At 37.2% G+C, this 57,671-nt stretch carries 54 protein-coding genes, 1 pseudogene and 1 riboswitch (1 of these 56 running past the window's edge); of the genes and pseudogenes, 38 read left to right on the forward strand and 17 right to left on the reverse strand.

Annotated features, from left to right (window positions below; all coding sequences use genetic code 11):
- Positions 1-317: 317 nt before the first annotated feature.
- Positions 318-671 (reverse strand): PAAR domain-containing protein, encoded by a 354-nt coding sequence (locus Q0V26_RS04925; protein WP_297478651.1) that lies wholly within the window; start codon positions 669-671, stop codon positions 318-320.
- Positions 672-1,136: 465 nt separating this feature from the next.
- Between Q0V26_RS04925 and tssB the strand changes: the two genes are divergently transcribed.
- The 16 genes from tssB to Q0V26_RS05005 all read left to right on the forward strand — a co-directional run bounded on the left by tssB (position 1,137) and on the right by Q0V26_RS05005 (position 22,543).
- A complete protein-coding gene (tssB, locus tag Q0V26_RS04930) occupies positions 1,137-1,634 on the forward strand; it encodes a type VI secretion system contractile sheath small subunit (RefSeq protein WP_297478654.1) in 498 nt (165 codons plus the stop codon).
- A 38-nt stretch (positions 1,635-1,672) separates the two neighbouring features.
- On the forward strand, positions 1,673-3,145 hold the full coding sequence (gene tssC / locus Q0V26_RS04935; protein ID WP_297478657.1) for a type VI secretion system contractile sheath large subunit: 1,473 nt from the start codon (positions 1,673-1,675) through the stop codon (positions 3,143-3,145).
- A gap of 4 nt (positions 3,146-3,149) precedes the next feature.
- Positions 3,150-3,587, forward strand: coding sequence for a type VI secretion system baseplate subunit TssE (gene tssE, locus Q0V26_RS04940; RefSeq protein WP_297478659.1), 438 nt, complete (start codon positions 3,150-3,152; stop codon positions 3,585-3,587).
- Positions 3,588-3,589: 2 nt separating this feature from the next.
- Positions 3,590-5,356, forward strand: coding sequence for a type VI secretion system baseplate subunit TssF (tssF, locus tag Q0V26_RS04945; RefSeq protein WP_297478662.1), 1,767 nt, complete (start codon positions 3,590-3,592; stop codon positions 5,354-5,356).
- The gene (gene tssG / locus Q0V26_RS04950) at positions 5,320-6,345 is read left to right on the forward strand and encodes a type VI secretion system baseplate subunit TssG (protein WP_297478665.1); all 1,026 of its coding nucleotides are present in this window, start codon (positions 5,320-5,322) and stop codon (positions 6,343-6,345) included. The genes tssF and tssG overlap by 37 nt, the downstream gene beginning before the upstream one ends.
- A gap of 14 nt (positions 6,346-6,359) precedes the next feature.
- The gene (gene tagH, locus Q0V26_RS04955; RefSeq protein WP_297478668.1) at positions 6,360-7,733 is read left to right on the forward strand and encodes a type VI secretion system-associated FHA domain protein TagH; all 1,374 of its coding nucleotides are present in this window, start codon (positions 6,360-6,362) and stop codon (positions 7,731-7,733) included.
- A 3-nt stretch (positions 7,734-7,736) separates the two neighbouring features.
- On the forward strand, positions 7,737-8,219 hold the full coding sequence (tssJ, locus tag Q0V26_RS04960; protein ID WP_297478671.1) for a type VI secretion system lipoprotein TssJ: 483 nt from the start codon (positions 7,737-7,739) through the stop codon (positions 8,217-8,219).
- A 3-nt stretch (positions 8,220-8,222) separates the two neighbouring features.
- Complete coding sequence (gene tssK / locus Q0V26_RS04965) at positions 8,223-9,557, forward strand: type VI secretion system baseplate subunit TssK (RefSeq protein WP_297478674.1); 1,335 nt, start codon at positions 8,223-8,225, stop codon at positions 9,555-9,557.
- A gap of 17 nt (positions 9,558-9,574) precedes the next feature.
- Positions 9,575-10,357, forward strand: coding sequence for a type IVB secretion system protein IcmH/DotU (gene icmH, locus Q0V26_RS04970; RefSeq protein WP_297478677.1), 783 nt, complete (start codon positions 9,575-9,577; stop codon positions 10,355-10,357).
- Between the two features lie 10 nt (positions 10,358-10,367).
- Positions 10,368-12,983 carry a type VI secretion system ATPase TssH gene (gene tssH, locus Q0V26_RS04975; protein WP_297478680.1) on the forward strand — a complete coding sequence of 872 codons (2,616 nt, stop codon included), beginning with the start codon at positions 10,368-10,370 and terminating at the stop codon, positions 12,981-12,983.
- A 5-nt stretch (positions 12,984-12,988) separates the two neighbouring features.
- Positions 12,989-14,524, forward strand: coding sequence for a sigma 54-interacting transcriptional regulator (locus Q0V26_RS04980; protein ID WP_297478684.1), 1,536 nt, complete (start codon positions 12,989-12,991; stop codon positions 14,522-14,524).
- Positions 14,525-14,526: 2 nt separating this feature from the next.
- Positions 14,527-15,195, forward strand: a complete 669-nt coding sequence (gene vasI / locus Q0V26_RS04985) for a type VI secretion system-associated protein VasI (protein ID WP_297478687.1) — start codon at positions 14,527-14,529, stop codon at positions 15,193-15,195.
- A gap of 9 nt (positions 15,196-15,204) precedes the next feature.
- Positions 15,205-16,626 carry a type VI secretion system protein TssA gene (tssA, locus tag Q0V26_RS04990; protein WP_297478689.1) on the forward strand — a complete coding sequence of 474 codons (1,422 nt, stop codon included), beginning with the start codon at positions 15,205-15,207 and terminating at the stop codon, positions 16,624-16,626.
- Positions 16,627-16,644: 18 nt separating this feature from the next.
- Complete coding sequence (gene tssM, locus Q0V26_RS04995) at positions 16,645-20,190, forward strand: type VI secretion system membrane subunit TssM (RefSeq protein WP_297478692.1); 3,546 nt, start codon at positions 16,645-16,647, stop codon at positions 20,188-20,190.
- 293 nt (positions 20,191-20,483) lie between these two features.
- Positions 20,484-21,596 carry an NADH:flavin oxidoreductase gene (locus tag Q0V26_RS05000; protein WP_297478695.1) on the forward strand — a complete coding sequence of 371 codons (1,113 nt, stop codon included), beginning with the start codon at positions 20,484-20,486 and terminating at the stop codon, positions 21,594-21,596.
- A gap of 272 nt (positions 21,597-21,868) precedes the next feature.
- Entirely contained in the window at positions 21,869-22,543 is a 675-nt protein-coding gene (locus Q0V26_RS05005; RefSeq protein ID WP_297478699.1) for a DUF3313 domain-containing protein, read from the forward strand.
- 67 nt (positions 22,544-22,610) lie between these two features.
- On the opposite strand, the gene Q0V26_RS05010 is transcribed toward Q0V26_RS05005, so the two are convergent.
- Entirely contained in the window at positions 22,611-23,744 is a 1,134-nt protein-coding gene (locus Q0V26_RS05010) for a cupin domain-containing protein (protein ID WP_297478702.1), read from the reverse strand.
- 258 nt (positions 23,745-24,002) lie between these two features.
- Between Q0V26_RS05010 and Q0V26_RS05015 the strand changes: the two genes are divergently transcribed.
- Positions 24,003-24,902 carry a DMT family transporter gene (locus tag Q0V26_RS05015; RefSeq protein ID WP_297478705.1) on the forward strand — a complete coding sequence of 300 codons (900 nt, stop codon included), beginning with the start codon at positions 24,003-24,005 and terminating at the stop codon, positions 24,900-24,902.
- Between the two features lie 70 nt (positions 24,903-24,972).
- Here the strand turns inward: Q0V26_RS05015 and Q0V26_RS05020 are convergent, their stop codons facing one another.
- A complete protein-coding gene (locus Q0V26_RS05020) occupies positions 24,973-26,094 on the reverse strand; it encodes a TDT family transporter (protein WP_297478708.1) in 1,122 nt (373 codons plus the stop codon).
- A gap of 304 nt (positions 26,095-26,398) precedes the next feature.
- On the opposite strand from Q0V26_RS05020, the gene Q0V26_RS05025 reads away from it, so the two are divergent.
- From Q0V26_RS05025 to Q0V26_RS05035, 3 genes are all read left to right on the forward strand, one after another.
- Positions 26,399-26,719: a hypothetical protein gene (locus Q0V26_RS05025; RefSeq protein WP_297478711.1), complete on the forward strand. Its 321-nt coding sequence runs from the start codon at positions 26,399-26,401 to the stop codon at positions 26,717-26,719.
- A gap of 237 nt (positions 26,720-26,956) precedes the next feature.
- Positions 26,957-27,277, forward strand: a complete 321-nt coding sequence (locus Q0V26_RS05030) for a heavy metal-binding domain-containing protein (RefSeq protein WP_297478713.1) — start codon at positions 26,957-26,959, stop codon at positions 27,275-27,277.
- 58 nt (positions 27,278-27,335) lie between these two features.
- Positions 27,336-27,707, forward strand: coding sequence for a DUF3703 domain-containing protein (locus Q0V26_RS05035; RefSeq protein ID WP_297478715.1), 372 nt, complete (start codon positions 27,336-27,338; stop codon positions 27,705-27,707).
- Between the two features lie 84 nt (positions 27,708-27,791).
- On the opposite strand, the gene Q0V26_RS05040 is transcribed toward Q0V26_RS05035, so the two are convergent.
- The 3 genes from Q0V26_RS05040 to Q0V26_RS05050 all read right to left on the reverse strand — a co-directional run bounded on the left by Q0V26_RS05040 (position 27,792) and on the right by Q0V26_RS05050 (position 30,839).
- Positions 27,792-28,292, reverse strand: a complete 501-nt coding sequence (locus Q0V26_RS05040; protein ID WP_297478718.1) for a peptidylprolyl isomerase — start codon at positions 28,290-28,292, stop codon at positions 27,792-27,794.
- 83 nt (positions 28,293-28,375) lie between these two features.
- The gene (locus tag Q0V26_RS05045) at positions 28,376-29,980 is read right to left on the reverse strand and encodes an ABC-F family ATPase (protein WP_297478720.1); all 1,605 of its coding nucleotides are present in this window, start codon (positions 29,978-29,980) and stop codon (positions 28,376-28,378) included.
- Positions 29,981-30,191: 211 nt separating this feature from the next.
- Positions 30,192-30,839, reverse strand: a complete 648-nt coding sequence (locus tag Q0V26_RS05050; RefSeq protein WP_297478723.1) for a MarC family protein — start codon at positions 30,837-30,839, stop codon at positions 30,192-30,194.
- A 239-nt stretch (positions 30,840-31,078) separates the two neighbouring features.
- Between Q0V26_RS05050 and Q0V26_RS05055 the strand changes: the two genes are divergently transcribed.
- Positions 31,079-31,399, forward strand: a complete 321-nt coding sequence (locus Q0V26_RS05055) for a YkgJ family cysteine cluster protein (protein ID WP_080156117.1) — start codon at positions 31,079-31,081, stop codon at positions 31,397-31,399.
- A 109-nt stretch (positions 31,400-31,508) separates the two neighbouring features.
- Here Q0V26_RS05055 and thiE read toward each other — a convergent pair whose 3' ends face one another.
- The 7 genes from thiE to thiD all read right to left on the reverse strand — a co-directional run bounded on the left by thiE (position 31,509) and on the right by thiD (position 37,150).
- A complete protein-coding gene (gene thiE / locus Q0V26_RS05060) occupies positions 31,509-32,180 on the reverse strand; it encodes a thiamine phosphate synthase (RefSeq protein ID WP_297478727.1) in 672 nt (223 codons plus the stop codon).
- A complete protein-coding gene (gene thiM / locus Q0V26_RS05065) occupies positions 32,177-33,010 on the reverse strand; it encodes a hydroxyethylthiazole kinase (RefSeq protein ID WP_297478730.1) in 834 nt (277 codons plus the stop codon). The genes thiE and thiM overlap by 4 nt, the downstream gene beginning before the upstream one ends.
- The gene (tenA, locus tag Q0V26_RS05070; protein ID WP_297478732.1) at positions 33,003-33,716 is read right to left on the reverse strand and encodes a thiaminase II; all 714 of its coding nucleotides are present in this window, start codon (positions 33,714-33,716) and stop codon (positions 33,003-33,005) included. The genes thiM and tenA overlap by 8 nt, the downstream gene beginning before the upstream one ends.
- Positions 33,717-33,727: 11 nt before the next feature.
- On the reverse strand, positions 33,728-34,660 hold the full coding sequence (locus Q0V26_RS05075; RefSeq protein WP_297478891.1) for an ABC transporter substrate-binding protein: 933 nt from the start codon (positions 34,658-34,660) through the stop codon (positions 33,728-33,730).
- A gap of 100 nt (positions 34,661-34,760) precedes the next feature.
- Positions 34,761-35,558: an ABC transporter permease gene (locus Q0V26_RS05080; protein ID WP_297478735.1), complete on the reverse strand. Its 798-nt coding sequence runs from the start codon at positions 35,556-35,558 to the stop codon at positions 34,761-34,763.
- Positions 35,551-36,318 carry an ABC transporter ATP-binding protein gene (locus Q0V26_RS05085; RefSeq protein WP_297478736.1) on the reverse strand — a complete coding sequence of 256 codons (768 nt, stop codon included), beginning with the start codon at positions 36,316-36,318 and terminating at the stop codon, positions 35,551-35,553. The genes Q0V26_RS05080 and Q0V26_RS05085 overlap by 8 nt, the downstream gene beginning before the upstream one ends.
- Positions 36,308-37,150, reverse strand: a complete 843-nt coding sequence (gene thiD / locus Q0V26_RS05090; RefSeq protein WP_297478739.1) for a bifunctional hydroxymethylpyrimidine kinase/phosphomethylpyrimidine kinase — start codon at positions 37,148-37,150, stop codon at positions 36,308-36,310. Before thiD ends, Q0V26_RS05085 begins: the two co-directional genes overlap by 11 nt.
- 107 nt (positions 37,151-37,257) lie before the next feature.
- A riboswitch (TPP riboswitch) is annotated at positions 37,258-37,358 on the reverse strand.
- Between the two features lie 489 nt (positions 37,359-37,847).
- Between thiD and Q0V26_RS05095 the strand changes: the two genes are divergently transcribed.
- The 4 genes from Q0V26_RS05095 to Q0V26_RS05110 all read left to right on the forward strand — a co-directional run bounded on the left by Q0V26_RS05095 (position 37,848) and on the right by Q0V26_RS05110 (position 39,811).
- Positions 37,848-38,660 carry a DUF2971 domain-containing protein gene (locus Q0V26_RS05095; protein WP_107249989.1) on the forward strand — a complete coding sequence of 271 codons (813 nt, stop codon included), beginning with the start codon at positions 37,848-37,850 and terminating at the stop codon, positions 38,658-38,660.
- Positions 38,661-38,998: 338 nt separating this feature from the next.
- A complete protein-coding gene (locus Q0V26_RS05100) occupies positions 38,999-39,148 on the forward strand; it encodes a hypothetical protein (RefSeq protein WP_107249990.1) in 150 nt (49 codons plus the stop codon).
- 252 nt (positions 39,149-39,400) lie between these two features.
- Positions 39,401-39,493 carry a YHYH domain-containing protein gene (locus Q0V26_RS05105; protein ID WP_279152661.1) on the forward strand — a complete coding sequence of 31 codons (93 nt, stop codon included), beginning with the start codon at positions 39,401-39,403 and terminating at the stop codon, positions 39,491-39,493.
- A 99-nt stretch (positions 39,494-39,592) separates the two neighbouring features.
- Positions 39,593-39,811: a hypothetical protein gene (locus tag Q0V26_RS05110; protein ID WP_297478746.1), complete on the forward strand. Its 219-nt coding sequence runs from the start codon at positions 39,593-39,595 to the stop codon at positions 39,809-39,811.
- A gap of 455 nt (positions 39,812-40,266) precedes the next feature.
- Here the strand turns inward: Q0V26_RS05110 and Q0V26_RS05115 are convergent, their stop codons facing one another.
- Positions 40,267-40,968, reverse strand: a complete 702-nt coding sequence (locus Q0V26_RS05115) for an integron integrase (RefSeq protein WP_297478748.1) — start codon at positions 40,966-40,968, stop codon at positions 40,267-40,269.
- 237 nt (positions 40,969-41,205) lie between these two features.
- Between Q0V26_RS05115 and Q0V26_RS05120 the strand changes: the two genes are divergently transcribed.
- Both Q0V26_RS05120 and Q0V26_RS05125 read left to right on the forward strand, forming a co-directional pair.
- Positions 41,206-42,405, forward strand: a complete 1,200-nt coding sequence (locus Q0V26_RS05120; RefSeq protein WP_297478750.1) for a DUF3644 domain-containing protein — start codon at positions 41,206-41,208, stop codon at positions 42,403-42,405.
- A gap of 614 nt (positions 42,406-43,019) precedes the next feature.
- Positions 43,020-43,865, forward strand: a complete 846-nt coding sequence (locus Q0V26_RS05125; protein ID WP_297478752.1) for an MBL fold metallo-hydrolase — start codon at positions 43,020-43,022, stop codon at positions 43,863-43,865.
- 139 nt (positions 43,866-44,004) lie between these two features.
- On the opposite strand, the pseudogene Q0V26_RS05130 reads toward Q0V26_RS05125, so the two are convergent.
- A pseudogene (locus Q0V26_RS05130) lies at positions 44,005-44,241 on the reverse strand (phage integrase N-terminal SAM-like domain-containing protein); the annotation flags it as partial.
- Between the two features lie 272 nt (positions 44,242-44,513).
- Here Q0V26_RS05130 and Q0V26_RS05135 point away from each other — a divergent pair.
- Together Q0V26_RS05135 and Q0V26_RS05140 are read left to right on the forward strand one after the other, a co-directional pair.
- Positions 44,514-44,969, forward strand: a complete 456-nt coding sequence (locus Q0V26_RS05135) for a YhfG family protein (RefSeq protein ID WP_297478754.1) — start codon at positions 44,514-44,516, stop codon at positions 44,967-44,969.
- Positions 44,962-45,564, forward strand: coding sequence for a putative adenosine monophosphate-protein transferase Fic (locus tag Q0V26_RS05140; RefSeq protein WP_297478757.1), 603 nt, complete (start codon positions 44,962-44,964; stop codon positions 45,562-45,564). Before Q0V26_RS05135 ends, Q0V26_RS05140 begins: the two co-directional genes overlap by 8 nt.
- 292 nt (positions 45,565-45,856) lie before the next feature.
- On the opposite strand, the gene Q0V26_RS05145 is transcribed toward Q0V26_RS05140, so the two are convergent.
- Both Q0V26_RS05145 and Q0V26_RS05150 read right to left on the reverse strand, forming a co-directional pair.
- Positions 45,857-46,900 (reverse strand): oxidoreductase, encoded by a 1,044-nt coding sequence (locus Q0V26_RS05145; protein WP_297478759.1) that lies wholly within the window; start codon positions 46,898-46,900, stop codon positions 45,857-45,859.
- Positions 46,901-46,940: 40 nt separating this feature from the next.
- A complete protein-coding gene (locus Q0V26_RS05150; RefSeq protein ID WP_297478762.1) occupies positions 46,941-47,792 on the reverse strand; it encodes a hypothetical protein in 852 nt (283 codons plus the stop codon).
- Positions 47,793-48,036: 244 nt separating this feature from the next.
- Here Q0V26_RS05150 and Q0V26_RS05155 point away from each other — a divergent pair, with 244 nt between their 5' ends.
- The 9 genes from Q0V26_RS05155 to Q0V26_RS05195 all read left to right on the forward strand — a co-directional run.
- Positions 48,037-49,056, forward strand: coding sequence for a transposase (locus tag Q0V26_RS05155; protein WP_297478765.1), 1,020 nt, complete (start codon positions 48,037-48,039; stop codon positions 49,054-49,056).
- Positions 49,057-49,495: 439 nt separating this feature from the next.
- Positions 49,496-50,602, forward strand: a complete 1,107-nt coding sequence (locus Q0V26_RS05160; RefSeq protein ID WP_297478768.1) for a polysaccharide deacetylase family protein — start codon at positions 49,496-49,498, stop codon at positions 50,600-50,602.
- Between the two features lie 195 nt (positions 50,603-50,797).
- Positions 50,798-51,463, forward strand: coding sequence for a YoaK family protein (locus Q0V26_RS05165; RefSeq protein ID WP_297478770.1), 666 nt, complete (start codon positions 50,798-50,800; stop codon positions 51,461-51,463).
- 639 nt (positions 51,464-52,102) lie between these two features.
- Entirely contained in the window at positions 52,103-52,405 is a 303-nt protein-coding gene (gene ureA / locus Q0V26_RS05170; RefSeq protein ID WP_080156093.1) for an urease subunit gamma, read from the forward strand.
- A gap of 9 nt (positions 52,406-52,414) precedes the next feature.
- The gene (gene ureB, locus Q0V26_RS05175) at positions 52,415-52,741 is read left to right on the forward strand and encodes an urease subunit beta (RefSeq protein ID WP_297478774.1); all 327 of its coding nucleotides are present in this window, start codon (positions 52,415-52,417) and stop codon (positions 52,739-52,741) included.
- Positions 52,734-54,440 carry an urease subunit alpha gene (gene ureC / locus Q0V26_RS05180; RefSeq protein ID WP_297478777.1) on the forward strand — a complete coding sequence of 569 codons (1,707 nt, stop codon included), beginning with the start codon at positions 52,734-52,736 and terminating at the stop codon, positions 54,438-54,440. Before ureB ends, ureC begins: the two co-directional genes overlap by 8 nt.
- A gap of 112 nt (positions 54,441-54,552) precedes the next feature.
- Positions 54,553-55,788 (forward strand): RidA family protein, encoded by a 1,236-nt coding sequence (locus tag Q0V26_RS05185; RefSeq protein ID WP_297478780.1) that lies wholly within the window; start codon positions 54,553-54,555, stop codon positions 55,786-55,788.
- Positions 55,789-55,916: 128 nt separating this feature from the next.
- On the forward strand, positions 55,917-56,159 hold the full coding sequence (locus tag Q0V26_RS05190; protein WP_297478783.1) for a hypothetical protein: 243 nt from the start codon (positions 55,917-55,919) through the stop codon (positions 56,157-56,159).
- A gap of 1,419 nt (positions 56,160-57,578) precedes the next feature.
- On the forward strand, positions 57,579-57,671 hold the start of the coding sequence (locus Q0V26_RS05195) for a hypothetical protein (RefSeq protein ID WP_297478785.1). Its footprint extends 159 nt past the window's final position; the window shows 93 of its 252 coding nt (coding positions 1-93); its start codon is at positions 57,579-57,581; the stop codon falls past the right edge of the window.

Here is a 57,671-nt window from a genome sequence, read left to right on the forward strand (position 1 = left end):
CCTGAGTTTGACCTTGGATAGAGATATAACATGGAGTTGGCATTGTAATGTCCTTTATGCTTAAAAATTTAAGATGTGTGCGTACTGCAAGCAGGATACGTGCCAACTTGCATTGGTTTTGCATCTCTTTGTTTTTAAAGGGTTAAGTGAAGATTGCAATAAGATTGAATTAATCTTGGGCAAGTTATTGCTTGGGGCTGGGCAATAACTTGCTCGCTAGGCAAGTTATTGCTCAGTTCGAATATGCTAAATATTTGTAAGTAGCAAAAATTATTGATAGTGCTGATTTTAGCCGCTGGATTATATCGATATATACGTTAACCATTAATGTGAACGTTATTGCCGATGTTGATGTTGCTTCCCATATTTACCGTTTTCGCAGTGTTAGTGCTAAGACTGACAATATGTGAGCTTGGTGTCAGAAAACAGCTTCCACATCCAGTATTTACAAGATCACCTGCACGCGCAAAATTTACACCATTAACATTGGCTGCTCGTGGTGATTGAGGCACGATTGGACCTTGGCCATTGCAATTTTTGCTACCGCATATGCAAGTTGCAATATCGCCAATTAAGGCAACAGGCTGACCATTAATCATGACATTTGAGTTACCTGATATTACAGTACCTCCTGTCGATGTTTTACTACCTAATGTAATGACGTCATTCATCTTAATTATTGCTCCTGAGTAATAAAGATAATTAGCCTAGCATATTTTAAAGAAGTGAAATTAGCAGATATATTTTTCAATGTTGCAATTTGTTATATCTTGTGGGTATTAAATATTATTTTGATGTAAATTCATTTTTGTGATCTTGCTTCAGTAATTTTATTTTTTTATTTTTTTATCTTTTTAAAATCAATGTGTTGAGTAAATTTGATTGGGAATGGTGTTAATGAGGTAAGCCTACAGGGAATTTTACGTAACATTATGTAAAATAATGATATTTTTTCAAATGTATTTTTTGCTTATTTTTTTCATGTTTACATCTTGAATATACTTTTTAAGATTGATGCTTGAATCATTATGATATTAGATGTCTAATCCACTCATTCCTTATGCACATAAGGTTATTATCATGCAATTTCAAATGGCTAAGTTTGATTCAAAAAATAAATATAACAGGGAAAAGATATGTCGAAGAAAGGCAGCGTAGCACCGAAAGAACGTATTAATATTAAATATGTTCCCCATAGCGGTGATGTGCAATCGGAAGTTGAATTACCATTAAAAACATTAGTGATTGGTGAATTCAAAGGTCATGCTGAAGATACTGCGATTGAAGATCGTAAAGCTGTTTCAGTTGATAAAAATAATTTTGAATCAGTTATGCGTGAAAGCAATTTAATGCTGACAACAGCCGTTAAAAATAAATTATCTGATGATGATTCTGATTTACCTATTTCACTTTCTATTAAAGGGTTAGATGATTTTTCTCCTGACGCAATTAGTCAACAAGTCCCTGAATTAAAAAAGTTAATTGAATTAAGAGAAGCATTGGTTGCTTTAAAAGGTCCACTTGGAAATATTCCAGCATTTCGTTCTCGTCTTCAAGAACTTATTGAGTCTCAAGAGTCTCGTGAAAAGTTATTAGGTGAGTTGAAAATTGTCAGTGGCGAAGCAGAAAAGTAATCATTTCTGTGGTTAAAACCCTTTTAAGGAATCAATAAATGTCTGTACAAAAAACCGTTGAATCATCAAAAGCAACCCAAGGTAGCTTACTTGATGAAATTATGCTTCAAACTCGCATGGTACCGAGTGATGATGGCTATGATATTGCAAAGAAAGGCGTTGCTGCTTTTATCGAAAACCTATTAGATAGCGAGCATGGTGCTGATCAAGTTAATAAGGCACTTGTTGATCAAATGCTTGTTGAGCTTGATAGCAAAATTAGTGCTCAAATGGATGAAATTTTGCATGATGATTCAATTCAAAAGATTGAGTCAGCTTGGCGTGGCGTTAAGATGCTCGTTGATCGTACTGATTTCCGCGAAAATAATAAGATTGAATTATTAAATGTAACCAAAGAAGAATTGCTAGACGATTTTGAGTTTGCTCCAGAAACTTCTCAATCTGGCTTATACAAGCATGTATATTCTGCTGGCTATGGTCAATTTGGTGGTGAGCCTGTTGGTGCGATCATCGGTAACTATGCTTTTACTCCATCATCACCAGATATAAAATTATTACAATATGTGGGTGCTGTAGGTGCGATGGCTCATGCTCCCTTTATTTCAGGTGTTGCACCTGAGTTCTTTGGTATCGAGTCTTTCGAAGAATTACCAAATATTAAGGACCTAAAAGCGACATTTGATAGTCCTCGTTATATTCGTTGGCGTCAATTACGAGAGTCTGATGATGCTCGTTATTTAGCCTTAACTGCTCCTCGTTTCTTACTTCGTACACCATACGATCCTAATGAAAATCCAGTAAAAACATTTAACTATCGCGAAAATGTTAGTGATTCCCATAATAATTATTTATGGGGTAATACATCATTTGCATTAGCTTCACGCTTAACTGATAGCTTTGCCCAGTATCGTTGGTGTCCAAATATTATTGGTCCTCAAAGTGGTGGTGCAGTTGAAGATCTTCCTGTTCACTTATTTGAATCTTTAGGTGAATTACAAGCTAAGATCCCAACAGAAGTATTGATCAGTGATCGTAAAGAGTTTGAACTAGCAGAAGAAGGCTTTATTGCATTAACTATGCGTAAAGGTAGTGATAATGCTGCATTTTTCTCTGCTAATTCAATTCAAAAACCAAAAACGTTCCCAAATACGAAAGAGGGACGTGAAGCGGAAATGAACTTTAAATTAGGTACTCAGCTGCCTTATATGATGATCATTAACCGTTTAGCACATTATGTGAAAGTGTTGCAACGTGAACAAATCGGCTCTTGGAAAGAGCGTCAAGATCTAGAGCGTGAATTGAATACTTGGATCAAGCAATTTGTTGCTGATCAAGAAAACCCGCCTGCAGATGTTCGTAGCCGTCGCCCATTACGTGCTGCAAAAATTGAAGTACTCGATGTTGAAGGCGATCCAGGTTGGTATCAAGTTGCATTATCTGTACGACCTCATTTTAAATATATGGGAGCAAACTTTGAGTTATCGCTAGTTGGTCGTTTAGATCAGGCATAACTGAATGTCCTATATTGAGCTAGCAGATAGGGCTTATGGTGTCAGTCTCTTTGAACGATTAGAGACTGATGCACCTCAAATGACAATGACGAAAGCTCCTAATATTAATCAAATATTAGACTCAATTAAACGAAATGTGGCGCAATTGCTTAACAGCCGACTAGGTGAAGCAATGAGTGCGCCACAATTAGGTTTGATTGATTTTAATGATGCAGCATTGGGAACTCATGATTTGGCATTACAGATTAAATTAGCTATTCAGCATTGTCTTGAGTGTTATGAGCCGCGATTAAAACAGATTGATATTCGATATATGCCTGATAATGGAAGTCCGTTAAATATTTTTTTCCATATAACAGCATGCATCAATTCGAGTGCGCTACATGAATCAGTACGTATTGATTTGCTATTGGATAACAGTCGTAAATACCGAGTAATTTGACTTTGTCACAAGAAAAATACTTTAGAGATGAACTGGCTTTTTTAAAAGAGCAAGGCGTTGCTTTTACAGAAATTCATCCTCAGCTATCCCGTTTCTTGCAAGGGCGAAATACAGATCCTGATGTTGAACGGTTATTAGAAGGATTTGCTTTTTTAACTGCTCGCTTACGGGAAAAGGTCGAGGATGAATTTCCAGAGCTAACACACTCTATTATTAATATGCTATGGCCTAATTATTTACGGCCAGTGCCTAGTTTTAGTATTGTTCAGTTTTCACCGATCGAAAAAGCGATCAGTGTTCGTCAAATAATTAAAGCTAATACTGATGTTGATAGTGGCGCTGTGGCTGAAACTGTATGTCGATTTAAAACGTGTCGGGATATAGATATTTATCCATTAAAGCTTACTGATGTAACGACGACACATAGTCGTGAATCATCGATTATTGATTTGCAGTTAGATGTGTTAGGTGAGCAAAGTTTAGCTGATATTAATCTTAAAACATTACAGTTTTTTCTTGGTGGGCAGCATTACAGTGCACAAATGCTCTATTTATGGCTGAATCATTATTTATCGCATATTGAATTAATATGTGGTGATAAGCAGTTTTCTATTCCGGCATCAAACTTTAGAAGTCGTGGTTTTGATAGCGCTGATGCAGTGATGCCATATCCAAAGAATGTGTATGAAGGTTATCGAATTTTACAAGAATACTTGACTTTTCCTGATGCATTTTTATTTGGTGATGTAGAAAATTTAGATCAGTTTATTACTCCAGATATGGGCAAAGTGTTCCATATCCGATTTATATTTTCAAAGACATTGCCTGCAGATGTTCGTGTTCGTGATGAGTGCTTTAAATTATTTTGTACACCGGTTATTAATCTATTTGTGCATGATGCCGATCCTATCGATCTTACGGGAAAACGTTCTGAATATAAGATTATACCGTCGAGTCGTTTTCCCACACATTTTGAGATATTTAGTATTGATCATGTACAGGGTAGACAAGAGGCACATGAGTCTCGTGTACGAGGACAAAAACGGGTTTATACCGCCTTTGAAAGTTTTCAGCATGAAATTGAGCGTTCTCGTCATCGTTTAGCTCTTTATTATCGTGCCAGAGTTAAAGACAGTATACGTAGTGATGGTTTTGATCATTATATTTCGTTTGTGCGTGGTGATGAAACTCAAGGTATAGGATTTAGTGAAGCTATCTCATTACAATTAACGTGTACTAATAGACAGTTACCATTGGAATTAGGGTTGGGGGATATTTGTGTGCCGACTAATAGCTCACCGTCGTTTGCGACTTTTTCTAATATCACTGAGCCAACACAACCTTTAAGACCGACTTTAGATGGTAGCTTATTGTGGACGTTAATTTCTAATTTATCGCTTAATTATCTTTCATTATTATCGAAAGATGCATTGTGCTCTGTGTTACGCGCATATGACTTTAGGGCGCTTGTTGATCGACAGGCTGAGCGTGTAGCCAAACAACGTCTTGATGGGATTGTGAAAATAACCTCTAAACCAATAGAAAGAATTATCAAAGGGTTACCTGTCAGAGGTTTACAATCTAAGTTAGAGCTTAATCAAGAAGCTTTCAGTTCTGAAGGTGATTTGTATTTATTTGGTAGTGTATTGAGTCGATTTTTCTCTTTATATGCCAGCATAAATTCATTTCATGAGCTTATTGTGATTAATAGTGTAAATCAGGAACAGTATTCATGGGGAACACAGGTGGGCCTACAACCCTTGATTTAACGCTTGATGATATCGATTCTGAATCAGAAAAAGTGGCAATATTACAAGAACAAGCGCGCTCTTATGATTTTTATCAATTAGTTGAGTTATTACAACGTTTAGCCGATCAAGATCCTGATAGTGAAGACTGGGAAGCTAATTGTCGTTTATTGTTTAAGGCTAATCCGAGTTTAGGGTTTGCGGCTAGTGATATTTCAAAATTAGAATTATTAGAGCAAGGTGGTTTTTGTCTTGAAACAACTTTTTTTGGACTCAATGGTGCGCAATCGCCTTTGCCTGGGTTTTTACTTGAACAAATAGCGACAGAGAGTGAAACCGGTGTACGCCGGCATTTTCTTGACTTTTTTAATAATCGGTTATTGGCGCTGGTTTATCGTATTTGGCGTAAGTATCGTTATTACATTCGTTTTAAAGAAAATGCAAGTGACGGATTTTCATCACAATTATTTGCTTTTGTTGGCTTAGCTGATGCTGAACTTCGTGGTGAAACGGCTATAAATTGGGGGAAAATGTTGTCTTATGCCGGTACATTAGCCGGTAGAAGTCGATCTCCCCAAGTCGTTGCTGGAATAATTGCACACTGTTTTGATTTAGAGAATGTTTCTATTCGACAGTGGGTAGAGCGTAGCGTAGTTATCCCTACTCATCAGCGGATGTGTCTCGGTATGGCAAATAGTGTATTAGGTGAAAGTACGATCATTGGTTCAAAAGTCCGAGATTGTACGGGTAAATTTGTTATTGAAATTAAGGGATTGACTCAAGAGCGATTTAACGATTTTTTGCCTTCGGGTAAAGAATATCAATCATTTTGTAAGCTAGTTGAATTTATTCTTCGTGAACAGATGGCTTTTGATTTGGAGTTAGAAATCAAAGAAGACGAAGTGCCATTATTAAATTTAGGAAAAAACTCAAAAATGTCGTTGGGTTGGTCTTCTTTTTTAGGTCAAGTTGATAAAGATCGTAATGTTTGCATTCAAGTTCGTCAGTAAAAAAGGATAAACGCATGGCTGAACAAAAACTGCTGAAACTAAAAGTTACTAATACACAGTATTTAGAAGCAGGTTTATCTGCAACAAAAGAGTTTATTGCTGACGGTGGAACGATTGGTTCAAGTTCGTCAAGTGATTGGTGTCTTACAGATCGTCAAGGAAGGCTAGAGCCGACTCACTGTCGTATTTCATTAATTGATGGATATTTTTGCATCACTGATGTCTCTAATCAAACGTATATTAATGATGCTCAAATGGCTGTTGGTTGGGATAAACATGCTCGATTAAATGAAAATGATGTTATTGCTATTGGTCCTTATATGATTCGCGTCTCTATCGATAATACGTTTAGTGATAGAGATAAAGATATAGAACATATGATATCTGACTCAAAACATCTTGATTTGTTTGGTGAAGAGCTAGATTTAACGGCTGAAGAAGAAGAGTTAGCTATTGATGATCCTTTAACAGCATTAAATGTATCAAGACACAATCTAGATACCGAACCGGCGTTAAAGCATTTGCAATCGAAGACTGAATCATTACTCAATAGTCAGAATCAGTGGCTTGGTGATGATAGAACAATTCAAGCAGATACTGATCGTGATCCAACTTCAGCAATTTCGTTGGGGGGCTTTAAATCGAATCTAAGTGAGGGTTCAAAGTCATTCACCGCAGCAACATATATTAACAAGGATAAGATAATGGACGATAACACGCTGGATTTACTTGAAGAGGAAATGAGTCGAGATTTTTCTTACTCAAATAATCAATCTGCTGTAATGAATGATGAAAATCATTTATTAACAGGTCCATTATTTCGTGGATTAGGTGTACGTACAAGTAACAGCGATAATCTTGCTGAAATGCAAATGCTTTCTGAGGAAATGGGAGCGTCATTGCAGGCTGCGGTGAAAGGATTAATTGAACTTCATCAGCAGGTCAACACTAGTCGCTATGGTGTAATGAATAAAAATCTACAACCGATTGAAGATAACCCATTACGACTAGGCTTGAGTTATGACGAAACAGTACAGGTTATGTTTGATCATCATCGTAGCTTAGTACACCTATCCGCTCCAGCTGCGATTGAAGAAAGTTTACGTACTGTTAAAGATCATAACGAAGCTGTACATATTGCGATTAATGAAGCCTTAAATCAGATCATACAAGCTTTTTCACCTGAGGTTTTAATGCGTCGTTTTTTACGTTATCGCCGCCCAGGGCAAGTAAGTAATGAGTCACCTGAAGCATGGGCTTGGGATATGTATCAGAGTTACCACAAAGAACTAACATCAAATCGTCAACATGGTTTTGAAAAGTTATTTTGGGAAATTTTTGATCAGTCTTATGACAAGAACCTGCGTGAGAAACAGCAGGAGGTATAGACGATGAAAATATCTTATGTGATGCATGTTGCTGTCTATGCATGGTTATTTTTACTAGTGGGGTGTAGCTCTAAATACGATCCATCTGTAGCTGCTAGTACAATAACAATAAGTATGGTAACTACTGATTCAATAAATATAAATAATAATGAAGAAGCGTCGCCAGTTGAATTAAAGGTTTTTGAGCTTAAAGATGATTCAATGTTTAATTCAGCATCTTATGATCAATTAGCATTAGATTATAAAAAAGCATTAAAAAGCAATTATATCGGCGACAATGATTATGTTTTACTGCCTAATAAATTTAAATTTATTGAAAAAAAAGAATTAAATGAGAATACCCGATATATCGGTGTAGCAGTGTTTTTTTCGGATAGTGATAATAGTGATTGGAAAAAGTCGATAAAAGTAAAAACATTAGGTAGAGATTATCATCTACTTATTTATATAAAAGATAATCAAGTGATGTTGGCCAGGGTTGAGTAATATATGTCATCTAGAAGTCGAGTTATATGGAATGAGGGGCTATTTATAAAACCCCAACATTTTCAACAGCAGCAACGCTATTTTGAAGGTGTGATCGATGAAAGACTTAACTCTGTTAGTTTATATTTATATGGCATAACAGAATTAAGCTTAAATTTGGAATACTTAAGTTTTGGTCGTATTGCAATAGAGCGAGCCGCAGGAATTATGCCTGATGGTACGTCGTTTAATATTCCTCAGCAAGATTTATTACCAGATGCATTAGAAATTATTGATGGTTCTCTTGCAAATCAAATTATTTATTTAGCTATTCCGTTACGTAGTGATTCTCTGGCTGAAGTGAGTTGGAATGATTCTACTAATATGATGCGGTATAGATCTAAGCGTGAAGAAGTGAGAGATATTCAGTCAATACAAGGTGATAGTTGCTTGATTGATGTGAGTTCGGCAAGTATTAGGCTAATGTTAGGTAAAGATGATCGTAGTGCATATGCTTCTATTGCGATCGCTCGGATTTTAGAAAAGCGGCCAGATGGGAGTGTGATGTTAGATGATAATTTCATTCCTTGTCACCTTAATGTGAAAGCCGTACCTCGTTTGCAACGTTTCATTGGTGAAATTGCAGGATTAATGCGAGAGCGAGCGAAAAATATTGCATCACGTATTGGCTTGTCAAACCAAGGTGGGGTCGCGGATGTTGCTGACTTCATGTTATTACAAATGTTAAACCGTACTCAGCCCAAGTTACAGCATATTGCATACTTGCGTAATGTTCATCCGGAAGTGCTATATCAAGAACTGACGTCTATTTGTGGTGAGCTTGCAACATTTACTGATGAAAGCAGGATGGCAGCAGAGTTTAGTAGCTATGATCATGATATGCCTGAATATTCATTCATTCCTGTGATGTCAATGTTGCGCCAAGCGTTAAGTATTGTACTTGAGCCTCGTGCAGTATCGATTCAGTTACATAAGCGTAAATACGGTCTTATGGTGGCATCGATTCAAGATACTAACCTTGTTACGGATGCAGAGTTTATATTGGCTGTCCGTGCACGTATGCCTCAAGATGAATTACGTAAGCTATTTATGCAACAAACAAAAATAGCATCTGTTGAGAAAGTACGTGAACTTATTTCCTTGCAGCTACCGGGGGTTCCATTATCACCATTGCCTGTTGCGCCGCGTCAGTTGCCTTATCATGCTGGCTATACATATTTTCAGCTTGATAAGACCAGCGATGCATGGGAAATGTTTGTTAACTCAAGTGGTTTTGCGTTCCATGTCGCGGGTGATTTCCCTGATCTTGATCTTCAATTTTGGGCGATTAGGAGTTAATTACTATGGATAGTGTAATGAAGAAAGCTAACCATATTCGTGAAAGTAGCTACGATGATTTGTTGTTTGATAATGTAGACAATATCAATCAGGACCAAGATTTTTGGTTTCAGTTACGTGGTAATAGCATTAATTTATTTATTGATGCGGCTACACCATTATTAGGTATGGCTTTACGCATTCGCCATTTGGGAAGTTGCGATAATATTGAAGAAATTTATCATCAAGCCGTTGAAGAAATTAAAGCTATTGAAGTTGAGCTAACCGAAGTCGGCCATGAGCATGCTGTTATTCTAGCTTATCGTTATATTCTATGCTCATTTGTTGATGAAGCAGTAATGAGTACTTCTTGGGGAGCAGATAGTGCTTGGGCTGAACACTCATTGTTAACTCGATTTCATAATGAAACATGGGGCGGTGAAAAAGTTTTTTCTGTCCTTTCACGGTTAGAAGCTGAACCAGAACGATACCAAGAGTTACTTATGTTTATCTATCTTTGTTTAACTCTGGGATTTGAAGGTAGATATAAAGTAATGAATAACGGTAAAGAAGCTTTTGATAAAGTTATTGCCAATCTTTATGAAATTTTGCGTCGGTTACAAGATAAAGAGCCTCAAGCTTTAACATCAGCTACAGAACACGTGGCTGCGAAAAAATATAAGTTAACGAAGCAAATACCTCTTTGGACTATATTTGCTGGATTTTCTTTATCTTGGCTAGCTATTTTTATTGTGTATTCAGTTTTATTAAACAATAAATCAACCGATGTTTTAACTCAGCTTAATCATATTCTTCAATAGGGATTTTATAGTGATCAGAATTGAACTTCCTGTGCTAATTAATAAATTAAACGCACAAACTAAACTTGCATTGGAACAAGCGGCAGCATTGTGTATGAGCCGTGAAAGCAATGAAGTAACAATTGAACATTTTTTATTTTCTCTTTTAGAAAACCCATTATCTGATGTGCGAGTTTTAATAAACCATGCCGGCTTAAATAATGAAGTTATTAAGCAAATATGTGGTGAAGCAATGCCACATGAAATTGGTAACGATACTTATCCTTCTTTTTCACCTTTGTTGGTGGAGTTATTACAAGAAGCATGGTTACTTGCATCAACTGAAATGAATGAAATTGAATTACGCTCAGGCATTATATTTTTAACGGCATTAATTCGTCCTGATCGCTATTTGGCCTTTAATTTAATTAAAGCGTTTGAAAATATTAATCGTGAATCATTCCGTAAACAATTTTCATCTTTAGTGGTGGAGTCATCAGAGACCGCGGTGATTGATTCGACGTCAGAAAAAGCGACGGCAGCTTTAAGCAATGACAATAGTACGCTTGCTCGTTTTTGTTCAAATTTTACCGAACAAGCTCGTCAAGGTAAATTGGATCCTGTGCTTTGTCGTGATAACGAAATTAATTTAATGATTGATATTTTGTGTCGTCGTCGTAAAAACAATCCAATTGTTGTGGGTGATGCAGGTGTTGGTAAAAGTGCTGTTATTGAAGGGCTTGCTTCACGTATTGTTGCGGGAAAAGTACCTGAGTCCCTGCAGCAGGTAGAGCTATGGGCGCTTGATCTCGGTTTAATGCAGGCTGGTGCTTCGGTTAAAGGTGAATTCGAAAAGCGCTTGAAATCAGTATTAGATGAGGTTAAGCATTCAGCGACACCTATCATACTATTTATTGATGAGGCTCATACGATGATCGGGGCTGGTAATCAAGAAGGTGGTGGTGATGCTGCTAATTTACTAAAACCTGCTTTAGCTCGTGGTGAACTTTGTACTATTGCTGCGACGACATGGAAAGAGTACAAGAAGTACTTTGAAAAAGATCCAGCATTAACGCGTCGCTTTCAATTAGTAAAACTTGATGAGCCAACAACAGAGCAAGCTGTTGATATTATGCGTGGCCTTCATAGTGTTTATGAAAATGCACACAATGTGTTGATTAGTGATGATGCATTACGTGCAGCGGCAGAGTTGTCGGCTCGTTATGTTTCTGGGCGTCAACTACCCGATAAAGCGATTGATGTGCTAGATACCGCTTGTGCGCGTATAGCGATTAATTTGAGTGCGCCACCACGACGTATCGCTGAAATAGAGAGCCGTTATCATCAGCGTCAGTTAGAGATAAAGATGATTCACCGCCAGCAGCAATTAGGATTATCGATAGATGAAGATCGTTTAACCGTTTTGGTAGAGACAGAAAATGCAGAGCAGGTTGAATGTGAGTCTTTGCATCAAGCATGGCAGCAGCAAAAGGTGTTAGTGACCGATATCATTGAGACCCGCAGACAGATTCTTGCTCCAGAATCAATTGCATCAACGGACGAGCTTGAGTTATCTGCAGATGAGTTACGAAATAAGTTAGTGAATCTTTATGGTCAGCTTGAGCAAATTCCACATGATGAATTACTTATTTATCCAGAAGTAGGTGCAGCGCAAATTGCTCAAGTTATTGCTGATTGGACAGGAGTACCTGTTGATCAGATGAATACCGATGAATTAACTAAAATAACAGAATTACCTCGTATTTTAGGCGAAGCGATTAAAGGTCAAGATGTTGCCATTGCAGGGATCCATCGTCACTTATTAACTGCTCGTGCAGATCTGCGCCGTCCAGGCCGACCAAAAGGGGCTTTTTTATTGGTTGGACCGAGTGGGGTTGGTAAAACAGAAACTGTCATACAATTGGCAGAGCAGCTCTATGGTGGTCAACAATTCTTAACTACCATTAATATGTCTGAGTACCAAGAGAAGCATACTGTTTCGCGCTTAATTGGCTCTCCTCCTGGCTATGTTGGTTTTGGGGAAGGTGGCGTATTGACAGAAGCTATGCGTAAAATGCCTTATTCGATTGTGTTGCTTGATGAAGTTGAAAAAGCACACCCTGAAGTCTTGAACTTATTTTATCAAGCGTTTGATAAAGGTGAATTAGCGGATGGTGAAGGTCGTGTTATCGACTGCCAGAATATTGTATTTTTCTTAACCTCAAATCTTGGTTATCAAACCATCGTGGATTATGCCGAGCAGCCAGAATTGCTAGAAGAAAAAATGTACCCAGAATTGGCTGCGTTTTTTAAGCCAGCATTGTTAGCTCGTATGGAAGTTGTGCCATATTTACCGCTTGATAAAGAAGTGTTAGAGCAGATTGTTCGTAGTAAATTATCGCGATTAGAGAAATTATTAGCAACTCGATATAAAGCTGAAGTAGTAATTGATCATTGCCTAATTGAAGAAATTTTACGTCGAGCAACACGTGCTGAAAATGGTGCGCGCATGCTAGAAGCGATTATTGAAGGGCAAATGTTACCTCCGGTTTCTTTAGCCTTATTGAATCGACTTGCTCATCGTGAAGCGATCTCTCATATTCGTTTGACCGTAGAAGATGGACAGTTCTGTGGTGAAGTGGAGTAATTGTCATGCAACAATGGCTCCATTGTATATCTGCATTAATTAGTTATAGAGATAGAGTAAAGCTGGCTGACTTTTATAATAATACATTAAAAGATAAGTTAGTATTAACAGCTAGTTATGTTGTTTATCCAACAGAGGATGGCCGAGCTTTGCATGCTGCTGATAATAAAGATTGGACGTGGGATGTGAGTGATTTTGATCATCCTTTTTCTCACGTCTTACAGCAGGCGTCATTGATTTTGCTTGATCATGATCGTTTAGTTTATTGGCAGCAGAATCCGTCGTTTAAGCAATTCGCGGATCTGGTTGATGATCGTAGTAGTTTATTGATTGCACCATTACTTGATAGTCGTAAACAAGTTGTTGTGATTCAAGTTCTTATTGGTCGACAGGATGTGATTAATGGGCTGCTGACTGATGATAATTATCGCGAGTTTAGTGATGCTTTTGTCGCACAATGGATGTTACTCAAAGATATGGAAGTGCAGGATTCGCATAAACAACAATTGAGTGATTCTATTGTACGTCTGAAAGCTCAGCAACAGGCAAAAAATGCGTGGCTAGATATGACATGCAAGCTAATTGGCAGTAGTACTGTTATGGAGCAATTGCGTGAACAAATAGCAAGGGCTGCTAGTTCTAATCTTGCGGTGCTTATTCAAGGTGAAACTGGCTCAGGTAAAGAGTTGGTAGCGAAGGCCGTGCATAGTTTGTCATCTCGACGAAATAAGCCATTTGTGGCAATTAATTGTGCTGCGATACCTGAAAGTTTGCTGGAAAGCGAGTTGTTTGGCTATGAAAAAGGGGCATTTACAGGCGCACTGATAAGCCGTAAGGGTTTGATTGCTCAAGCTGATGGCGGCTCATTATTTTTAGATGAAATGGGTGAGTTACCCTTGGCTTTGCAAGCTAAATTATTACGAGTGTTGGAAACGTACCAGTATCGACCTTTGGGAGCGAATAAAGAGCAATCTTCAAACTTTCGTTTAATTGCAGCAACTCATGTCAATTTACGTCAAAGTGTGAATGATGGTGGTTTTAGGCAAGATCTTTATTATCGTATATACCAATATCCACTATTGGTACCAAATCTAAATAGTCGATTGGTTGATATTGATGAATTAGCAACTTATTTTATTCGCCAATATAACGAGCGTGAGCAACGTAATATTTTAGGCTTATCACTTGCGGCACTTAATAAACTTAAAAGCCTGGATTATCCGGGAAATGTACGTGAATTACGGTCATTAATTGAATTTGCTTGTGTACAAACTCAATGTGATGTTTTGATTGAAAAATCAGCTTTTACTACCAAGCAACCATTAGATATGAACATGGGTTTGGAGGAGTTTGTTACTAATGATAATGATTTTACTGTGATTGATGATTTACGTACAGCTTTAGAATCTTACGAAAAAGCTATTATTTGTAATCGATTAGAACAGTATAACGGTGATCGTGCTAAGGCTGCTCAAAGCTTAGGACTTCCTAAACGTACACTGGCACACAAATGCCAAAAGTTGGGGATTCAAAATAGATGATAGTGAAAAGAATAATATTATCGTTAAGCCTGACTTTGTTGCCAAGCTTAGTATTGGCACAACCCGATTTATCAGTTGCGTTAGATAAAGCTAATCAGTGTCGAGATATTGAATCAAAGCTTAAACGTTTGCAGTGTTTTGATGAGGTTTTTGATACGCCAATGGCCATTAAAACATTGGCAGGACTTAATTCTGTGCAATATCCGCCATCTTGGACACGTGCCGTTAATAATGAAAAAAGTCGTGGCTCAAAAAAAGGATTTATTTTAAATCAGCAAGATGAAAATGATAAATTATCAAGTGTGTGGTTAACAGCTGCGGCAACGAATGTGCCAGCACAAGATCAAACTCAGTTGGGACCAATTTTGATGCTGACTTGTTTCGAAAAAATTAGCCGTGTCCAATTAATATTACCACAGCCAATTAAAGCTGGGCGGGTCACTATATCAATTCCTGGCTCGCCAGTAGTGACGCAAAATTGGATCAGTGATGACAGTGGTTATTTATTGCGTTCAGGTCGTGGGATACCCGCTATTGATGCTATAAAGGCGATGATTTCTGCTCCACAGTTGATATTACGCTCAGATGTAGCAGGTATTGATAATGTAGAATTTGATAATAAAAATCTTGCTGAGGCTATTAAGCCAATGCGAGAAATTTGTCGTTGGTAGGAGTATTAAATGTCAATGACAAGCTTTAGAGAACAGCTGCTTACGCCAATAATGGTAGATAACCCTGTTGGTGAGCGCTTGAAAGATGATCCTCAACTGAACTTTATTGATAGCCAGATGATGAAGGTGGGTTCACTCGCTCATGGTGAAGTGGAATGGGACAAAGTTGAAAAGAGTGCCGTAAATTTACTCTCAACAAAATCGAAAGATATCAAGTTACTGACGGTGTTAATACAGTGCTTGCAACATAAACCTACGCCTGAACGCTTCACTTTATCTATTGGTGTATTGGTCGATTTTATCTCGTGTTTTTGGCTTGAATGTCAACCAATACCAGGTGAACGTGGGGCTGTTCACCGTAAAAAATTTTTTAATCAAATTTGTCAGCGAACATATGTTGCTACAGATAAATTAGACAGTACTTTGTTTGATTCTGATCTTAAGGCTGTCTTAGAAGCATTATTGCAAGAGCTTTATCAGCATGCTGAAAAGCAGATGTTACCAGTCGAGGTTATTGATGATATCAATGCACGCTTGCGCCATAAATTAGCGCAGGTTAATAGTACATATAAAGCTGACGTTCCTAAGGTAACAGCTCCTTCAACTATTGATTCGTGTAGCAATGTCACACCATCAGTGCCTAATCTAGACATCGATAATAGCAGTGAGCGTAATTTTAAAATCTCACTTCTGAAAGCTGTTGAGTGTCTTTCTGATCTTGGCAGCGATGGTGTGATGTTAAGTATCCGTATTCGTCGTTTTGCAATGTGGTATTCAATTCATAGTTTACCTGATGCCAATGTAGACGGAGAAACGCAGTTAATGCCCGTTTCATTGGATCGTATTAGTGATTACGAAGATGGCTTACAGCGTGGGGCTAATATTGAATTATGGCGTCGAGTAGAAGAAAGCCTAACTAAAGCGCCTTACTGGTTAGATGGGCATTTTTTAAGCTATCGCATTGCAATTGCATTGGGAGAAGATACATGGGCAGAAATTATTAAAGATGAATTACAACGCTTTATGCAACGATTACCAGCATTAAATGTTCACTATTTTAAAGGGTTAGTACCTTTTATTAGTGATACGACGTTAAAGTGGCTAGATAACTCTGCCGGTAATATCAACGCTGCAGAAGTTAGCCAAATGGGTAGTTGGAATGAGATGCGTAATGAAGCCCTTGCACTTGCACAAGAAGAGGGAATTGCGCCTTCTCTCAAAATGCTCAATGAAGGTTTATCACAAGCAACAGAGCCTCGAGATGCCTTTTATTGGCGTTTGCTTTCAGCCGATGTGATGAAGGCTAATTCATTGCCAGCAATGGCATCAGAGCAATATCAGACTTTATATCATCAAGTAAATGCAATGCAGGTTACAGAATGGGAACCCGCATTAATTAAACAAATTAAAAATAATATTGCAGCGGAATAACCACAGGGAAAATATAAAATGTGGAATTTAATAAGATCAATTGGCTTCAGGCTTGCTTCAAGTTTTAAAACATCATTACCTGTGATTATGTTAGCGACATTTATTCTAATTAATGTCGCTATTTGGTGGGCAGGGCCGTGGTTAGATATTGATGGTCAGCAACCTTTAACGACAGTCACATCTCGTGCTGTACTGAGCATTATTTTTTCGTTGTGTTGTTTTACTGTATGGGGGTTTATGCAATGGCGTAGCCTACAGCGAATCAATAAAGATAAAGCCCGCGAAGAGAGATTAATTGAAGATCCTATTAAACGTTTAGAAGACCGTCAGCAGGTTGAACTAAACCAAGTAATGGGAGAGCTAAAACAAAATTTAAATAAGCGTAATTATCTTTATAGTTTGCCTTGGTATTTGGTCTTAGGATTAGAAAATGCAGGTAAAACAAGCTTAATTAATCGTTCAAGTCAGAATTTTGTTTTTTCTAGTATGATGCGGGCATCAGGCAAGAAAAGTGAAAATCCTTATTCTTTTGATTGGTGGATAGGTGATGATGCCGTATTGATTGATCCTGATGGTGAATTACTGACACAACGACAAAATGAAGAGAATAATGATGGGGAGATGGAACGGCGTTTATGGCTTAACTTTGTTAATTGGCTAGATAAAACACGTTCACAGCGACCATTAAATGGCGTGGTTATTGCTCTTGATATTGAGCATCTGGCAAGTTCAACTGTTGCTGAACGCCGCGCATACGCTAATTTACTACGTGCTCGCTTACGTGAATTGATGGAGATATTATCAACACGCATGCCAGTATATATTGCATTGACTAAATTAGATCTTTTGCATGGTTTTGAACCGTACTTCCGTAGTTATACTCAAAGTCAGCGTGAAGAGGTAATGGGATTTACTTTTTCACTTAATACGGCAAAAGATTTTGATCATTGGTTAGCTGAATTTGACCAAGATTATATTCAATTTATTGAACGTATTAATGACTCTTTACCACTGGCATTGCGCCATGCTGTTGGTTCTGAAGATCGTACGGCTATTTATAGTTTTTCTCGTCAAGTTGCAGGATTGCATGATGTCTTAAAACAGGTATTAGAAGATGCTTTTGCTTCTGATCAGTTCTCAACACCTGCGTTAATTCGTGGTATTTACTTTATGTCTGTTTATCAGCAAGGAGTACCAACGGATGCATTTGTTGATGCCGCATCTCGTCGTTATGGTTTATCAAATACAATTAATAGTGCGCAACACTCTAAAAACTCAACCACTTTTTTTGTGAAAAAACTGTTTAATGAGATTATTTATCCAGAAGCGGGGATTGCATCTGATAGCTTGCGGGTTATTCATCATAAGACAAAAGTGTTATCGATGTCAGTATTAGCATGCAGTATTGCATCTGTATTGCTAATTGGTGGGTGGCAACGTTATTACAACTTAAATATTGATCATGAAAACGCAGTGCTTAATCAAGTAAGTCAATTTAAAAAGGAATATTCGAACTCTAAATTGATGCGTTCAGAGCAGGAATTATTAGCACCATTAAATTCAATTCGCCAAGCAACATTAGAGTTCGGTGTGTTTCAAGATAAGCCTAAATATGTCTCTGATATAGGGCTTTATCAAGGACATAAAATTGGACCTAAAGTTGAAGAAACCTATTTAGGGTTGCTGCAATTTCGATTCTTGCCTGCATTAATGAAACAGTTAGCGGTGGATATTAAGAGTGCTAATTCAGAGCAACAAGAGCTATCTGCATTACGCGCATTTAGAATGTTGACTGATCGAAGTGGACGACAAGATGATGTTGTAAGGACGTATTTTGCCCAAGTTTGGCAAAAAAACTTTCCTAATGACGCTCAAACGCAAGAACAATTACTTGCACATTTGGATTATTCGTTAGCTTATACTGATTTACAAGGCCTTCGTAATGATGGTAATAAAAATGCGATTTCAATAATGAGACCGTATGATAATTTAATAGAAGGCACTCAACAGGATCTCAGCTCAATAGGTTTAGCTGAACGTGTCTATAACAATTTAAAACGTACGGCAGAGCAAACATTAGGCGCTCCTCTTGATATTAAAAAAGCGGTTGGCCCTGTATTTGATGTAGTGTTTAGTCAGCGAGTGCAAGATGATGCTCTGAATATTCCACAATTATTGACTCTAAAAGGGTTTAATAGTTATTTTTTACCTAAAATTGAGTCATTGTCTGATATCGCTCTTGCTGATAGCTGGGTATTAGGTGAGTCAACAGTAGCAACGTTTAGCGCAGAAGATAAACAAGTATTACGCCAGAAAATTCGTAATTTGTATGTTGATGATTATGTCAATACATGGCAGTTAGCATTAAATAATATTGAGATTAAATACTTTTCTGATATTAATGAAGCGGTAACTGTTTTAGCTAATATTGTTGGACATAAACAGCCAATAGAACGTTTTATTAAAACGGTTGATACAAATACTCAGTTATTTCCGAAATTACCTGAAAATGATAAAGCACGCTTAGCATTAATGACGTCACCGCAATATAAAGTGGCATCAATGATAGCAACACCGTTTACTGATATCGATTCAATTTTGGACAGTAATGGCAAACAGCCTGCATATATACAAGAAGTGATGACGTCAGTGCAGCAACTTTACCATTATATGAAAGCGATCCAAGACGCATCAGACAAAGGTAAAGCTGCCTTAGAAGCAACGAAAGATAGATTAGCCTTAAAAGAAAACGACCCTATTTATACGTTGCAGCAAATGGCGACTAATTTACCTAAGCCACTTGATAGTTTAGTTAAAGAAATCACAGAAGAAAGTTGGTATGTGATTAAGCAAGAAGCGATTAAATATGTCGAAGTACGTTGGCAAAGTGATGTTTATAAAGAATATCAAGAAAAATTGGCCTCTCGTTACCCATTTAATAGCCGTGCATCGAAAGATGTATCGTTAAAGGATTTCGAAACTTTCTTTGCGCCTGATGGTACGATGGATAACTTTTATAATAATGACTTGAAACTATTTATTGATGATAATATTTCAATGGATATGAATAGTAGTAATGAACCGTCATTATTGCGTAGTGATGTACTAAAACAATTTGCGAATGCGAAAAAAATTCAACAAGCGTTTTTTAATCGTAAAGGTATATTAGATGTTGAGTTTACGCTTGAGCCCATTAACTTAAGTGCTAATCAACGCCGTAGTGTGATCAATATTGATGGTCAGTATATTGAGTATAGTCATGGTTCTCGTTATCCTGTAGAACTCATTTGGCCTAATACATTACGTGAAACGTCGATATCAAAATTATCATTAGTGCCAGCATCGGCGAATTTATCACCACGTGCTATTACTATTCAAGGACCGTGGGCATTTTTCCGTCTTCTTGAGCGAGGGAAGGTTGTAAGTGCTAGTGAAACGAGTGTTGATTATAAATTCACTATCGATAGTGGTGATGTTGTTTACCGATTAAATACGGAAGAGGATGCTAACCCATTTACATCATCATTATTTAGAAACTTTAAATTGAGTAAAACACTTTATTAATTAAATTCATGTTTTAGTTATTAAAATTACTGATTTATTAATGATAGAAAAAGCTGCCTTGTGCAGCTTTTTCTATATGTGTGCTCTATCAATATTATTGAAGAGCATCGTCGATACAACTGACATTATCTTAATCCAGATTAAAGATTTTTAGATGTAGTCACGGTATTATTCACGCCAGCTTAGCGTTTATGATAAAAATACATAAAAAAGAACAGCTCAATAATGCTGTTCTTTTTGTTTTTATGGCGTTGGTGAAAAATAAGACGACATGATATTTAAGAGGACGTGATTTGAGTACTTTATTTACAGAAGCCCGTATTGGCAACATGGCATTAAAAAACCGCTTTGTTCGTAGTGCAACATGGGAAAATATGGCGACAGAAGATGGCCATATGACCGATAAGCTTTATGCTATTTATGAAGAGCTTGCACAAGGGGAAGTGGGGCTGATCGTAACGGGTTATGCAAATATTGTCGAAGAAGAAAAACCCAATGCTGGCATGATGGGGATGTATAACGATTCGTTTATCGAAGAATATCAAAAACTGACAGATCTTGTTCATCAATACGATTCTAAAATCGTGATGCAACTGGCCTATGGCGGCACTAAAACCACTTACAACCTTGGCGAGCGGGTGATCTTTGCACCTAGTGCTGTGTGCGAGAAAGGCACTCAAACATTAGGTCAGGCTATGACTCAAGCTGACATTGATTATATTGTTGAAGCTTTTGCGTTAGCGACTAAACGTGCTCAAGATTCGGGTTTTGATGGTGTTGAAATTCATGCGGCACATACTTATCTAATTAACCAGTTTTTAAGCCCGTATTATAATCAACGTGATGATCAGTATGGCGGTAGCCTTGATAATCGTATGCGGTTTCTATTAGAAATTTACGCGAAAATTAGAACCTTAGTCGGTGATGATTTTCCGATTTTGGTGAAATTAACCGCCTCTGAATTCTTTGATGGTGGACTAACGTTTGCTGAGACGCGTCTTATTTGTAAAAAGCTAGCAGCGGTTGGCGTGGATGCGATTGTTATTTCAGGTAACGTGCATGGCAAGGCTGACACCATGGTGGGCGAGTCTTACGACGGTTATACCATTGAAGCTGAAGGTTACTTCCACCAATACGGTGATGTGATCAGCCAAGATGTTGACGTGCCAGTAATTACTGTTGGTGGCTTAAGTGAGTTTGATGCTATTGAAGCGATGGCGAATAATACAGGTATTGAATTTTTCGCATTATCACGCCCATTACTGTCTGAACCTAAGTTAATTAAACGTTGGTTAGAGGGGTATAAGGCTGACGTTGAATGTGAACGTTGTTCAAAGTGCCGTACTCGTCGTGGTAATTTCTGTGTGACAAATAAAACCCGCAAAGCAGAATTAGCCCGCTTATAACTAATGATTTCATTTGAATAACTAAAAAGAGCTAACCTATGTGTTAGCTTTTTTTTACTGGTATTATTGGATGCGTTTGGTTGAATAGATAACCTAAAATGAATATTTGTGAACGTTTGGTGTTATTTATCATTAACACAGATCCTCACAAATTATTTTCATTTTGTGCTGCTCAATCAGCAGAGATCAGTACTATTATCTTTGCATCATGTTGATTATTAATTTATAGTATGGCGTACTGTATTTTCACTACATGGATGCAAGGTGAAGCAATGAAAAGCAATATTTGGTTATTAATACTCGTTATTTTAGGTGTAGGTGGTTGTGCTAATAATCACCAAATAGTGAAACCAAAGACATTTACAACCTTTGAAGATTTTCGCCAAGGCCCAAAGGATGGGGTTGATTTAGTGTGGGCACAACGGGGTATATTTAATCAGCGTTCACTGCAACGTAAAATAGCGCAGTACGATAATATTATTTATGATCAGGTGTATATCGTGCTTGATAAAGAAAAAAGTGATCACTTATCAGAAGCTGACATTATTATGATAAAAGATTACTTTATCAATCAGTTAAAATCGCTAAATACAAAGCTAACCGTTGTTGAAAAGCCACAACCTAAAACATTACGGGTGACGATTGCGATCACCAATGTGCAAACACCTAATCCTATTTTAGCGATCACAAGTAGCGTATTACCTGTAGGGTTGGGGATCTCAACCATTTCAAAAGTGCTTACAGGTGAGCATACCAATGTTGGTTCAGCGTCAATGGAAATATTGATCAGTGATGCGACAACTGGTGAGCCAATTATGGCGGCGATTGATCGTAAAAGCGGCAATAAAGACTTGAGTACGATGATTGATTCTTCTGATGATATTAAAGATGCAATTAATTGGTGGGTAAAGCGATTATCTCTGACTCTGGCGCAATATAAACAGTAATTGTCTAATATAAAAATAATAAAAGAGCGGCGATTAACATTCATTAATAGCCGCTTTTTTAATTTAGTTATTCAACAGGGTACCAATAACCAATATTAATTAGCTGGGTTAACATGGCTAGAAATGCTGGGTTATCAAGTTGTTCACCTAATTGTGCATGAGTGATTTGTTCTTCATCACACAATAATTTAGCGGCATCAGCACACTCTGGCGGTAATTGATATTGCTCGCCATTAATATAGACAAGGTGAGCTTGGTCGGGATGATAAAACGCACGTAAACCACCAATACGTTTAAATGCTTCACCGTCTTCTAAGAACTGATAAGTCTCGTTATTTTGCCATGGCGGCTCAGATGGCATTACATCAAGTTCATGACGATTTTGTGTTAGATGCTCACCTAACCATTGTTTTAATAATTGTGGGTGATCCAGCACACTACGCATCATGTTTTCTAGATCTTTGGCTTCTTCTGCCAAAATAGCACCGTTGTTAGCACGAGCTGGTAATGCTGGATTATGGTAGTGCACATCACCAATATCATTCGCAATCACAAAGTCGGCATAACTGCTCAATAGTTCTTGTTTCTTTGGTGAACGGAAGCCTACGGAAAAACTCATTGATGTTTCAATTGCGTAGCCATCATGCGGGAAACCTGGCGGAATATATAAAATATCACCAGGTTCTAAAATATCGTCAATAATTGGCTCAAAACCTTTTATTTGACGTAATGCAGGATGATGACATTCTTCTTCGTAATCGTCTTTTTTAGGGCCCACGCGCCAATGACGCTTACCTGAACCTTGAGTAATGAATACATCATATTGATCGATATGAGGGCCAACACCACCGCCAGGGGTTGAGTAGCTGATCATTAGATCGTCTAGTAACCAACCGGGTAACTGACGAAATGGAGTGATCAGTTGCGCAGCACCTTCATGCCAATGGTTTGCCGCTTGAACAATGAATGACCAATTATCTGCGGGTGTATCATCAAAAGTCAGCGGTCCATGACGCACATCCCAAGTGTCGGCTAATTTAGCGATATAACGCGAATCAACTTCTTCTTCCATTGCCAGTCCAGCGAGTTCATCTGCTGAAATAGGATCGACAAAGTTTTTAAAACCGCCTTTGATAATGGTGGGTTTCTTTTGCCAAAACTCGGCAAGAAATTCTTCAAATGAAAACGTCAATTGGTACATATTATTCTATTTATTGTTGAGCTGGATGGTGATTATAACGTAATCCGTTTGTGGTAATATGATTTGTTTTTGGTGGGGACATTAATATCAAGGTTGAGATCTTGTTTAATGTAACCAAAAGCTAACTATAGCGCTTTTAAAGACTAAATAAGCACCAAGATAATAATACAAATTATAAAAGCCCGTAGGTGAGATAACACTTGCGAGTTTGAGGTTTTTCTTCATAGAATGGTCGTTTATGCTAATGAACTACTCATCATGCCTACTTTTTCTTTAAATAAAATCCCTCTTGGTATCAGATATATGCTGATGTCAGCGTTTGCCTTTGCATTGATGTCGAGTTGTGTGAAATTAGTCCACACTTATGGTATTCCCGTGTTTGAAATTGTAGCAGCGCGTGCATTGGTATCACTATTTATTAGCTATGCTGACGTCAAACGTAAGCGGATTAATATCTGGGGCACTAACCGCAAGTTATTATTAACCCGTGGTGTTACAGGTTCACTGTCATTAATTTGTGTTTATTATGCGGTTTCAACTTTACCTTTAGCTGAAGCGACCATTTTACAGTATCTTAATCCTGTTTTTACGGCAGTATTAGCGATCCTTTTCCTTAAAGAAAAAGTCCATATAAGTACTATTATTTGTATTGTATGTTCAATTATGGGGTTATTACTGATGGTAGGGCCTGGACTGACGTTAGATCATGTTCAGCAGTTACCATTATTTAGTATTGGTATTGCATTGTTAGGCGCATTTGGTAGTGGTGTGTCTTATATTATTGTGAAGCAGTTGAGTCGCACCGAGGATAGTTCGGTAATTATTCTTTATTTCCCATTGATTGCGTTGCCGTTATCAGTGTTATTACTGGGTGATGATTTTGTTATGCCAACCACGGAAGCCTTTTTCTTACTGCTATTTGTGGGTATTTTTACCCAGTTTGGTCAAGTGGGTTTAACCAAAGCGATGAAAGTGGAAGTGGCAAGTAAAGCAACCGCGTATTCTTATATTCAAGTGGTGTTCTCGATCATTTTAGGTTGGTTGGTCTTTAGTGAAGTGCCGTCAGCATGGACGTTAGCAGGAGGAACGATGATAGTCATAGGTGCATTAGTGAATGTTATTGGAAGCTTACGTGCTAATAAAGTAACGGCAGCCTAAGTTCCTGTTGTTCAAATAATCCTGTGATATGTAATTAATAACCATTAAATATCACAGGATGTGCTGACTATCAGTTCTTGCCTTTTTTCGATTTAATATGCACTACAGCGGTTGGATTATTAAAAATCTTACCGTGTTTAAAGCCTTTGCATGTCCCTAAAGCAGCGGTGACCCATGCTAAAATCAAGAAGGCGAACAGAATAATTGACACCCATTGAAAAGCGGGTAAACCAGTATGAAGTGCTAATTGTGTTGTGCCTGTTACACATGTACCCACGGGGAAGGTAAATGCCCACCATGTTAATGCAAACGGCATTTTACGGCGCATAGCGCGTAGGGTTAATAATGCCGCGACACAAAACCACAACATCGCAAAACCCCAAATCGGCACGCCATATAAAATCGACATCACATTCATTGCACTTGCAATAGGTTCATTGACAGTAAACATTGCCGCTGTACCTAAACAACCCGCCGCAGTAATTGATTGACCTAGCGGACCTAATACAATCCATAACGTTGGCACACGTGCACTACCTGATGTACCTGAATGTGCTAAACGACTCCATATCAATGTAATAATAATTACTGATGCCATTAAACTCATACCAAAACACGCATACATGCCATAGAGTAAGGTTTGTTGTGCTGCAGAATGCGCCATATGGGATAAGAACATTGAACCGATAGTTGCTGATACCATAGGAGGAACAACCGGCATTAACCAACCACCAAACGCTGCATCGTCGTGGACTTCATTATGAGTAAACAAACGATATGGGATAATGATGGCAGTAATTATACCGCTGATAGTACCAATCCAAAAGAGTGGCCAAGCAATATTTAGGGCTAGATGTTGTCCGAAAAGGTGAGGGCCTAATAATAACGTACCGCCAGCAACGGTGAGAAATGCCATCGGTGGTGCACCAAAGAATTGGGACATCACTGGATCATTAAATTGGCGCTTAATGATATGAGGTTTAGCAATTGTTTGGTAAGTTTTTACGATAGTCATAACGATCAGCATTGCAAAAGCAATTAACCAGACGACGGTTGCAAATCCTACTAAGTCTTTGCCTATAAAAGGTAAACCTACAGCTGCATTGGCAATAATACCTGTACCCATAACAGATGCAAACCAGTTAGGACCCATTTCTTTTTGTAATTCGATTTGTTGTTTATTTGTTGACATAAATATACTTTTCAATGAGAGAGTTTTTACAAATAGCGTGTAATATTTTTCTTTTTGATAGGGGATATAATACTATATCCTTAATTTTTATATTGTGCGTTTTAAATAATGTATTCACTATAGCGTTATTTTTTATTTTGTAAAATTGAATATTATTAATAACAGTTTAAGTGTTATTTAACATGTTTTTTAGTTATTATTTTTGCATAATTATAATCTCACGGATTGTACTTCATTATATTTTAATATGATTTATGTAACTAACTATTGTAGGATTAATTTTTGGTAATATAAGGTTTAAATAATGATTGAATTAAATAATAAAAATTATAGTGGCGTGATTAATATTAATTCAAAAATAACAGGTTATGGAGAAGTACAAGGCTATTCATGGTGTTTATCATCAACATCTACCACTATTATTGTCGAAATTGCTGAAGATCAGACGATTGACAGTAAGAGTTTACCTCTTGTAGGTTATGGCTGTGGTGGTTGGATTTATGAGCAACCATTAACTAAAAATGAAAATGATATCTTAACCATTATTAATACAGCAGTAGCGTTATTTAGTGAGAATAAAATGACTTATTTTCCAGCTGTAACATGTAGTTGTAGTGATTTATAAAAACGCGTTGGTAATCATAAAAATATGCTATTACAATTAATGAATAATCAATAAAAGTAGTGAATATGATCAGTCTAATTTTATTACAGCAAATGTTAATTTGTTTGTTAGTCGTTATAAAAAGCACTAACAAAATATAATATTCTATTTATAAGAAGAAAATGTGCGGCAATTGAGATTAATTGTTCATTTTATTAAGGTGTATTGAGTCAGTGATTTTAAGAGGATTCTCACAAAATGATTTTTTCAACAACAGAAACTGTCCCGGGGTATGAGATTACCGCTATACTGGGTATAGTTACGGGTAATGTTGTGCAATCAAAGCATATCGGACGTGACATTATGGCTGGTTTAAAAACGATTATTGGCGGTGAGCTGAAAGGATATACCGAGATGTTTAATGAAGCTCGTAGCCAAGCGATGGCACGGTTAGAGGCGGATGCCACAGCGTTAGGTGCTGATGCTGTTATTGGTCTTCGCTTTACGACCAGTGCAATTATGGACGGCTCGTGTGAATTATTAGCATTTGGTACAGCTATTACACTGCAACAACGATAATAATAAAACAACCATCGTAGACTAATTATTTAAGGATGAATAATGACTCGGAGGGATAATGAGTAATTTTAGTCGTAATATAGCGCCTTATATTAAAAGAGAAATGACGCGCTCGTATCGAGCTAAGAAAAGAGGTGATACAGTTGCTGAGTTTCGACATTTAGAAAATGCGCATGTGCTTGGGCAAGAATCCACATATTGGCATGTTAAGGTGCACTTTTTAATGTTGCGGTGGGCATTAAAACAGCGTGATTTTAAAGAAATTACTGGCCAGTTGGTGCGCATTATTGGCGCTGTATGTTTAACGGCCATTGATGGCGTACCAATAGGAAATACTGGTGGCAGCAATGTACATGCACTAAAAGTGATGCCAATATCAGCAGAACATGCTGAGATTATTCTTAAAACAAAGCGTTATAAAACTAACTAATCTTATTATAGTTGGAGCGGTGATAATTATTCATACGCTCCCTATCTATCAATAAAATCAGTTGATTAGGTAAGATATTACTTATTATTCGTTAATAATTACTTGATTGATAACGATAGCCTCACATGGAACATTCTCATGCCCCTGTATCGTTGCTGTTTTTACTTGCGCGATATAATTAACCACATCCATTCCTGCCGTTACATTACCAAAAACGGTATATCCCCAGCCATTATTGGTTGTTGCTGTATAATCAAGGAAATCGTTATCCGCGAGGTTAATAAAAAATTGTGCTGTTGCTGAATGCGGCGCATCGGTGCGTGCCATTGCAATGGTGCCTAGCGTATTTTTAAGGCCACGATTTGCTTCATTAACAATCGAATCACGAGTCGGTTTTTCAGTTAAATCTTCAGTATGGCCACCGCCTTGAATAATGAACTCATTAATAACACGATGAAAAATGGTGTCGTTATAAAAGCCATCACGACAATATTGGATAAAGTTACGTACAGTGACAGGGGCTTTTTGTTTATTAAGGCTGATGTCGATATTGCCGACATTGGTGATGAAAGTAATGGTTGTCATGGTGATGATCATTGTTTGGTGAGGTATGAATTGCAGAAGATGCAGCAAGTTATACCAATGGCATAACTTGCTGTTCAGCGTTATTAAGCGACTTTTTCTTCAAGGGCAAGGTTTGACATGTATTCGTCAAATGTACCGTGGAAGTTAACCACTTTTTTATCGCGAATATCAATAATACGTGTTGCTAGCGATGAGACGAATTCACGGTCATGGCTAACAAAGATTAACGTACCTTCGTACACTTTTAAGGCATTATTTAGCGCTTCAATTGCTTCCATATCCATGTGGTTTGTTGGTTCGTCCATAACCAGAACGTTAATATTTAGCATCATTAGTTTGCCAAATAATAGACGGTTTTTCTCACCACCAGAACAGTTTTTTACTTTCTTGTTAATATCATCAGCAGTAAACAATAAACGACCTAGAATGCTACGTACGGCGAGATCATCATGATCTTTTGTACGCCATTGCGAAATCCAATCAAAGATACCTAAATCATTGTCAAAGTCTGCTGAGCTATCTTGAGGGCAGTAGCCGATTGATGCGTTTTCAGACCACTTAATTACACCATGGTTGTGTTTTAGTTCATTGACTAAACAACGTAGCATGGTTGTTTTACCAACGCCGTTTTCACCGATGATAGCTAATTTAGAGCCCGCATCTAGGATTAAGTCGCCACCTTCAAATAAGGTTTCGCCATCAAAGCCATGAGCCAGTTCTTCTAAAATCAACGCCTGACGGTAAAGTGCTTTACCCGGCTTGAACTGTAATGATGGCTTTAAGCGGCTTGAAGACTTCACTTCATCAAGCTTGATTTTATCCATTTTCTTAGCGCGAGAGCTTGCTTGTTTTGCTTTTGAAGCATTGGCACCAAAACGGTTTACGAAATCTTGTAGCTCATTGATTTCAGCACTTTTCTTCGCATTTTCAGATAATAGTTGCTCTTGAATTAGCGTTGATGCTTCAATGAATTTCTCGTAGTTACCTGGGTAAATACGTAGCTCACCGTAGTCGATATCTGCCATGTGAGTACACACAGAGTTTAGGAAGTGACGGTCGTGAGAAATAATGATCATGGTACATTTACGCTGGTTTAACTCGCCTGCAAGCCAGTTAATAGTGTGAATGTCCAAGTTGTTTGTTGGTTCGTCAAGTAGCAAAATATCAGGGTTTGAGAACAATGCCTGTGCTAATAACACACGCAATTTCCAACCTGGCGCTACTTGTGACATTAAACCGTAATGCAGTTCTTCATCAATACCCGCATCAATAAGTAACTGTCCGGCACGACTTTCTGCCGTATAGCCATCCATTTCAGCAAATTCGCTTTCAAGTTCAGCCACAGCCATGCCGTCTTCTTCTGTCATTTCTGGCAGAGAATAAATACGGTCACGTTCTTGTTTTACTTTCCATAATGCAGCATCACCCATGATAACCGCGTCCACAACCGTGTATTGCTCAAATGCAAACTGGTCTTGGCTTAGGGTACCTAAACGTTGTCCTTGAGAGATAGACACGTTGCCCGCACTTGGTGTAAGCGCACCGCTAAGAATTTTCATAAAGGTTGATTTGCCGCAACCATTAGCACCGATAAGGCCATAGCGGTTACCGTTACCAAATTTAGCTGAAATATTTTCAAATAATGGTTCAGCACCAAATTGCATTGTAATGTTTGCGGTAGATATCAAGAGGTATTCCTAGCAGTTTTATTCGATGATTTTTTGGCAGTAACAGCCAAAAGAAGACGCACGAAAACAGAGATGATGTGTAAGGGGGCGCATTATACAGAAGTTTGTTTGTAAATGTCGAGGGCGAAAATGTAACCAATGTAAGATAACAGCCTTGTAAAAAGAAAGACTAAGGCTGTTATCAAGAGGAAGGGTGATGAATTTAAGTGGATTATTTTGCTAAGCTAGTAGTATCAAACAACAAGAAAGCATCATGTACGCCTTGAATTAACATTTGCATACCGATAACCGTTAAAATCAATCCCATTAGACGCGTGGTAATTGTGATCCCCGCTTCACCGACTTTATCGACCAATTTAGGACCATAAAGAAAGCACACAAGGGTAATTAAACATAAGGTCGCAAAAGCTACAATTGTAATGATCGTATGTAGAAATGAACCTGAAGCTGAGTAATTCATCGCTGTCGCAATAGTACCTGGGCCTGCAAGAATCGGTAATGCCAGTGGCGAAATAGAAATGTCTTTTTCGTCGTTAGTATCATCAGTTTTCGATTCAGAATGCATTTTTGAACTATCACCTTGTAACATATGATAGCCGACTAGAAAGACTAAAATACCGCCGGATAATCGTAGAGCTGGTAGGGTAATACTGAATAATTCAAAGATCCCTTTACCTAAAAGACAGAAGGTGGCGATGATAAAAAAAGCGGCGGTAAGGGCTTTGTAGGCAGTCTTTTTACGTTGCTCTGGCGTTTGACTTCCTGTCATGCCGACAAAAACAGCGGTATTGGCAATGGGATTCATCATGGCAAAGAAACCCATAAATACCGTGACTGTCATTGTAGTAATATCGTGCATAACCATCCTTTTGGTTAAAAATTTGTTATTGATTTTATTACAATAGCATGGATTTTTAGGTTATGAACGTAAATATATATAGGAAGTGAATAATATAAAAGTAATCACTAAAATAGGGGGGATATTTATTTTTATATTACATTTTGAATGAATAGCGATATTCGCCATTGCTACGATGTCCGTGTTTTTAATAGAGGTTTGCGTTACTATGCGCGCAAGAAAACATGGCGATGATAAATATGACCATAGATATAACCAATATAAGCACGGAACCGGATCCAACCATGACTTGCAGTACGTGCCAAGCATGCTGTTGTCGTTTGGAAGTAATGATCATTACAGACACAGGTGTACCTGAAGAATACATTGATATTGATGAGTGGGGCGGTGAAGTGATGCTACGCCTTGACGATGGCTGGTGTGCCGCTGTTGATCGCGATACTTTGCTTTGTACTATTTATGAAAATCGACCGTGGATTTGCCGTGAGTTTGAAATGGGCTCGTATGAGTGCAGTATAGAACGAGCAACAATGCCACCACGAGCACCACAGCAAGATTAAAAGTAAGTCGATCGCTATTTTATATAATCTTTCAAACAATAACCAAGGTATATTCAGCTACCTTGATTATTGTTTGTTATTTATATTTATTGTAGAAACTAACGTTATTCTATTTATTTTGATGTTGTTTATTCGTGCTTATGGCGGCTAATATTTCTATTGTCGCTTGGCAAGGATTGTCGGCATGACTTATTGCTGAAACAATCGCAACCCCATCAGCTCCTGCTGTCATCACTTCAGTTAAATTAGTGTGATTAATGCCACCAATCGCCACAATCGGAAATGGGCATATTGCTGCTGCACGTTGCAGACCTTCCAATCCCCAATGAGTGATCAGATTGGTTTTAGTCGCTGTTGCAAAAATAGCGCTAAGTCCAATGTAATCAATCGGTAGACTGGCGCAGTCGGTGAGTTGTTGCTCAGTTTCAATTGACAGTCCAAGCAGTTTATCTTTACCTAATAGTTGTCGCGCCAGTGCAACAGGCATATCCGTTTGGCCTAAATGTACCCCATCAGCATCCACCGCTAAGGCAACATCTACTCGATCATTAATGATTAAGGGGATATGACGACCTGTTGCCGTATAAGCCTGTTGCAGAATCGCTTTAACGGTTTGAGCGCGCTGAATAAATGCCCGTACATCACCGTGTTTTTCACGAATTTGTACCATTGTCACACCACCCGCAACGGCTTCACGGACAACATGTTCAAGGGTGGTCAGGTTTTGTTGATCATCAGTGACTAAATACAATAAGTAAGGATTGTGATTGCGGGTTATCATGACGCTACTACTGCCATATTTAGTCGCTGCTGAATTTGCTCGGCACTGATTTGATATAAAACATCAATAATATTGAGCTGTAATGATGCAGGACCTGCTGATTGTTCTGCTGCAATTTCACCTGCAATGGCATAGATTGCAGTAGCCGCCAGCCCTGAAGTTTCACCAATAGCCGCAAATGCACCTGTTAATGCGGTTAATGAACAGCCCATACCAGTGACATAAGGCATCATCTGATGACCATTACTAAGGCTGATGGTCTGTGACGCTGTCACTATATAATCAATTTCACCTGAGATAACCACATTGGCATGGTACTGCGCGACTAACGCTTGTGCGGCGGTTAATGCGGTATCACTGCTATCAAGCGCATCAACGCCTTTGGTTTGGCTGGTTTCACCTGCAAGGGCAATGATTTCAGATGCATTACCACGAATGATCAGATTATTGGCATTCGCTGCCAGAGTGCGGGCAGTTTGGGTGCGTAATACACTTGCGCCACAGCCGACAGGATCTAACACTATCGGCTTATTATTGGCATTAGCTTGTTCAACGGCAAATAGCATCCGTTCAATCCATTCATTATCAAGGGTGCCAATATTGATCACTAATGATCCTGCAATGTGCATCATCTCAGCCATTTCTTGACGTGAGTGCGCCATAATAGGTGACGCGCCAATGGCTAATAAAGCGTTAGCAGTATTGTTCATCACTACATAATTGGTGATATTAACCACTAATGGTTTTTGTTCTCTGACCAGCGCCAGTGCCGTGATAATGCTTTCAGTTAATGAAGCTGAAGTCGCTGTGTGTTGTGATGAGTTATGCATTATCGACAGCTCCTGATTTATGGTTAATAGCCCTTGTGTTGCTAGTTCCGGCATTGAGCCCTTGTTGCCAGAAGGCTATTTCCATTTCGGTTGCGACTTTAAAGGTTTGAACCAGTTGCTGACCTCGTTGACTGTGTAGCGAAATTTCTGCAAGGAGGTTATTAAGGTATATCGTCGCGGTGGCAACTCCTTGTTGATACTCTTCACCGCTATATAATGCAATCCAGCTATGGTAGGGATTATTGTCAAACACGGTTTTTGTATCATTAGCTAGTAAGTTGCCAATTTCCGCATAGCCAATCGCACACGGCGCAAGAGCGACATATAAATCAATGATATCCCCCTGCATACCTGCATCTAATACATAACGGGTGTAAGCCACTGTTGCGACATCTTCTGGCTCTTGTTCCATATCTTGTTCGGTTAAATGCCAAGCGCCACAGTAATCAATATGGTGCGCAATTTCATGATCCAATAAAGCGGCCACACTTGGTAGCGCTCGACGCATATCAGCTAAAGTACGAGCTTTGTAAATCGCTAACGCATAAGCGCGTGCATATTGTTTTAAGAATAAAAAATCTTGCTTTAAATAATGCATAAAACAATGGTGAGGCAGTGTACCTTGGCTAAGTTGCATCACAAATGGGTGCTGGGTATAAGTGGTCCATTGGGGTTGGCAAGCATCAATTAAATCTTGGTATGTCATGTGATCTCTCCTTAGAAGCTGCCAATATAATTTTTAGCTTGGGGCAGTTGCGTTATAACGTGGTGTTTAAATAGAAATTGGGCGTAATCATCGTAGCGTTTAAAATCAACAGCCGCAGGACGCAAAGCAAACCGCGTTAAAGTGTCGTTCCATGCATTATGGTTAAGCTTGTTATCTAACGTATCGGGTGCGTATTGAATAAACTGTTTCCACGCAGCATCTGGATGATTGATGATATAGGTGGTTGCTTGTGCGATAGCAGTATTAAAAGCGGTGATCGCTTGGCGGTTATAATGTTTGCTGTTGGCAACAAAGATCAATTCATCATAGCTAGGAATACCGTTCTCTTCAGGGAAAAATGATGTAGTTGGGTAGCCCTCTAACGCTAATTGATTGGTTTCAAAGTTACGTAATCCGCCCCAAATAGCATCAACTTTCCCTGATGCTAATGAAGATGATAGCGCCCAGCCGACATTAACGATATTGACATCGCTTAGTTTCACTCCGTGATCAGCAAGCATGGTGCCAATAGTTGCATCTTCATTACCTGCGACTGAAATACCAATGGTTTTACCTTTCAGTTGTGGTAAATCAGTGATGCCACTTTTCTTTAATACCATCAATGTATTAAGCGGTGTCGCAATCAGAGTGGCGGTTTTAATTAAAGGTAAGCCAGCAGCGACATCAATCGTTAAATTGGGTTGATAAGAAACGGCAAGATCGATTTTATTGGCGGCGACTAATTTCGGTGGTAATGATGGATCGGCAGGTTGCTGAATATCAACCTCGATTCCATGCTGTTTAAAATACCCCCGTTCTTGGGCAATAATAATCGGACCATGATTTGGGTTAACAAACCAATCAAGCATTAGGCTTACTTTGGTGAGCTTTTGGGAAGCGGTTGCAGCTTCTGCACTCACTGATAGGCCAAACAGCAATAACATTGTTGAAGTAATTAACAAAATACGTTTCACAATAGATCCTTTAAATATTAAGTATTAAATGAGTACTGGTTACAATTTTCTATTTAAGCGGGGTTTACGGTTACCACGGGATTAGGCGTTTTAATAATCTGTCCGTGATGAAATACAGCGATATTGATAACAGTGATAAAATAAATAGCGCGGCAAACATTTCATCAATCATCATCCGTGCATTGGCTTGCAACATTAAATAACCTAAGCCTTTGCTCGCGCCCACCCATTCGCCAGCGACTGCGCCAATCGGAGCAATAACCACCGCGACTCGAATGCCAGAAGCTAGTGCCGGTAAAGCAGCAGGAAAGCGAATATATTTAAGTTGTTGCCATTTAGTCGCGCCCATGGTGGCGGATAATTCAAGGTAACCGGTGGGGGTATTGCGTAAGCCGTCATAACAGCATGTGGTGACAGGGAAAAAGATAATTAACGCTGCCATTACTACTTTAGAACCAATGCCATAGCCTAACCACAGCATTAATACCGGAGCGATAGCAAACACAGGGATGGCTTGACTGGCAATCAGTAATGGTAATAACCATCGTTTAACGGGTTTAAACAGCAGCATTTGTAAGGCAAAAAATAGCCCTAATGATAAACCGAGTATCAGCCCTAGAATGATCTCTTGGCTGGTCACCCATGTATTGCTTAACAGAACGTCATAGCGGGAGACTAACCGCTGCGCTACAGCCAATGGCGGCGGTAAAATAAAGCTCGGTAAGTGAAACACCATTACGGTGAGTTGCCATAATCCAAGTAGCACGCTAATACTGACCAGTAATCGTATCGGTGTTGCAAGTTCACGCTGTGGGTGCCGTTGTTGATACGGCGATTTGGTAGCGATTAAACGGGTAATATCAGTCATGATCGTGTGCCAATATGTCAAAAATACGTTGCTGGTGGCTGGCTGATTCAGCATCAAAGCGCCGTGGTGGTAATGATGCGGGTAACGATAGCGCCGTTGCAAAAGCTGGCTCGCCTTGCAAAATATATAGCTGATCACTTAATCGAATTGCTTCTTGAGGATCATGAGTTATCAGCACCACGGTTTTGTGCTTGAGTAATTTCACAAACAGATCTTGGAGGCGATAACGGGTGACTGCATCGAGTGCTGAAAACGGCTCATCCATTAATACAATCGGTTGGTCTTGTAATAGTGTTCTTGCAAGAGCGACTCGTTGGCGCATACCGCCCGATAATTGTTGTGGTAGTAGTTGATGCTTATCCGCTAAACCAACATGTTCTAATAATGTCATAGCCCGTTGTTTTAGATTAGGTGTTGAGTTGTGATGACCAAATTTACTGCTAACACAGACATTGTCTAACACCGTTAACCAAGGCAATAACAGATCTTGTTGTGCCATATAAGCTACTCGCCCTGTTAAAGGCTGATTATCTGAAATAATCAGTTGACCTTGCCATTGTGTACTTTCGGTGAGTAATCCGGCTAAAAATTTGATCAACGTACTTTTACCACAGCCACTTTTACCGACCAGACAAGTCCATTTATTAGCGGCAATGGTTAAATTTAGGTTCTCAATCACCGCGTTATTTGTATTTGAACGGGGGCTTGAGTGATAGCGTAAACTGCCATTAGTAATAGCTATTTCCAGATCAGCGGACATGATGATGACCTGCAAAAAAGTGATTCACAGGGCCGTGACCATGACCAACATTGAGTTCATCGGCGGCGGTTATGGCAGCGGTAATGTAGCGTTTAGCCAAGGTAGTTGCCGTTGTAAGATCATTACCTTGGGCTAAATAAGACGCGATAGCCGCAGATAGGGTACAACCAGTGCCGTGGGTGTTGTTGGTATGAATACGAGGGGTTGTCAGTTCAATAACGTCAGTGGCAAGAATCAGTAAATCAGTGCTAGCACTACTTTGTTCTAAATGCCCACCTTTGAGTAACACTGCATGAGGATTAATCTCCCGCAATGCACTGATCATCGCTTGCATATCAGCCAGTGATTGTGGAATGTCTAAACCCGTTAATGCAGCAGCTTCTGGTAGATTAGGGGTAATAATATCAGCCAGTGGCAGTAATTCTGTTTTGAGGGTAGTAATGGCATGTTGTTGTAATAACACATCACCGCTGGTGGCAACCATCACCGGATCAATAACTAAAAACTTCGGTTGGTAATGACGAATTTTTGCAGCAACCAGCCGAATAATATCACTGTCGGCGAGCATGCCAATCTTAACGGCTTGAATATTTAAATCGCTGAATACGGCGTCCAGCTGTTGCTCAACCATATCAAGAGGAATGGCTAGTATGCCGCTAACGCCTTGCGTATTTTGGGCGGTAATCGCCGTAATAACCGAGCAAGCATAACTACCTGTTGCTGAAATGGCTTTAATATCGGCTTGAATACCCGCGCCGCCGCCACTGTCTGATCCTGCAATCGTCAATACAATAGGGGTAGTTGTGTGATGCGATGATGGGGTGTGTGACATACTTCATTCCTTACGCGCTAGCATCAGGAACAAGTTATCAAGCGGGAAGTGTAAACTGCGGCATGAGAGTGTGCAGTTGACTTAGCTTGCATCTATTAACGTTGATAATCCGTTGATAGTTAGTTCCCTCCGCCAGTGCTAACTGGTTCAGGTTCAACGGGTCCCACCATTACAGTGATCTCAGCTTAACGCCCCCCGACTAATGGCAATTATCCTAATTCAGAATAATTTAATTGTCACTCTATTTTATTAAGAAATAACACGTTACGAATACTACGCGAGATTGTTAATACATAATATATTAAATTGGTGAATGTTTTATTGTTGTGATGGGGTGTGGCTTTTTAATGGTTCAACGACTGTTATTTTTTCAAATGTTCCTCCACTATGCTCCTATGTTCATTCTTTCAGATAACCCATAGACCTAAACAACAGCCGTCACTCCCTACAGTGAATGCCCGCGAGGGCGATAGGGAATCTACTAACCGCGCGTTGAGTTTTTAAAGTAAAGATATGGCTGTCCTATGCTCCTCCATTTTATGATTACGATCGGAATTAATAACTAAAAATGTATCTGATTTATAATGATTTTCATATTATTGTGAGATAAATATGGGCGCATGTTCAAAGAACAAATTCGGCAAGTTGTTAATATAATAAGTTGTTAGCCATTCTCAATAAATTATGGAGAAAATTAGTGAGTTCAGTTTTTAAATATACCGAATACAGACCGGAGTTTTTTGATAATTTTTTCTTAAAAGTATCTCGCTTTGGTGAGTTTAATGACCCATTTGAAATGGTTATGGGCAATTACTTAAGTTCTCTTGATAAAGATGAACATGACCATATGATGTCTTTGTCTACCTCTCTATCAGATCCTGCCTCATACTATGATTATGCATGGGATGCTCAGTGTGGTGTTAGGGCTACTGTCGGTGTGTTGTGCTTTGCATCTATTGAAGACAACCTTTTGATGTGGGCTCATTATGCTAACAATCATGCCGGCATTTGCATTGAGTTCGAAAGAGACGCTGATTTTTTCAATGGTAAATATAAAAATGCTACGACTTTTCTTGGTGAGTACGTAGATGATCATTACCCAAATATTGGTGAACTGCGCGAAGTGAACTATACAATTGAACGCCCAACCTATATTGAGCCGAGTGAATTAGAGCATGATACAGAGTCTTGGTTTGTGAAGTCTCCTGAATGGAAGTATGAGCAAGAGCAAAGACTCCTGCTACCACTTGATCTTGCCGAATATATCCCTGAACTAAATATCCCATTTTTCTCTGTAGAGCCGACAATGATTAAGTCAATTATTCTTGGTTGTCAAATGCCAGTAAGTAAGAAAAAAGAAATCGTAGAACAATGTTCAAAGTTTGGTATTAAAGTTCGTGAAGCGTTTGTGCACTCTCATCAATTTAAATTGGATATAGTGGATTACGATAAATCAAATCAGAGTAAGTACCATAATATGTTCAACTTAAATCGTGTTACGTCATGGTGATAGCGAAAGGCTAACAGATAAGGATATGTGTCGCGCAGCCGACACCTATCCGAAGTGTTGGACAAGCCCGAGCAATCTTATATAAGTAAATATTGCGAATATCATGAAGTGGCAGAAAAATAGGACAGCCATAAAATATCTAAATATATGGCTGTCCTGTTTTTTGTAATTAGTGAAACATTTAAATTAGTCATTTACAGGATGTTTTGTGTGTAATCACAGAAATTTTTTTGATTTAAATTATAGATATATATGTGATTCTAGTCACATGGTGAGGATGTTTTATTAATTAAGATATTGTTACCAATTACGGTGATAAATATTAAGGAAACAATAATATGGCTGTAAAGCATTCTCCTTCAGGTATTGTTCATCAAGGAAATAAAGGTGGTCGAACGGGTTGTGGTTTTGATACAAAAAAAGAAGCCACCCACTGGACTGATTCACATAGTAAAATTACTTGTGACAGAAATGGTTGTAAGAATTAAATAAGCTTAATTTCATGGGCGTATTTAAATATGCCCATTAATATTGTTTCAGTAGCAAAACATAATACGAATAGGTGATATTTGACCTTTAATTATTTCTTTGTGTGTATATTATTTGACATAAACCTATAAAATGGTTTTCCATTCTTTTTTGTTATTACATTGGTTGTATATTCCTCGAAAAATAAACTATAAAATTTACTCTAAGGTAATGTAATGAAAAAGCTATCTATCTGTATTTTTATCTCTTTAATGTTGTCAGGTGTAGCAAATGCCCATTCAGGTGGAACTGACTCTAATGGTTGTCATACAAACCACAAAACTGGCGTATATCACTGCCATTAAATTTGTTTTTCTATCTGCACATATTGAACATGAAAGACAGGGTAGCCATAAAAATATAAAACATATGGCTGTCCTTTCTTTGTAAATAAAGGAAAGTATATGAGTCTTTTTCCACAAACAATTGAAAACTTAGCTCGTATGGGCGCGAATATCGAGATTACAGAAAGCACAACATTGTTCCCTCAAACTTTGGAAAACATCGTGCGAATTTGTGTAGCAGCGGGAGGTCACGTAACGATCAGCTCCCACGGAATTTTTCCGCAAACATTAGAACGTCTCGCTGAGATCGGTGGTAACAATATCACCATTCGTGTCTAAACATAACAGATAAGGATATGTGTCGCGCAGCCGACACCTATCCGAAGTGTTGGACAAGCCCGAGCGGCTTTATATAAGTAAATATTGGGAATGTCATGAAAGGTGATGCTGAAAAGAAGTCGAGCGTTATCCTTGGCGTGAACCAATCAATTTAATTCATTGATTTATAATTAGATCCTCTTTAATTATTATGCGTTAATGCCATTATCCTTATTATTTTACGTTTTTATCTGGATCGAAAAATCCCCGCCAATTGCATGACATGCTGACAGCATGGACAAAAGGGTTGTGCGAAAGATGTGCGAAAGACAGGACAGCCATAAAAGTGTTAATGGTTCAACAACCGCCACTTTTTTAAATGGGCATAGATGGGACACGATTGTTTTAATGCCCGTGAGGGCGATAGGGAATCTACTTGCCGCGCGTTGAGTTTTTAAAATAAAGCTATGGCTGTCCTATGTTCTTTTTTCTGATAATTTATAAGAAGGAAATAAGAATTGCCAAAGAAAGTCTTTTGGTGCTGAAGGATATTTTTTATTTAAAGCATGAGGTAACCATACACCACAATATTGTTTATTTAAAATATCTTGTTTAAAGTAATTATGAACTATTTGTTGTTGTGCTTTTAATGCGGGAATTAATTCAGGTGCTAATGTTACACGACGATTTTTATTTCCTTTTGATAACCAAATCATTATTGACTGATAATCATAGTCAATATCTTTTATTCTAAGATAAAGTAACTCACTAATACGAAGACCACTACCATACATAAGTTGAATTGGTAGTTTATAGTGGGGATCAATAAACTGAAAAAGATAAGCTATTTCTTTCTGTGTTAAAACAACGGGCAATTTTCGTGCATATTTAGCACGTGAAAACCTGAGTTTTTGAGATAATGGCCTTTTAATAATATGTAAATATAAAAAGACAAGTGCATTAAGGGCTGTAGCTTGTGTTTTTGCTGCAACATTTCTTTGATTGGCTAAATAAGACAGAAATTGTTCAACATCATCATTGTCTAATTTATCAGGATGTTTTTTATCATGGAATAAAATATAGTTTTTTATCCAATATAAGTAACTTTCAACAGTACGTTTTGCGTAGTTTTTTTGATACATGTATTCTTTTATGTAAGTTAGAAAGAGAGAAGCCATTGCGCACCTTTTATACTGTTAATACATACAGCAATTAGTATTAGTAAAAAAAGTGGAAACTAAAAGGCAGATGCCCGATTTTGTGACTTCTATCGGGCAGCCAATGTAATAATGTTTTTGATTTATAATGTTTTTTGTATAATGACGAATTAAATACGGGCGCAGGTTCAAAGAACAAATTCGGGCAAGTTGTTAATATAATAAGTTGTTAACAAGCAATAGTAGGGTATATTGATTATGGCTAGAAAAGATAAAAGAATACTTTTGCTCGACTTTTTTCGAGAACAAGAAGATAAAGCGCAAAGCTTTACATATCAAGATGCGGCAATAGCAACAGGTTACAACCCTAAAAGTGTTGGGAAATATATAAGTGAGAAATTAAAAGGTTCCTATATTTTTAAATCTGAACATGGAGGATGGGTATCAGAAGGACTTTCTAAAGTTTCTAATGATGAATTTATTCGCTTAATGTCACAAAGTACTTCTGCGCGTAAATTATCGCCAAATGAGAAAATGTATCAGAAGTTGATAAAAAGAAGTTTAGATGCATTTACATTAGCTTTAGAAATGTATAACCGACCTAGCCTATGTAATAGGGTTGAGGCATTTACTATTATGATGGTAAACGCTTGGGAGTTATTTTTGAAAGCTGAGATTTTGGAAGCTTTAGGTGAGGAGAAAGTATTTTATAAAAATGGGAAAAGTATTTCGATATCTGATTCTTTACCATTGAGGTTGCAAAATAATGATCCTGTAAAATTAAATATAGAGACACTAATACAGCTACGAGATCATGCGACACACCTTCTGATTCCAGAATTACAGCCTCAACTTTCAAGATTATTTCAAGCCAACGTTTTAAATTATCAAGAACGTTATCGAAATCAAATGGGGAATTCTCCTTTAGCTGGCCAGAGTGTTGGCATGTTAAGTTTGGTGTTAGATGGCCCTGATCCTGAAATCGGTATCATAAAAGAATCATATGGTGATATAACAGCTGTAGAGGTTACTAACTTTTTAAAGCAATTTGAAAGTACAAGTAAAGAGATTGGCTCAGATAAATACTCTATCTCAATTGACTATAAATTAGCTTTAACAAAAAATCCAAGTCAGGCCGATTTAACTCTGAGTGTTGGTGATAATGGTCAACAAGCAGTTATTATCACTCAAGCTAAAGATTTAAATACAACGCATCCTTTTACAACAAAGGCTGCTATTGAACAAATGAATAGAGAGCAATCAAAGGTAGTATTAAATCAACACTCTTTTCAAGCTATCTGTTATAAACATAAAATTAAAGCAAATAATAATTCTGAGTATCATAATTATACTGATATTCACAGGTATTCAGCTAAATTCATTAATTGGGTGATTAAAAATATCAAGGAACAAGATTCTTGGTTGCAGCAAGCTTTAATAGCTTATAAAGCTAGGTAGATAATTGCTTGTTAACAGATAAGGATATGTGTCGCGCAGCCGACACCTATCCGAAGTGTTGGACAAGCCCGAGCGGCTTTATATAAGTAAATATTGGGAATGTCATGAAAGGTGATGCTGAAAAGAAGTCGAGCGTTATCCTTGGCGTGAACCAATCAATTTAATTCATTGATTTATAATTAGATCCTCTTTAATTATTACGCGTTAATGCCATTATCCTTATTATTTTACGTTTTTATCTGGGTCGAAAAATCCCCGCCAATTGCATGACATGCTGACAGCATGGACAAAAAAAAAGATAGGACAGCCATAAAAGTGTTAATGGTTCAACGACTGTCATTTTTTAAATAGGGCATAGATGGGACATGATTGTTTTAATGCCGCGAGGGCGATAGGGAGTCTACTTGCCGCGTGTTGAGTTTTTAAAATAAAGGTATGGCTGTCCTATGCTCCTCCATTTTGTGATTACTATCGGGGTTAATAACTAAAAATGTATCTGATTTATAATGATTTTTATATTATTGCGAGATAAATACGGGCACGTGTTCAAAGAACAAATTCGGGCAAGTTGTTAAGCGCTAAGGCTCAAATTTATATTTATAGGTAATTCCCTTATGATACTGACATCTTTAATTGATAATACAAGATTGAATAATCGAACTGACCTAGCGATAGAAAGAGGGTTATCTATTCATGCAAGCACAATGGGAAAAAGTATATTATTTGACGCTGGAAGCAGCGAAGCTTTCTGTGATAATGCTACTTTATTGAATGTTGATATTAACAATGTAGACGCAGCTGTTATTTCACATCGTCATCATGATCATTGTAACGGGGTTACTTACTTTTTAGATCGTAACTTGAAAGCTCCAGTGTATTTTCGTGAATGCGAAGAAACCAATTATTTATTCAAAACATTTGGCTTTAAAAGCAATGTTGGCATAAATAAACAGTTATTGACCAAAGGTGCTAGTCGACTAATCTTTATTAATCAAATGACTGAAATATCTCCTAATATTTTCATCATTACTGATTTAAGTAATAAATATGCTAAACCAAAAGGTAATCAATATCTTTTTACTGAATCTGATGGTTGTTGCAAACCTGATAGCTTCGATCATGAATTATTACTCGTCGTAAAAGAAAATGACGGGCTTATCGTATTTACTGGCTGTGCTCATAGTGGTGTTCTGAATATGATAGATACTGCAATTAGTCACTTCCCAAAGACAAAAATCAAAGCGGTTGTTGGTGGTTTTCACTTGGTCGGATTACCATTATTTAATAGTATTGGTGGAACTAAAAAGCAGATCGAAGAAATTGGTGAATCTATCTTAAATTATCCAATAGATAAGTTGTATACAGGTCACTGCACAGGAATGAAAGCCTATCATATTCTAAAAGGCGTGCTTGGCGATCGCTTAGAATATTTCCCAACCGGTCGTAGTATTACGATCTAACGTTGGAAGCGCAGTTAACAAATAAGAATATGTGTCGCGCAGTCGACACCTATTCGAAGTGTTAGATAAGCCCAAGCCGCTTTATATAAGTAAATATTTCGAATGTCAGAACAAAAACATAGGACACCCATAACTTTCGTAATCCATTACGATCAATTCTGACTGTGCTCCATGAATGGGTTTTAATCAGTTGAGCAAAGTATCGTTTGAGATCATCAGTGGTTAACGTATCAGGTGATTTATCTAAATGGTGAGTAATGCGACGAAGTGCATGACTATAACCATCAATAGTAGCTGGACGTTTACCTTGTAAAGTTAGGTGGGTAACATGTTGTTCATAAAGATAATCTGAACGTTGCTGTTGTTCGTTATTCATCATAAATACTCCATTATAAGGAGTATTTAAGGTAGCTTAATCGCTGTTTGCTTTACTCTGCCGCGTAGCGGTTTCGTTCAACAAAGCAATCAACACGATGCTATTTACATTCGGCATTCGCGATTTAGAGTATAATTGGTTTGGAAAGTCGGTCTTTCGCACGTGTTATTGCGGCGTTAACTGCTTCTTTGTTAATTTAGCTTTCAAATATGGTAATCATTCCCTTTGAGTTGTAAACTAATATTATTTCCGCATAAATGTGCGAGTTAAGCATGAAATACGAATTATTAGTTTTAGCTGCAATGACACGATTAGAATCTCCAAATACTCAAGCTATCGTAGCTGCAACTGGTATTTCTGAACGTAAAGTACAATCCGTAGTTAATTCATTAATTGAAAATTTAGGCTTAAACATTCAAAGAGAGCGCCAGGGCCGAACCTTCCGTTTTTCTATTAATAGCTGGGGTGTTTTTGAATCAGGGAAAGCGATCCAGTCTCAACTTAATGATATTGATTTAGTTATGCCAAGTAATTCAATGCTTTCTTCTTACGAAGAAAAGCATGCCTATTTCGAGCAAGTTAAAATGGATAACTTTAAAGAAAGTATGCGTTTAGAAGGGCATGATGTTGCTAGTAATTTCGATTTATCACTCGACAGAGAGCAACAACGTCAAATTTTGTTAAACAAATACTCAAACGTAAATTCGTTAGAGGCGCTCAATGGCTGATAAATATGGCACAACACAAGATCCTTATACTTACGAAAATAGTACGGTTCTTGTTAATAAGCTAAATATCAACAATGAAGCGGTATTAGAGGCTGCAGAACGTGATTTAACAACGTTAGCTGCAATGTATATAGAATTTCAATTACCTCCTTACGATTTCAGCTATCTGCGTTCAATTCATCATATGTTATTCTCCGATCTATTTGAATGGGCTGGCGAGTTAAGAACGATTGATATTTCAAAGGGAAATACACGTTTCTGTAATGTAGCTAGGATTGAAAAAGAAGCAAATAATCTATTTTTAATGTTAGAAAAAGATAAGTATTTAGTAGATCTACCATACGATGAATTTCTTACTAAGTTAGCTGAGTATTATTGCGATATTAATGTTTTACATCCATTCCGTGAAGGAAATGGTCGTGCCCAACGTTTGTTGTTTGAGCATATTGCAATCAACTGTGGTTACAATATTAATTTTTCAGGCATTACTTCTGAGCAGTGGGTAGCCGCAAATATCCATGGTTATCATTGTAATTATGTGCCAATGAAAGAGCTGTTTTCTGTTTGTGTAATTAAAGCTGAAAAGCGCAGTTAACAAATAAGGATATGTGTCGCGTAGCCGACACCTATTCGAAGTGTTGGACAAGCCCAAGCAGCTTCATATAAGTAAATATTGCGAATGTCATGAAGGGTGGTGCTGAAAAGAAGTCGAGCGTTATCCTTGGCGTGAACCAATCAATTTAATTCATTGATTTATAATTAGATCCTCTTTAATTATTATGCGTTAATGCCATCGAAGAAATATAGGACAGCCATAAAAGTATGTAAACATATGGCTGTCCTGTCTTTGGCTTGATAGAGAAAATGGCGGTCTTAATTAACCACTATCACCATTTATCAATAGTAAGTGTCTTGCCTTGGCGGCTACTTTCCATTGCGAGTGCAATCAGCTTGATATTCCATAACGCGTCTGTTGCGGTTACTGGTGGCGCTGTATTGGTGTTAATCGCTAATGCAAGTTCTTGAAAATATTGTTGATAGCAACCAGACTCAGTTGTAATGGTTTCGCTACCATCTGCATTATAGAAACGACCATATTGCTCAGGTGTTTCGTCTGCCCATTGTGGTTTGTTAGGTAAAACGCCTGCAATTAAACACGCTTCTTGTGGATCTAAGCCGTATTTCTCATAGCTTCCTTGCGTGCCTTTTAGCGTAAAACGTTTGTTTGGGCCAGCACTGAATAAATCACCATGTAAGGTCGCTAAATGATTAGGGTAGTGCAGAACAATATTGAAGTAATCGACATTTGTTGAACCTTCACGCATGATTTCGCATTGTGCGGTAATCGCATCAGGAATACCAAATAGTACCAGTGCTTGATCGATAAGGTGCGAGCCTAAATCAAACAAAAGCCCACCGCCATTGGTGGCTTGTTCACGCCAACGTTGACGAACTTCTGGTCGAAAACGATCGAAATGAGATTCAAAATGCTTTAACTCACCACAACGTTTTTTTTCAATCATCTTTTTAATTGTTAAGAAGTCACCATCCCAACGGCGATTGTGATACACGCTCAAGATTCGGTCTTTCTCTGCGGCAAGGGCAATTAATGCTTCACCATCGGCAATATTGGTTACAAATGGTTTTTCTATGATGACGTGCTTACCGTTTTCAAGTGCTTGTTTAGCAAGTTCAAAATGCACGTCATTAGGGGCTGTGATAATGACAAGCTCAGCATCAGAGTGGTTCAATAAATCTTGCGCAGATTCATAGTGCTGCACATTGGGCCAATCATGATTGACTGCTTCTCGATTACGGGTGCTTACCGCTGTAAATTCAAATTCTGGTGAGGTGGTAATAAAGGGAATATGAAAGGTTTTTGCTGAAAAACCGTAGCCAATAATAGCGGTTTTGATGGAAGAAAAGGTCATAATAGTCACTCTCAGTTGTTGGATAAAAGCTGCTAGTTATTTAACCAACCATAATATCCGTTGTTTTAATTATGTTGACACCTAAAGCCATCATTTTTTCAACAAAAGCTTGTGCTTGTTGTTCAAAGCCAGCAACAGAGCTGGTGGTATCAATAAGGAGGGTTATTTTTTTAATGTCAGCAAGTGGTAGCTTATCGACCATTTGTTCAATGGTACTGGCGACGCAGTGAGATAGAGCTTGTCCTGAGATAAAGACGCGATCACTCTGTACGACTAATGCTGTTAGTTGGGGATCAAACTTGGTCTTTATATCATCGTGCAGTGGGTATTCAGCTTCACAACCACCATAGTGCTCAGTATGTGGGTTTTCACCTTTAGATATAGTGTGATGTAAAAGCGTGGTCTGTTTTTCCCAAGCATCAATAGCTGTCTGAATTGGGGCAACAATGGTATGTCCTACTGAATCGATAACACAGTGTGTTGGCCAAATAATCAGGCTATATTTACCTGTTTGCTCAAGGGATTGAGTATATTCAAGTACGTGATCAAGTAGCTCTAAATTGGTCGGTTGCCATAAGCCATCGACAATATTCTGATGACTAATAAGTGTAAATGGCACAGGATGTTGACCTTGTTTATTCTGCCAATAAATCGCGTGAGCAATATCGTATTCATGGTGGCTATCAAGGGTTACAACGATATTGTTGATTTTATTTTGTTGATTATTAATAAATGTAGCAAGTTGTTGAGCATCTTCCCATGAATGAGGAACAGGAAGAGAAGGAGAGATCGTATTTGGTGGTACACCTAAAGTGAGTTGCTCATATAATGGAACATCATAAAAGTCGTATTGAGGATCAATGATAAGTAATGATGTTATTGTTTGATGCATTGCATACTCCTTTATATTTTGGCTTTGAGGTATTTATATGAATCTAGTGACATTATGGTAAAAAGTTGAATAAATATACGTGGGTGAACGTTAATTGAAAAGAAATAAGATAACGATCTAAAACATCTTCAAGAACTAAAGAATTGGGACAGCCATAAAAGAAACATTGTATGGGACAGCCAAAACATTGCAGGCTTTCGATAAGGCACTACACTTAAGCTTCACGTTGCTTATGGTGAAATAAATGACAGTTTCAAGACGTAAATTGATCGAACCTCAAATTACTCCGTATTATCATATTATTAATCGCTGTGTTCGGCGGGCTTATTTGTGTGGTGATGACCCGTATAGTGGAAAGAATTACCAACATCGACGTGGCTGGATCGTGAATAAAATCAAGCAATTGTCTGAGGTGTTTTGTATTGATGTTTGCGCTTATGCTGTCATGAATAACCACTATCATTTAGTCTTAAAGATCGATATACAGCAACAGCAGGCGCTATTACCTCAAGAGATCATTTCCCGCTGGTTACAGTTATTTAATGGTCATCCTATTGCCGTTGATTTTGTTAATAATGGTGATGTTGGTGCAGATAAGAAACAAGCGTTATCAACATTGGTTGCAGAATGGCAGTCACGATTAGGTAGTATTAGCTGGTTTATGAGGTGTTTAAATGAAGAAATTGCACGTAAAGCTAATAAAGAAGATGATTGTACTGGTGCTTTTTGGGAAGGGCGTTTTAAATCTCAAGCGTTGTTAGATGAACAAGCATTACTCTCTTGCATGATGTATGTTGATTTAAATCCGATTCGAGCTGGGTTAACGACATCGTTGCAGGACTCTGATTTTACTTCAATTCAACAGCGAATAGCAGAGTGCCATCAAACGTCTATAGCAAAAAAATCAACCTTAAATTCATCATCAATTAAGTACTCTAAAATTGGATTATTGCCTTTTGTTGGTGCTGAGCATCAGGTTAAACAGGTAGGAATTCAGTTTGATTTTGCTGATTATTTAGATTTGATTGATTGGACTGGACGCAGTATTCGCGATGATAAAAAAGGTTTTATTCCAGCCACTCAACCTAAATTGTTACACCAAATGGGTGTTAATGCGGCAGCATGGTTAGATAATAGCAATGACTTTATGGAGCTCTATACTAATGTGAGTGGTGAATGGTCGCGAATGTGTTCGTTTCAACAACATTTTGGTGGTCGTTGGTGCAAAGGTAAGGTTGCGAGTCAAAGATTACACCCTCACTAAAAACCTATTTTTGATAAAAGAAGTTTATCACCACAATAATTATTCATTGTGGAATTTGGCGATCTTGCTATACAGGAAACCGTGTATTTTTATTGTCGTGTAGTAGATATTTTCATTTTTAAAGCTTTATCTAATACTCTTATCTTGTGATTACTTGGATTTATAGTGATTTAACTATTTAAAAGATATGGCTGTCCCGTTCTTTTTCTTCTTTTTCTTCTTTTTTTCTTTGTTTGGTATCTTTTTTAGTATTAGATATGAAAGCAGTTACACTTGTTAATAAATAACATAATTATTTTAATCATACACTTAACGCCATCAGTATGCTAAATGTTACATATAAATCTTAATCGACATAATCTATTACATATATAATATTTAACGTGATGCATATTAATATATGATGCCCCCGAATTTTATTTATATTTTTAAGGTCATTATGTTCCGCTTTAAAAACAAACATTTAGCATGTCTTTTATTAACATCAGTTTCATTCTCTACTTTTGCATCAGTTGATACGAGTAAGCCACAATTTGTTGTTATTAGTATTGATGACGGTGTGAATCAGGAGATGGAAAAAAGTGTTGCTCAATTGAATAGTTCTATTCCAGTAACATTTTATGTCAATGTTGTGCAGCAAGCTGGTGGGTGGATATATGATGAATCCATGCTTGATATCGTTTGTGTTAATGATGATGGGTTAACAACGGGTAATCCTCAATGCGTGAGTAATCCTAAATCTATCAATAATCTATACAAAAAAGGACATGAGTTTGCTTTACATACTTACTCTCATCCAGCTATTGCATCGGGAAATCAAGGTGAGCCGTTAACACAAGTTCAAATTGAAAATGAGCTAAAAAATAATTATAACTTCTTGGTGGCATCAGGGGTTCCTAGCGATAAAATCAAAGGCTTTAGAGCGCCATTTTTAGATACAAATAGCAGTGGTTGGGATCGCGAAAATAAGAATGTTTCATTAAGCCATTTACAAGGAATAATGAATCAACTAAATATTAACTATGATTCTTCACTGTCAGCGCCTCCGGAGAAAACGTTACCAAGAATGGGGGTTCGCCACTGTACATCAACAGCGGGTGGCTGGGATAACGTACATTGTGATTTTACTCAAAAAGAGCAGTTTAATTGGGAAGATGGTGGTTATCCTAAATATACCGTAGCGACACAGCCTAAAAGTAATCAATTATTTATGGGCTACAAATACATTAACGGTAAAATTGTAAATGTTATGGATACTGTATTTGGTGCTTGTAATCAAAGTTGTACTTCAGATGAAGCGAAAAATATTTGGATGGAAAACTTCTTAAATCATTATAATGATGCGTCACGACCACCTTTTGGCATCTATTTGCATCGTCAGTCGTTATCAATTCCTGCTGAAGTTGCAGGCTTAAATGCATTTATTGATGAAGTTAAATCAACATATCCAAACACTTATTTTGTAACGGCAAGTCAGATCAGTGATTATTATAAGATAGGTATTGATCTTACCCATGACCAAATTGAAATGTTTTTGAGTAAATAAGACCACTTCTTATTTTATGATCTTATGGTGTGTACATATTTGTACTCACCATTTTTTTGATACCTTCGATTAAAATATTGGCAACTCCTAGCATAATATTTATCCTCTTTACATGTTACTACTTAGCTGTATGTCAAATATCTAAAATTAATGTAATACTTAGCTTATTGTTATCACCATAAACCTTATAAGCCATTGAATCTATCAGTAATTAAGTCTGCAATTCTTGCGACGATGCCTTTTTTGTTGTTGTTTTTAGCGGGTATTGTTGATGCTATTGGTTTTATTCACCTTAAAAATGGTTTATTTGTCTCTTTTATGAGTGGCAATACAACGCATGTAGCGATGCTGCTTTCTAACCATCAATATAGTCAATCAATGGCTTATATAGGTGTGATTTTGCTGTTTGTTACAGGGATCACTGTTGGTGAAATGATTGCTGTACTGCAGAAAAAAAACTATCGTTGGTTGGTGATGAGTACTGTTTCTATATTGTTATGTAGCACTATTTTTATTGAAAAAATTACCATACCGATGGCAACTAACTTTGTGCTGGCTTTTGCGATGGGGTTACAAAATATCGCACTCAGGATCACAATCAGCAAAGCGATGCCATTAACCTTTGCAACAGCCTTTCTCGCTAATACTGGGCGAGAATTAGCAATGTTATTATTGGGACAAGGTGACAAAAACGTCTTTATAAAACAGCTTTGCTTATGGCTGTCCATTTTCATTGGTGCGATTGTTGGCAGTCAATTGATGGCTTTTTCACTAAGCTACGCATTAGTTGCACCAACCGTATTAAGTTTGTGCATTGCAGGACTACTTTTTTGGCTAAAAGAGTTAACCAATAAAGATTAGGTTTTTATGCACGCTAATGCTTATATATTTAATTCTATTATAGTTAACCTCTTTTTTATTTGTTTAACATTATGTTTTTAAAGTTAAAATTATTTTTTTTGTCTGTTAATTCTCCTTGTGACTATTACTGTTAATATTTTGCGAATAATTTAATTATTAAATTATTTTTGATTATATAAAAGAATAAAAATGATCTAATTATAATGTTTTCCTTATTATTAAAGCGTATTTTTTAGCTTTACGCTCATAATGTAAAATACGGAATTATTCGTGTATATATATTGCTTGCTAGATATTAAAGAAAGATGTAATTTATTTGCGAAAGGACAATTAAGCCTGATATTAAGTGTAATCAAAAACCCTCTAATTATTTAATATAGTTAAGTTTATAACTAGTTAATATATCTGTGGATGTAAAAATATGCGCGATTAATTATGTCATTATTATAAGTGTTGAATTAATACGTTTGTAAGTTTTGAGGGCATAGATTTCTGTTCTTGTTATTTGAAGTTCTGACGCGAGATATAAAATACTTAAGCAGTGATAATATTAAACAGGATTAGTATTAGTGCTTGATTTTAATTTTATAAACATAAAATAATTTTCATTATTAATAAAAATATTGAGACTATAAATCAATGAAGTTAACTCCAAGAGAAAAAGATAAGCTCATGTTATTTACAGCATTTTTGTTAGCTAAGATGCGTAAAGAGAATAATCTAAAATTAAATTATCCGGAAGCCGTTGCTTATATTTCAGGAATGATAGTTGAAGGAGCAAGGGAAGGTAAAACTGTAGCTGAATTAATGGATTATGGTACAACACTATTAAGTGCAGATGATATTCGTCCTGGAATTAAGAATCTTATTGTAAATGTTCAAGTTGAATGTACTTGTACTGATGGCACTAAATTAATCTCCATACATAATCCAATTAAATAAGAGATCGTAATGATTGCTGGTGAAATTGTTTGTAATGAACAAATAAAAGAAATTTGTATTAATGAAAATAGAAATACAATAACTATTTCAATTGAAAATTGTGGTGATAGAACTGTTCAGATTGGTTCACATTATCATTTCTATGAAACAAACTATGCGCTGAAATTCAACCGTGAAATTACAAAAGGCTACCACCTTAATATTGCAGCCGGAATGTCAATCCGAGTACTGGCAGGACAAAAAATGGATGTAGAGTTAGTCGAATTTTCTGGAACCAAAAACATCACAGGTTTTCAAGGGAAGTTTGTACAAAAAGCAGGACAAAAAAATGACTAATATTATTCAAAAAAATGATTATATTTCAATGTTTGGTCCAACCGTTGGTGACAGCATTCGATTAGCTGATACTGAGTTATGGGCGAAAATAGAGCAGGACTTCACGCAATATGGCGAAGAAATGAAGTTTGGTGGTGGTAAGGTTATTCGTGATGGCATGGGGCAGAGTCAACTCACTAGTGAGCATTGTGTTGATGTTGTCATTATCAATGTGGTTATTATTGATCACTGGGGAATTGTTAAAGCTGATATTGGTATTAAAGACGGTCGAATTGTCGGTATAGGAAAATCAGGTAATCCGGATATTCAGGCGAATATTGATATTGTTATTGGTCCTAATACTGAAGTTATTGCAGGTGAAGGGCAAATAATTACCGCCGGTGGCGTTGATACACATGTTCATTTTATTTGTCCGCAGCAGGTAGAAGAAGCATTATCCAGTGGCTTAACAACATTAATCGGTGGCGGTACAGGCCCTGTTGCAGGTAGTCTTGCAACGAACATGACACCAGGTGTGTGGAACATGCATCGTATGCTTGAAGCTATTGATGAGCTTCCAATTAATGTGGGTTTATTAGGTAAGGGGAATAGCAGTGAGCCTGAAGCATTAAAAGAGCATATTTTAGCGGGTGCTGTTGGTTTGAAAATACACGAAGATTGGGGCTGTACACCCGCAACGATTGATACAAGTTTAAAACTAGCTGAAGAATATGATATTCAAATTGCGATACATACTGATAGCTTAAATGAAAGTGGCTTTTTTGAAGATACAGTAGATGTTCTAGAAGATCGCATTATACATGCCTATCATGCTGAAGGTGCTGGTGGTGGTCATGCGCCTGATATTTTAAAAGCGTGTGGCGTGAATAATATCATTCCGTCATCATCTACACCTACAATGCCTTATACGATCAATACCGTTGATGAACACTTAGATTTAATCATGGTTTGTCATCATTTAGACCCCAAAATACCTGAAGATTTAGATTTTGCATTATCGCGAATCAGAAAGGGTACTATGATGGCTGAAGATATTTTGCATGATATGGGGGCGATTCCATTAATGACCTCTGATTCTCAAGCTATGGGCCGAATTGCAGAAGTTATTAGCCGAACTTGGCAATCAGCGCATAAAATGAAAATTCAACGCGGTGCATTAGATGGTGATTCTTGTAAATCAGATAATAATAGGATCAAACGTTATATTGCAAAGTATACGATTAACCCTGCTATTACTCATGGTTTATCTCATGATGTGGGTTCGGTCGAATGTGGAAAACTTGCTGATCTTGTGCTTTGGGACCCTGGCTTTTTTGGAATAAAACCGTCATTGATTATTAAAGGTGGTATGGTTGTAATGGCCGAAATGGGGGACCCAAATGGTGCGTTACCTACACCACAACCCGTTCATTATCGTCCAATGTATGCCGCTTATGGAAAAGCAAAAATGAAGACGTCGATTACGTTTATGTCTCAAGCGGCGATTGATGCGGGGCTTCCTGAAAAGTTGCAGTTACAGAAAATTATCAGTGGCATTAAGAATACTCGTAATATCTCTAAACAAGATATGATCCATAATCATTGTACGCCTGAAATTAAAGTAGATCCTCAAACGTTTAGTGTGTGGGCAAATGGTGAGCTTTTAGAATGTGAACCAATGCATGAATTACCATTAGCTCAAAACTATATGTTATTTTAGATGAAAGTGATCAATGGAAATATTTACTTTATATACTCTGCTCTTCTTATATACCTTATGAAATAATTGAAAATAAATAATAATACATAAACTATTTTAGGATAAATATAATATGGCAAATAATATTATAAAAAATTCACGAAATACGAAAAATGCACCAAAAAATTCAGTCTCAACTCAAAGTGTTGCATTTTCTCATTACAATAATATATCGGCTCAATTACCGTTAGATCCTAATACGGGAAAAATAGTTATTGGTGGTATAAAAGAGCAAACAGCACAATGCTTAAATAACATCAAAGCTATTGTTGAACGGATTGATCACACTATGGGTGATGTGGTTAAACTTCATGTTTTTGTTAAAGATATTTCAAATATTAAGATAGTAGATGAAGTATACAAAACGTTTTTCAATGATATTTTACCGACGCGTACTGTCGCTGTCGTCGCATCTTTACCTAACAATGATGCATTAATACAGATGGATGCGTTAATTTCAAATGGTGAGGGAACGGCCCCACAGCAACCTTGCGCATTAATTAAAGTCTCCAGAAATACGGATAATGCACCAAATGATAAGGTGGCAACGCAAACAGTTGCATTTTCTCATTATAATAACTTGTCAGCTCAATTACCGATAGATTTTAAAACGAATGAAATTATTACGGGTAATATTAAAGCGCAAGTAAAGCAATGTTTATATAACATTAATACGATATTAAACAGTATTGATCATGTTCTTGATGATGTGGTGAAAACAACAATATATATTAAGAATATTAACGATATTAATGTTATCAATGATGTTTGTAATACGTTTTTTGGTGATTATATTCCAGCACGAACTTTTATCGTCGTTGAGGATTTACCAGCAGGCGCACTATTACAGATTGATACTGTTGTATCGCATGGTGATGGTACGCCGCCACAACTACCTGAAGATAGCCGTCTACTTGTTATCGAGGCGAGTAATAGTGTAAATGCACCAATTGTGCCTTATTCGCATACAGTTGCATTTTCTCATTACAATCATATTTCAGGCCAATTGCCATTAGATCCTGAAACATTGACGGTTGTTAATGGTTATATACAAGCGCAAACAAAGCAATGCCTCAATAATATTAAAGCAATTATTGAAAGTGTTGATCATGTTATGGATGATATTGTGAAAGTTAATATTCAGCTTAAAAATATGCTGGATATTGAGCTTGTTGATGAAATCTATGTATCATTTTTCAAAGAAGCGCTTCCTGCAAGAACGGTGATAGGGGTATCAGCGATTCCAATGGATGCTCTAATTCAAATAGATGTGATTGTTTCGAATTGTGAAAGTACACCACCGCAATAATATAGAGCGTTATATAAACTAAAATATTAAAAATTCGCCTTATGTTAAAGAAATTATGCTTTTCTTGAGGCGATATTGTGGACTACGTATTATTTTTTAACCATTCAGTTATTATAAGTGGAGAGTTAATGTCTGATTTTAATGTAGCATCAGAGTTATTAGCACTGAAAGCGCAAACGAAAGCAATTCGTAATCGGAAATCGGTTAATAGAGTATCTAGACTTGATAAGTTTAAATTTGAATTGTTAGAGCTTTATCAAGCCGGGGCGAGTGTTGCTGAACTTCAGCGATGGCTAATGACAAATGCAAACATACAAATTGCACATTCAACCATTTTAAGATGGTTAGATAAACAACAAAATGTAAAATAGATTTACCTGTGTAAGTAATAAAGAAACAAAAGTATCTAGAGTATATAAACATGAATATAATATATGATACGAATGTTATAAGCTGTGATAAGAATAAGCATCAAATAAAATGTAATGAGTGTCTAAAAATAACAGATCATTACATATTAGCGTCAATTGAACAGTTTGGTACAACAACTGCCGATGAAGACGTGTATTGGAATTGTAAAAGTCAAATTATTCAGTGTCTTGAGTGTGATTTCGTGTCTTTTAGAACTGTATCAATTTGTTCTGAATGTCAAGCTTATGATGATAATGGTGAGTATTATTATCCTGAGAAAATAGAAAATCACTGATAGTATTAAATAATAAAAAATAGTATGCCGATAATTATTCATGCAATAGTTATCGGCATACTGCTTTTTATTCAACAAAATTTAAAATTGCAGGGTGATTGTTATTATTATATTGACTACTAGAATAGCAAAGTTTATTGGTTAATTGAGTATAAGTTATAGTATGTATTATTTTGTTTTTTTTGATAAAAATGGATGCTTTATCAAATGAAATGTCTGTTATTGTTTGTATTGATGAGTCTAAAATGCCAAGAACTAACCGAATACAATTATAGCGCTCAGATGCAGATAACCCAATGAGATTAGAGTTGTTTAAAATACTAAATTTAAGTTCAACATCTGAGGTGTTATTTAAATTTGTGACTTTAAAATACATAGTTAATATTTCTTATTGATTTGATATAAAGATATTGTTTTTTTTATTGTAATTCTAATTATCTATCTATTGCAAATAAGAAAACGAAGCCAAATGATTAATAATTTATATTAAGTTAGATATTAATTCAAAAAATACTTATAAGGTAATGATAAGTGAAAAAATACACGCAAATATCTAAATAATTCATAAAAAATAAATATTAAAAGATAAAATAAAAATAGCGAAAAATCATACTTATGGTTAAAGTTCATACTAAAAATAAAAAAGTAGTTAGAATAAAGTGATTATATGGTCAGATAAAAAGAAAGAGTACGGTTGTGTACAGTAACCATCAATTAGGTAACCTTCCTGCTTTATCTCGTTATATTTCTACGAATATTTTCGCAAAGTGAATTTTAGTCTAGTTACGTGGAACTGAAGAGTTGCTATCATCGTAGTTGTTACCAATCTTTTATTAAAGAACATACGCATGTTACTGATGAATGTTCTATTGAACTGGTTTGGTTGTGCTCAATACGCGAGTGATTTTGTGGGATTAATCACAGATTAGATTTTGTTTAATATACTCTTGAACAATTAATAGATAATAATATATCACTAGATTTGTATTGTGGTATATAACTGATTTTAACATGATGTGATATTAAGATTAAATTAAATTAAAATAAAGTTAAGTTTGTAAGTATTCATCATAAGGAAATGACGATGCAATGGGATGATGTAAATGGTCCACGATCTTTTTTTGGTAATGCGCCTGTCGATATAGATAAGCCTATTGCTATCGGAGAAATAGCTAAA

The organism is uncultured Photobacterium sp. (assembly GCF_947039875.1).
In the GTDB taxonomy this organism is placed as follows: Bacteria; Pseudomonadota; Gammaproteobacteria; order Enterobacterales; family Vibrionaceae; genus Photobacterium.

Coding starts and splice junctions, on each gene's coding strand:
- Q0V26_RS04925 (WP_297478651.1), bottom strand. CDS start 671: ATGAATGACGTCATTACATTAGGTAGTAAAACATCGACAGGAGGTACT.
- tssB (WP_297478654.1), top strand. CDS start 1,137: ATGTCGAAGAAAGGCAGCGTAGCACCGAAAGAACGTATTAATATTAAA.
- tssC (WP_297478657.1), top strand. CDS start 1,673: ATGTCTGTACAAAAAACCGTTGAATCATCAAAAGCAACCCAAGGTAGC.
- tssE (WP_297478659.1), top strand. CDS start 3,150: ATGTCCTATATTGAGCTAGCAGATAGGGCTTATGGTGTCAGTCTCTTT.
- tssG (WP_297478665.1), top strand. CDS start 5,320: ATGGGGAACACAGGTGGGCCTACAACCCTTGATTTAACGCTTGATGAT.
- tagH (WP_297478668.1), top strand. CDS start 6,360: ATGGCTGAACAAAAACTGCTGAAACTAAAAGTTACTAATACACAGTAT.
- tssJ (WP_297478671.1), top strand. CDS start 7,737: ATGAAAATATCTTATGTGATGCATGTTGCTGTCTATGCATGGTTATTT.
- tssK (WP_297478674.1), top strand. CDS start 8,223: ATGTCATCTAGAAGTCGAGTTATATGGAATGAGGGGCTATTTATAAAA.
- icmH (WP_297478677.1), top strand. CDS start 9,575: ATGAAGAAAGCTAACCATATTCGTGAAAGTAGCTACGATGATTTGTTG.
- Q0V26_RS04980 (WP_297478684.1), top strand. CDS start 12,989: ATGCAACAATGGCTCCATTGTATATCTGCATTAATTAGTTATAGAGAT.
- tssA (WP_297478689.1), top strand. CDS start 15,205: ATGTCAATGACAAGCTTTAGAGAACAGCTGCTTACGCCAATAATGGTA.
- tssM (WP_297478692.1), top strand. CDS start 16,645: ATGTGGAATTTAATAAGATCAATTGGCTTCAGGCTTGCTTCAAGTTTT.
- Q0V26_RS05005 (WP_297478699.1), top strand. CDS start 21,869: ATGAAAAGCAATATTTGGTTATTAATACTCGTTATTTTAGGTGTAGGT.
- Q0V26_RS05010 (WP_297478702.1), bottom strand. CDS start 23,744: ATGTACCAATTGACGTTTTCATTTGAAGAATTTCTTGCCGAGTTTTGG.
- Q0V26_RS05015 (WP_297478705.1), top strand. CDS start 24,003: ATGCCTACTTTTTCTTTAAATAAAATCCCTCTTGGTATCAGATATATG.
- Q0V26_RS05020 (WP_297478708.1), bottom strand. CDS start 26,094: ATGTCAACAAATAAACAACAAATCGAATTACAAAAAGAAATGGGTCCT.
- Q0V26_RS05025 (WP_297478711.1), top strand. CDS start 26,399: ATGATTGAATTAAATAATAAAAATTATAGTGGCGTGATTAATATTAAT.
- Q0V26_RS05030 (WP_297478713.1), top strand. CDS start 26,957: ATGATTTTTTCAACAACAGAAACTGTCCCGGGGTATGAGATTACCGCT.
- Q0V26_RS05035 (WP_297478715.1), top strand. CDS start 27,336: ATGAGTAATTTTAGTCGTAATATAGCGCCTTATATTAAAAGAGAAATG.
- Q0V26_RS05040 (WP_297478718.1), bottom strand. CDS start 28,292: ATGACAACCATTACTTTCATCACCAATGTCGGCAATATCGACATCAGC.
- Q0V26_RS05050 (WP_297478723.1), bottom strand. CDS start 30,839: ATGCACGATATTACTACAATGACAGTCACGGTATTTATGGGTTTCTTT.
- Q0V26_RS05055 (WP_080156117.1), top strand. CDS start 31,079: ATGACCATAGATATAACCAATATAAGCACGGAACCGGATCCAACCATG.
- thiE (WP_297478727.1), bottom strand. CDS start 32,180: ATGATAACCCGCAATCACAATCCTTACTTATTGTATTTAGTCACTGAT.
- thiM (WP_297478730.1), bottom strand. CDS start 33,010: ATGCATAACTCATCACAACACACAGCGACTTCAGCTTCATTAACTGAA.
- tenA (WP_297478732.1), bottom strand. CDS start 33,716: ATGACATACCAAGATTTAATTGATGCTTGCCAACCCCAATGGACCACT.
- Q0V26_RS05075 (WP_297478891.1), bottom strand. CDS start 34,660: ATGTTATTGCTGTTTGGCCTATCAGTGAGTGCAGAAGCTGCAACCGCT.
- Q0V26_RS05080 (WP_297478735.1), bottom strand. CDS start 35,558: ATGACTGATATTACCCGTTTAATCGCTACCAAATCGCCGTATCAACAA.
- Q0V26_RS05085 (WP_297478736.1), bottom strand. CDS start 36,318: ATGTCCGCTGATCTGGAAATAGCTATTACTAATGGCAGTTTACGCTAT.
- thiD (WP_297478739.1), bottom strand. CDS start 37,150: ATGTCACACACCCCATCATCGCATCACACAACTACCCCTATTGTATTG.
- Q0V26_RS05100 (WP_107249990.1), top strand. CDS start 38,999: ATGGCTGTAAAGCATTCTCCTTCAGGTATTGTTCATCAAGGAAATAAA.
- Q0V26_RS05105 (WP_279152661.1), top strand. CDS start 39,401: ATGTTGTCAGGTGTAGCAAATGCCCATTCAGGTGGAACTGACTCTAAT.
- Q0V26_RS05110 (WP_297478746.1), top strand. CDS start 39,593: ATGAGTCTTTTTCCACAAACAATTGAAAACTTAGCTCGTATGGGCGCG.
- Q0V26_RS05115 (WP_297478748.1), bottom strand. CDS start 40,968: ATGGCTTCTCTCTTTCTAACTTACATAAAAGAATACATGTATCAAAAA.
- Q0V26_RS05120 (WP_297478750.1), top strand. CDS start 41,206: ATGGCTAGAAAAGATAAAAGAATACTTTTGCTCGACTTTTTTCGAGAA.
- Q0V26_RS05125 (WP_297478752.1), top strand. CDS start 43,020: ATGATACTGACATCTTTAATTGATAATACAAGATTGAATAATCGAACT.
- Q0V26_RS05135 (WP_297478754.1), top strand. CDS start 44,514: ATGAAATACGAATTATTAGTTTTAGCTGCAATGACACGATTAGAATCT.
- Q0V26_RS05140 (WP_297478757.1), top strand. CDS start 44,962: ATGGCTGATAAATATGGCACAACACAAGATCCTTATACTTACGAAAAT.
- Q0V26_RS05145 (WP_297478759.1), bottom strand. CDS start 46,900: ATGACCTTTTCTTCCATCAAAACCGCTATTATTGGCTACGGTTTTTCA.
- Q0V26_RS05150 (WP_297478762.1), bottom strand. CDS start 47,792: ATGCATCAAACAATAACATCATTACTTATCATTGATCCTCAATACGAC.
- Q0V26_RS05155 (WP_297478765.1), top strand. CDS start 48,037: ATGACAGTTTCAAGACGTAAATTGATCGAACCTCAAATTACTCCGTAT.
- Q0V26_RS05160 (WP_297478768.1), top strand. CDS start 49,496: ATGTTCCGCTTTAAAAACAAACATTTAGCATGTCTTTTATTAACATCA.
- ureA (WP_080156093.1), top strand. CDS start 52,103: ATGAAGTTAACTCCAAGAGAAAAAGATAAGCTCATGTTATTTACAGCA.
- ureB (WP_297478774.1), top strand. CDS start 52,415: ATGATTGCTGGTGAAATTGTTTGTAATGAACAAATAAAAGAAATTTGT.
- ureC (WP_297478777.1), top strand. CDS start 52,734: ATGACTAATATTATTCAAAAAAATGATTATATTTCAATGTTTGGTCCA.
- Q0V26_RS05185 (WP_297478780.1), top strand. CDS start 54,553: ATGGCAAATAATATTATAAAAAATTCACGAAATACGAAAAATGCACCA.
- Q0V26_RS05190 (WP_297478783.1), top strand. CDS start 55,917: ATGTCTGATTTTAATGTAGCATCAGAGTTATTAGCACTGAAAGCGCAA.